This window comes from Gilliamella sp. B3172 (assembly GCF_026536465.1).
Lineage (GTDB): Bacteria > Pseudomonadota > Gammaproteobacteria > Enterobacterales > Orbaceae > Gilliamella.
Map to the genome: position 1 here is coordinate 1 of NZ_JAFNOA010000010.1, position 41,108 is coordinate 41,108.

At 36.1% G+C, this 41,108-nt stretch carries 42 protein-coding genes, 1 tRNA gene and 2 pseudogenes; 33 read left to right on the top strand and 12 right to left on the bottom strand.

Features of this window, described 5'->3' with window-relative positions:
• The 4 genes and pseudogenes from J3U37_RS10510 to J3U37_RS10525 all read left to right on the top strand — a co-directional run.
• Positions 1–856, top strand: a pseudogene (locus J3U37_RS10510) (hypothetical protein); the annotation flags it as partial.
• Entirely contained in the window at positions 853–1,317 is a 465-nt protein-coding gene (locus J3U37_RS10515; protein WP_267374795.1) for a DUF4279 domain-containing protein, read from the top strand. The pseudogene J3U37_RS10510 and the gene J3U37_RS10515, both read left to right, overlap by 4 nt.
• 286 nt (positions 1,318–1,603) lie before the next feature.
• Positions 1,604–1,828: pseudogene (locus J3U37_RS10520) on the top strand (DUF2247 family protein); the annotation flags it as partial.
• Positions 1,829–1,851: 23 nt separating this feature from the next.
• Positions 1,852–2,301 (top strand): hypothetical protein, encoded by a 450-nt coding sequence (locus tag J3U37_RS10525; RefSeq protein WP_267374798.1) that lies wholly within the window; start codon positions 1,852–1,854, stop codon positions 2,299–2,301.
• A 44-nt stretch (positions 2,302–2,345) separates the two neighbouring features.
• Here the strand turns inward: J3U37_RS10525 and J3U37_RS12200 are convergent, their stop codons facing one another.
• Positions 2,346–2,501 (bottom strand): SymE family type I addiction module toxin, encoded by a 156-nt coding sequence (locus tag J3U37_RS12200; RefSeq protein WP_366939865.1) that lies wholly within the window; start codon positions 2,499–2,501, stop codon positions 2,346–2,348.
• 43 nt (positions 2,502–2,544) lie between these two features.
• On the opposite strand from J3U37_RS12200, the gene J3U37_RS12205 reads away from it, so the two are divergent.
• From J3U37_RS12205 to J3U37_RS12210, 4 genes are all read left to right on the top strand, one after another.
• The gene (locus J3U37_RS12205; RefSeq protein WP_366939869.1) at positions 2,545–2,727 is read left to right on the top strand and encodes an HNH/ENDO VII family nuclease; all 183 of its coding nucleotides are present in this window, start codon (positions 2,545–2,547) and stop codon (positions 2,725–2,727) included.
• Between the two features lie 11 nt (positions 2,728–2,738).
• On the top strand, positions 2,739–3,218 hold the full coding sequence (locus tag J3U37_RS10530; RefSeq protein ID WP_267374801.1) for an SMI1/KNR4 family protein: 480 nt from the start codon (positions 2,739–2,741) through the stop codon (positions 3,216–3,218).
• A gap of 298 nt (positions 3,219–3,516) precedes the next feature.
• A complete protein-coding gene (locus tag J3U37_RS10535; RefSeq protein ID WP_267374804.1) occupies positions 3,517–3,948 on the top strand; it encodes a hypothetical protein in 432 nt (143 codons plus the stop codon).
• Between the two features lie 176 nt (positions 3,949–4,124).
• Positions 4,125–4,289 carry a DUF6572 domain-containing protein gene (locus J3U37_RS12210; RefSeq protein ID WP_416380009.1) on the top strand — a complete coding sequence of 55 codons (165 nt, stop codon included), beginning with the start codon at positions 4,125–4,127 and terminating at the stop codon, positions 4,287–4,289.
• Between the two features lie 355 nt (positions 4,290–4,644).
• On the opposite strand, the gene J3U37_RS10540 is transcribed toward J3U37_RS12210, so the two are convergent.
• Positions 4,645–5,190, bottom strand: a complete 546-nt coding sequence (locus J3U37_RS10540) for an RNA 2'-phosphotransferase (protein ID WP_267374807.1) — start codon at positions 5,188–5,190, stop codon at positions 4,645–4,647.
• A 594-nt stretch (positions 5,191–5,784) separates the two neighbouring features.
• Here J3U37_RS10540 and J3U37_RS10545 point away from each other — a divergent pair.
• The 5 genes from J3U37_RS10545 (at position 5,785) to csdE (ending at position 10,492) form a co-directional block, all read left to right on the top strand.
• Positions 5,785–6,480, top strand: a complete 696-nt coding sequence (locus J3U37_RS10545; RefSeq protein WP_267338026.1) for a hypothetical protein — start codon at positions 5,785–5,787, stop codon at positions 6,478–6,480.
• Between the two features lie 350 nt (positions 6,481–6,830).
• Positions 6,831–7,826 carry a ubiquinone anaerobic biosynthesis protein UbiU gene (gene ubiU / locus J3U37_RS10550; RefSeq protein WP_220218594.1) on the top strand — a complete coding sequence of 332 codons (996 nt, stop codon included), beginning with the start codon at positions 6,831–6,833 and terminating at the stop codon, positions 7,824–7,826.
• A 140-nt stretch (positions 7,827–7,966) separates the two neighbouring features.
• Complete coding sequence (locus tag J3U37_RS10555; protein WP_220218593.1) at positions 7,967–8,845, top strand: U32 family peptidase; 879 nt, start codon at positions 7,967–7,969, stop codon at positions 8,843–8,845.
• Positions 8,802–10,025 carry a cysteine desulfurase CsdA gene (gene csdA / locus J3U37_RS10560; protein ID WP_267374810.1) on the top strand — a complete coding sequence of 408 codons (1,224 nt, stop codon included), beginning with the start codon at positions 8,802–8,804 and terminating at the stop codon, positions 10,023–10,025. The genes J3U37_RS10555 and csdA overlap by 44 nt, the downstream gene beginning before the upstream one ends.
• A 71-nt stretch (positions 10,026–10,096) precedes the next feature.
• Positions 10,097–10,492: a cysteine desulfurase sulfur acceptor subunit CsdE gene (gene csdE, locus J3U37_RS10565; protein WP_267338024.1), complete on the top strand. Its 396-nt coding sequence runs from the start codon at positions 10,097–10,099 to the stop codon at positions 10,490–10,492.
• 46 nt (positions 10,493–10,538) lie between these two features.
• On the opposite strand, the gene dolP is transcribed toward csdE, so the two are convergent.
• Positions 10,539–11,117 (bottom strand): division/outer membrane stress-associated lipid-binding lipoprotein, encoded by a 579-nt coding sequence (dolP, locus tag J3U37_RS10570; protein WP_220218591.1) that lies wholly within the window; start codon positions 11,115–11,117, stop codon positions 10,539–10,541.
• A gap of 232 nt (positions 11,118–11,349) precedes the next feature.
• On the opposite strand from dolP, the gene J3U37_RS10575 reads away from it, so the two are divergent.
• Together J3U37_RS10575 and J3U37_RS10580 are read left to right on the top strand one after the other, a co-directional pair.
• Complete coding sequence (locus J3U37_RS10575) at positions 11,350–12,048, top strand: DUF1266 domain-containing protein (protein ID WP_220218590.1); 699 nt, start codon at positions 11,350–11,352, stop codon at positions 12,046–12,048.
• Positions 12,045–14,711, top strand: a complete 2,667-nt coding sequence (locus tag J3U37_RS10580; RefSeq protein ID WP_267374814.1) for a J domain-containing protein — start codon at positions 12,045–12,047, stop codon at positions 14,709–14,711. The genes J3U37_RS10575 and J3U37_RS10580 overlap by 4 nt, the downstream gene beginning before the upstream one ends.
• A 67-nt stretch (positions 14,712–14,778) precedes the next feature.
• On the opposite strand, the gene J3U37_RS10585 is transcribed toward J3U37_RS10580, so the two are convergent.
• The 3 genes from J3U37_RS10585 to xthA all read right to left on the bottom strand — a co-directional run bounded on the left by J3U37_RS10585 (position 14,779) and on the right by xthA (position 18,767).
• Positions 14,779–16,449, bottom strand: a complete 1,671-nt coding sequence (locus J3U37_RS10585; protein WP_220218588.1) for a molecular chaperone HscC — start codon at positions 16,447–16,449, stop codon at positions 14,779–14,781.
• Positions 16,450–16,598: 149 nt separating this feature from the next.
• The gene (xseA, locus tag J3U37_RS10590) at positions 16,599–17,930 is read right to left on the bottom strand and encodes an exodeoxyribonuclease VII large subunit (protein WP_220218587.1); all 1,332 of its coding nucleotides are present in this window, start codon (positions 17,928–17,930) and stop codon (positions 16,599–16,601) included.
• A 30-nt stretch (positions 17,931–17,960) separates the two neighbouring features.
• Complete coding sequence (xthA, locus tag J3U37_RS10595) at positions 17,961–18,767, bottom strand: exodeoxyribonuclease III (protein ID WP_267374818.1); 807 nt, start codon at positions 18,765–18,767, stop codon at positions 17,961–17,963.
• Between the two features lie 115 nt (positions 18,768–18,882).
• Between xthA and tyrA the strand changes: the two genes are divergently transcribed.
• From tyrA to J3U37_RS10645, 10 genes are all read left to right on the top strand, one after another.
• Positions 18,883–20,004 carry a bifunctional chorismate mutase/prephenate dehydrogenase gene (gene tyrA / locus J3U37_RS10600; protein ID WP_220218585.1) on the top strand — a complete coding sequence of 374 codons (1,122 nt, stop codon included), beginning with the start codon at positions 18,883–18,885 and terminating at the stop codon, positions 20,002–20,004.
• Between the two features lie 165 nt (positions 20,005–20,169).
• Positions 20,170–21,507, top strand: a complete 1,338-nt coding sequence (gene glmM / locus J3U37_RS10605; protein ID WP_220218584.1) for a phosphoglucosamine mutase — start codon at positions 20,170–20,172, stop codon at positions 21,505–21,507.
• Positions 21,508–21,759: 252 nt separating this feature from the next.
• The gene (gene atpB / locus J3U37_RS10610) at positions 21,760–22,542 is read left to right on the top strand and encodes a F0F1 ATP synthase subunit A (RefSeq protein WP_220218583.1); all 783 of its coding nucleotides are present in this window, start codon (positions 21,760–21,762) and stop codon (positions 22,540–22,542) included.
• A gap of 41 nt (positions 22,543–22,583) precedes the next feature.
• Positions 22,584–22,817, top strand: coding sequence for a F0F1 ATP synthase subunit C (gene atpE, locus J3U37_RS10615; protein WP_220218582.1), 234 nt, complete (start codon positions 22,584–22,586; stop codon positions 22,815–22,817).
• A 24-nt stretch (positions 22,818–22,841) separates the two neighbouring features.
• A complete protein-coding gene (gene atpF / locus J3U37_RS10620) occupies positions 22,842–23,312 on the top strand; it encodes a F0F1 ATP synthase subunit B (RefSeq protein WP_220218581.1) in 471 nt (156 codons plus the stop codon).
• Between the two features lie 13 nt (positions 23,313–23,325).
• Positions 23,326–23,859 (top strand): F0F1 ATP synthase subunit delta, encoded by a 534-nt coding sequence (atpH, locus tag J3U37_RS10625; RefSeq protein ID WP_220218580.1) that lies wholly within the window; start codon positions 23,326–23,328, stop codon positions 23,857–23,859.
• A gap of 11 nt (positions 23,860–23,870) precedes the next feature.
• Entirely contained in the window at positions 23,871–25,412 is a 1,542-nt protein-coding gene (gene atpA / locus J3U37_RS10630; RefSeq protein ID WP_220218579.1) for a F0F1 ATP synthase subunit alpha, read from the top strand.
• A gap of 14 nt (positions 25,413–25,426) precedes the next feature.
• Complete coding sequence (gene atpG / locus J3U37_RS10635; RefSeq protein ID WP_267338021.1) at positions 25,427–26,296, top strand: F0F1 ATP synthase subunit gamma; 870 nt, start codon at positions 25,427–25,429, stop codon at positions 26,294–26,296.
• Positions 26,297–26,343: 47 nt separating this feature from the next.
• Positions 26,344–27,726, top strand: coding sequence for a F0F1 ATP synthase subunit beta (gene atpD, locus J3U37_RS10640; protein WP_220218577.1), 1,383 nt, complete (start codon positions 26,344–26,346; stop codon positions 27,724–27,726).
• A 26-nt stretch (positions 27,727–27,752) separates the two neighbouring features.
• Complete coding sequence (locus tag J3U37_RS10645) at positions 27,753–28,178, top strand: F0F1 ATP synthase subunit epsilon (protein WP_220218576.1); 426 nt, start codon at positions 27,753–27,755, stop codon at positions 28,176–28,178.
• Between the two features lie 215 nt (positions 28,179–28,393).
• On the opposite strand, the gene J3U37_RS10650 is transcribed toward J3U37_RS10645, so the two are convergent.
• Together J3U37_RS10650 and J3U37_RS10655 are read right to left on the bottom strand one after the other, a co-directional pair.
• Entirely contained in the window at positions 28,394–28,705 is a 312-nt protein-coding gene (locus J3U37_RS10650; RefSeq protein WP_324169870.1) for a GNAT family N-acetyltransferase, read from the bottom strand.
• A gap of 30 nt (positions 28,706–28,735) precedes the next feature.
• Positions 28,736–28,876, bottom strand: coding sequence for a hypothetical protein (locus tag J3U37_RS10655; RefSeq protein WP_267336508.1), 141 nt, complete (start codon positions 28,874–28,876; stop codon positions 28,736–28,738).
• 286 nt (positions 28,877–29,162) lie between these two features.
• Here J3U37_RS10655 and recC point away from each other — a divergent pair, with 286 nt between their 5' ends.
• From recC to J3U37_RS10695, 8 genes are all read left to right on the top strand, one after another.
• Positions 29,163–32,372: an exodeoxyribonuclease V subunit gamma gene (recC, locus tag J3U37_RS10660; protein WP_267374820.1), complete on the top strand. Its 3,210-nt coding sequence runs from the start codon at positions 29,163–29,165 to the stop codon at positions 32,370–32,372.
• Positions 32,373–32,383: 11 nt separating this feature from the next.
• Positions 32,384–33,175, top strand: coding sequence for a TatD family hydrolase (locus tag J3U37_RS10665; RefSeq protein WP_267374822.1), 792 nt, complete (start codon positions 32,384–32,386; stop codon positions 33,173–33,175).
• Between the two features lie 54 nt (positions 33,176–33,229).
• Entirely contained in the window at positions 33,230–34,195 is a 966-nt protein-coding gene (panS, locus tag J3U37_RS10670; RefSeq protein ID WP_267374824.1) for a ketopantoate/pantoate/pantothenate transporter PanS, read from the top strand.
• Between the two features lie 130 nt (positions 34,196–34,325).
• Positions 34,326–35,729: a DHA2 family efflux MFS transporter permease subunit gene (locus J3U37_RS10675; RefSeq protein ID WP_267374826.1), complete on the top strand. Its 1,404-nt coding sequence runs from the start codon at positions 34,326–34,328 to the stop codon at positions 35,727–35,729.
• A 4-nt stretch (positions 35,730–35,733) separates the two neighbouring features.
• Positions 35,734–36,366 (top strand): MBL fold metallo-hydrolase, encoded by a 633-nt coding sequence (locus tag J3U37_RS10680; protein WP_267374828.1) that lies wholly within the window; start codon positions 35,734–35,736, stop codon positions 36,364–36,366.
• 151 nt (positions 36,367–36,517) lie between these two features.
• Positions 36,518–37,105 carry a biotin transporter BioY gene (locus J3U37_RS10685; protein WP_220218570.1) on the top strand — a complete coding sequence of 196 codons (588 nt, stop codon included), beginning with the start codon at positions 36,518–36,520 and terminating at the stop codon, positions 37,103–37,105.
• Complete coding sequence (locus J3U37_RS10690) at positions 37,089–37,667, top strand: YiiX/YebB-like N1pC/P60 family cysteine hydrolase (RefSeq protein WP_220218569.1); 579 nt, start codon at positions 37,089–37,091, stop codon at positions 37,665–37,667. Before J3U37_RS10685 ends, J3U37_RS10690 begins: the two co-directional genes overlap by 17 nt.
• 95 nt (positions 37,668–37,762) lie before the next feature.
• Positions 37,763–37,838: transfer RNA gene (locus J3U37_RS10695), tRNA-Asn, on the top strand.
• 320 nt (positions 37,839–38,158) lie between these two features.
• On the opposite strand, the gene J3U37_RS10700 is transcribed toward J3U37_RS10695, so the two are convergent.
• From J3U37_RS10700 to J3U37_RS10715, 4 genes are all read right to left on the bottom strand, one after another.
• Positions 38,159–39,082, bottom strand: a complete 924-nt coding sequence (locus J3U37_RS10700) for a hypothetical protein (protein ID WP_267336512.1) — start codon at positions 39,080–39,082, stop codon at positions 38,159–38,161.
• Between the two features lie 88 nt (positions 39,083–39,170).
• A complete protein-coding gene (locus J3U37_RS10705) occupies positions 39,171–39,971 on the bottom strand; it encodes a M23 family metallopeptidase (protein ID WP_267374830.1) in 801 nt (266 codons plus the stop codon).
• Complete coding sequence (locus J3U37_RS10710; RefSeq protein ID WP_267374832.1) at positions 39,971–40,321, bottom strand: hypothetical protein; 351 nt, start codon at positions 40,319–40,321, stop codon at positions 39,971–39,973. The genes J3U37_RS10705 and J3U37_RS10710 overlap by 1 nt, the downstream gene beginning before the upstream one ends.
• 107 nt (positions 40,322–40,428) lie before the next feature.
• On the bottom strand, positions 40,429–41,108 hold a 680-nt coding region (locus tag J3U37_RS10715), incomplete at its 5' end, for a hypothetical protein (RefSeq protein ID WP_267374834.1).

Consider the following 41,108-nt stretch of genomic DNA (forward strand, 5'->3'; position numbering starts at 1 on the left):
TGCCGGGAAGAATGCGGTTGAGAATAATCATATTGGTCAAGCCATTGTAAAGGCCGCAGAGGCTTCATGTAACGGCGATAAAGCTTGTGAAGATAAGGTTATCTGGGAAGGAATAAACAGTTATAACGAAACGATAATAGAGTACGGCGAACCGCAAGTGATTGTGATAGGCGGACTGATAGCCGCACCTATCGCAATTGATATAGCCGGTCCTGCTATTGCTTCTTGTACTGCCAATCCTGTATTGTGTGCCAATAATGTAGGAACTTGGTTAATCGAAACTGTTGGATTTGAAGGTTACCCGGCGGCAGGGTTAGGAATGACTGCTGGCTCATTAGTTAATTCATTAAGTAAGTCTGAACTGAATGAACTTGCTGCTATAATGGAATTATATAAAAATAATCGTATTGAAAATCCATCTGTCGTATTAAATGAAATAAAAACGACTCTTAGTGAAAACGCGAATTATAAAATTGTTTATGATAGAGCTAATAACACTATCGTTAAACAAACTAAAGCTGGAAAGGGGACGACTAATGGAGCAACCCAACTGCCAAACGGAAAGTGGGTTGATGCAGAAGGATTACCATTACCCGTTCCTCCTAGTATTGGTGCAAGTGGTAGAGTTCCTAAAGTTTTACAAAATGGTGGTAATACATTAAATCAAAGTACAGCAAATGCTCTGAATAAATATTTTGATGAAAATATTAATAAACGTGAGTGGGGTAGAGCCCTTGAATCGCTCAAAAAAGATAATAATATACGAAATGATCATCATGGAAGAATTTTAGATAATGGTGATTATATTAATTCGAGTGGAAATGTTATAGGTAATATTGGAGACTATTTAAAATGATTTCAATAAATTCTAGGCGAACCCCCATATCTCCAGAATACCCAAGTTGTGATGAATGTTATGCAGCATTGTTAATATATCCCAATGATATTCATCCCGATAAGATAACTGAACTTTTGAAAATTGAACCAACACAAAAAAATATTATTGGAACTAAGAGTATTAATCGTATCGGAAGAATTAGAGAGATTAAAACTTCTGGATGGTTTTTATCATCAAAAGATTATGTTATATCTAAAGACTTAAGAGAACATTTAGATTGGTTACTAAATAAAATAGCACCATGTAAAGAGGCGTTAGAAAAATTACAGACATATGAAAACGTAACTATGGGTATTGATTGTGTATGGCGCTCATTGGCAGGTCATGGTGGACCTGTATTATGGCCAGAACAAATGAAAAAAATGAGTAGACTTAATTTGGAATGTAGTTTTGACATATATTTTGTTAATAATGAATAAATTGATATTTTTTGGGGGAATGGTTTTATTATTAGTGTGATTACAATATTGAATTTTATATGAGTAATGATATAACAAAAAACAATGTTAGCCTTAATTGGCAGGGTATATTATGGAGCTATGAGCATCATTTTTTATAGGTGACTAGAAGTAGTTAATTATGCAAATGATAAAGTAATTAAAGAATCAAATTATGATGAATCAATAATTGAACTATACATGATAAATAAATCAACCATTTTTAATATTGATAGATTATTAAAAAAGATAGTTAAAAAAAGAGCATAATTATAGCACTGAGAAATGGTTGTATATTGTTCTATTGGATTTATTTAATAAACAAAAAGAATTAGATGATCCTTTAGGGAATGTTGAAGAAATTTATGAAAACTTTGATTATCCAGAGAAAATAGAATCTTTTGTAAGATATATGCTTGCTAATGATAGTTATGATCCAAGCAAACATACTAAAGAGGAAAATATTAATCAAAAGGAAAAAATATTTTATTAAAGTTAGAAAATTCAAAAGTTCCTATGAAATTAGTTTATCTTTTATCTGAAGAATTAAAAGATAATCCTGAGCAAATTGTAATGACACAGTCACTCACGCTCGATAAGTCGAGACCAAATATGGGGTTAAAAGGTACAAATGGCCTTTTTGGTTCTAAAGAATGGTGGAATAGTATTAAACAAGGAAAAATGCCTTTACTGCATGTGTCGGGAGTAATAACTAGAACTTATGTGGCAGGTCAAGATCCTTCTCCTGTAGATAATGCTTTTAGTTTATTATTAGATGATGATTCCGAAGTTGAAGAAAGCATTTATAACTATATTAATGACAAGGATAAAAAGCTTTTTCAAAAAGGGGCTAAAGTTGAAATTATTTACGCATATGATGAACTGAAACGGCGAAATCATAATGGCGAAAAAGCTTATTTAGATATAGTGTTAGAAATGGCGGTTTCATTAGAGCCAGTTGGATAAGTATCAATCCCCACCTAATTTAGGTGAGGATCTTTTATTATTTTTTAAAACTTGCTTGTTAGTTCAATAATAAGTTTATTTTGCTCAACTTTAATGATGACTGGACAACCAACATAAAAGCCTATTTGCTCCAGCCATCTTCCCTTAATAGTCAGTTGTGGTCTGGGGTTGGGTTTTGTGCCTTGTGACATGTAACCCACGGTATAAAATCACTTATTGTGTTGTGGCGCTGATGCTTTGTCTGTGATTGATTATAGTTACCACCTCGGAAACGGTCCTATTGCGGAAGTTACACAATCATCCCATCAACAATATAAGGATAGAATTCATATTAATCCAAATACTATTCCTTTGGTAATAAATCGTAATCAATTTAACAAATGGCGCGCTAATTATTGGAAAAATAGAGCAAATGATTTTAAATAATAGGTGTTTTTATGAGTGTAAATGATGTGAAAGATACAATAGCTTTGATTGAACAAGATACAGAAAACGTAGATTTTGATGGGCATAAGGATCTTAGTTTAATTATAGCTGCTGAAACTGCTTTAAATATTAAATTCCCAGATAGTTATTGTTATTTTTTAGAAAATCTTGGATGTGGGGATATATATGGTCAAGAATTTTTCGGGATAACAAAAGCTGATTTCATAAATTCTGGTATACCTAATGCTATATGGCTGACCTTAAAAGAAAGAAAAGAATCAGATTTACCTGAATATTTGGTGATTGTCTATTTTGGTGGAGATGGTGATTATTATGCTATTGATTGCCGTGATCCCCATAATGCACCTATTGTTTATTGGGAACCAGGGGTATCTAAGAAAAGTGATAAATTGCACAAAATAGCTGATGATTTTGGTATTTTTTTTAAAGAAACAATTTTAAATGCTAAAAAAATTGGTGATTATTTATAAATTTTTTATAGTTCTGTGATCTACTTCATAGAACTAACTAAATTTAAATTAACTATAAGATTTACTTTTTAATTTCCAACACTAACTTACCCTGTTCAATCTTAATGATAACAGGGCATACCACATAAAACCCTAAATGCTAAAGCCCCCCTACCCTTATCGATGCCGGGCATGATATTCATGCCAAAACGGTCGATATTTCTGCCGGTAAGCAATTAGGGCTTTATAATGTTTGATAGAAGAGGGAATAGAATTGGAACTTATGATAAAGATTTAAATAGAATTAAGGATTAACTATATGTTTAACATTGAAATAAATAATTCTCCAAAAAAGGGGGTTGGTGAGCAGGTTTATCCATCAAAAATTGTTATTAATGATTTCTATGAGTGGATAAATATTCCAGTTGGTTATTGGGACATAGAACAATATAAGGATAGTTGGAAAAAATCAATTAAATATGGGTTAGAAACAAAAGAGCATGCAGCGTTAATTGTTTCGATGTATGATCCTGATAATTTGAATTTTATATCTACCTGGACTCTTTATTTTGTTAATGAATTAGTTTATATCCAAAATAAATTGATATTTATTAATGAATATAATAATTTTGATGTAAATAACATAAATGATTTTATCAGTAATAGAGAAATTTATAACGAAGATGGAGTGAGAATATCCGAATGGCAATGTACTGTAGAGGATATTATTGAGTTTTATCATTCTTTGTAGCCTAAATAATTATTATATTAGTTCTGCGATTTTGTTGCAGAACTGGATTAATTATTTACCAACTATGCGATTTGCTTCGCAAGCTCAACAATCAACTTACCTATTAAAGCTGAAGTAGTTAGACCAAAAACGAATAGAGATAAATACATTTTATGACTATTTAAGATAAAAATAAGATTGATATGATAACGATGACAAAGGAAGGTATACATCCTCAAAAAGTGATATTGATTATAACAGATCATTTCAATTGGGAAGCTGATATAAATGAACATCTATTCAAATTACAAGAAAAACTAAATCTTTATATCAGTGTTATTGAAAGTAAAAATATATTTTAAGTACCAAATACCTGACGAATGTATATGTTTTTTGGAGAAAGTTAACGAAGTTATAATATCAATTAATACTTCAATAGAGTATGAAATAGGTTGATTCTAAAAGTTACCCAGAATTTAGGTTGTTTATTATAACAAGCTATACACTATACCAATTATTTATGCTCCTTTTTGATCTAATATTTTATAGTCAATTTTTGAATTACACTTCCAATTTACACGTTCAAAATTTATTGATAAACAATATCGACTAGGATTTTATTTAAAAAATATAGAAATTTAATTTTAGAGAATCAAATAATAAATAACTTATTTGATCCTTCTAAACTAAAACACAACGGGCTAAATTAAATAAGATTTAGTCAAATATTAAAAAAGTATTAGGAACAGCATTAGTCAACCAAACACCGTTATCTGCCAAATAAAATTTAAAACCTTGTTGAGACATCTGTAAGGCTTTTACTTTTAATACTACTGGTTTTCCATGCCTTTCGCCTACTTTCTTAGCAGTCTTCTCATCGTTAGATAAATGGACATAATGGCGACTGCCAGCAATTAATCCTTGGTTTTTAATGGAATCAATAAATCGAGTGGCTGTGCCGTGATATAAAAATTCTGGGGGAATTTGTTCTACATGGCTTATTTTTACTTGCTCAGTTGAATGCCCTTGCGCTGCACGTATTTTTAGACCGTCATCCGAAATCGTAAAACGTTTTTTATCACTTGTTTTAACAACTTGCTCTATCAACTCTCTAGTAAGAGATTCATTATGTTGATTAGCTTGCATGATGAGTCTGTCAATATTAACCCAACCATCAGAATCTAATGTAATTCCAATAGCTTCTGGTTGATGTCTCAAAATATAACTTAAGAATTTACTTATTTTATCTAGTTGTTTACTCATCTTTATTTCCTTACTAATCCACGCTCTAACTCTGAGTTAGGATAATTTTTTTATCTATTTTTAGATCCATATAACAAGTTCAATAATAAATTAGTTTTGCTTAACTTTAATGATGATAGGCCGTTTGGCATAAAAACGTATCTGTTTCAACCGCTAGCCCTTAATAGTGAGTTCTGAGCTGGGACTATTATGCCCGACATCATACATGTAACCCACGATATAAAAGTGCTTGTCAGGTTTAGTGCCCGTGCTTCAACTGGTGGTTAATTTTAGCACAACGTATACCTTAGTCATAATAATTACCTTGTTTAGTTGTTACGAGTAGTAGGTTAGCAATGGCGTCACTGCCTGCCCCAGAACGTCAACGTGTTTTGAAGATAGCGACAAACGGTTTTGCATCACAATAAAGCCGATCACCAAAAGCGCTATATTAGCTATCATTTAAGAAATTCGTTAAATAGATAAATAATTAACAAATCTAGACAATTACTTTATTCAATACAATAATAAAGATGCATCAAACAATAACTTATTGTTTATACCAATAAAAAATTATTTGATGAAATATAAATAAGTAAAAGGAAATATAAAATTATGGAAAAGATTAAATATGTTATTTTAAGTTGTTGCTTGCTTTTATTATTTGGATGTTCTGGCAACAGAGAACCATTGCCTAGAACACAGATTGTGGAAACAGAAGTAATAACTTTAAATAATGGTGCGAATATTAAGGTGTTAACGGAAAATGCCATTAATGGAGAAGTAGTTAAAGATACGAATAGTTATTTAAATATTGTTACCCGAAGTAATACAGCACAAGTTGTTGGATTGAAAGTAGTTCAATTTGCCGCAGGCTTTTTTACTAGTCTTGGTGGCAACGTGAATACTTTTTCAAAGGAAGAATTAAAAGGTAGCTACGTAAATTCAGTACCAAATAATACCATGGAGCTTTTAAAACCTCAGTTATATACAATTTTAAAAAAAATAAAAGCCAACAAACAAAAAGAACACACTATCACCATTCAACCTTATAAATTTAAACTGATTTATGATGGTTTGACGGATAATAAATACAATTTTATTTATCAAACATCGATTAAAGCGGAAGGATTTTACTTTGCTTGTTCTCACAACAGTTTATCGGTAGAGGATAAAACCAAAACTTTTGACGAATGGGAAAGTAATAACTATCAGTTAGTTCAAGATATCACTTCACAATTAATCAATAATTGTATGACTCAATTAAATTCGACTGAAAATTTAACACAACTTGAAAATGCGCTGAAATAAGTATTAATTATCAGCAACATAGTACGCTAAACATAAAATAGATTGAATTTAGTTGATTATTGATAAAATTCTTTTTAAATATAAAAACCAGAAATTAAATAATAAATGTCTGGTTTTTTACTTTGCAAAATCGTAAATTATCCTATGTTAACTATCACCGTTTTGATTCAATTTAATTATCAATAGTAATCACTTACTTTATTAAAAATTATATTTATTACATACAGTTATATAAAAAACAGGGTTGTATGTTTTTTTTAGCCTAGAAATTTGCTTTCTATTCGCATTAAATCAGGAATTATTGCATAATACATGGCGTATTAAATACCGAACTTAAGTTAGGAATAATTATGGAACTTCTTTGTCCTGCTGGATCTTTACCATCGTTAAAAGTGGCGATTGATAATGGCGCTGATGCTGTCTATATTGGTTTGAAAGATGATACCAATGCCCGTCACTTTGCTGGTTTAAATTTTAATGAGAAGCGATTAATTGAAGCTGCGGATTATGTACATAAACGTGGTAAAAAATTGCATATTGCGATTAATACTTTTGCGCATCCTGAAAATTTTCAGCGGTGGCAACATGCGGTTGATACCGCCGCAAACATTGGCGCTGATGCTTTAATCATTGCCGATCTTGCAATGCTTGATTATGCAGCTGAAAAATATCCCAATTTAGAGCGCCATGTTTCGGTGCAAGCCTCTTCGACCAATGAAGAGTCAATTAAGTTTTATTATAATAATTTTCACGTACATCGAATTGTGTTGCCTCGTGTGTTGTCAATGCATCAGGTAAAACAGCTTTCTCAAGTGTCGCCTGTTCCGTTAGAAGTTTTTGCTTTTGGCAGTTTATGTATTATGGCAGAAGGCCGTTGTTACTTGTCTTCTTATTTAACTGGCGAATCACCTAACACTGTTGGTGCGTGCTCACCAGCAAAATTTGTGCGCTGGGAAGAGACCGAAAAGGGGCTTGAGTCAAGACTCAACAATGTTTTGATCGACTGTCATAAAAAAGGTGAAAATGCTGGCTATCCAACCTTATGTAAAGGTCGCTACTTTGTTGGTCAAGAGCTTTATCATCCGATTGAAGAGCCAACCAGTTTAAATACGATTGAACTTTTACCGGAATTATTTGCTGCTAATATTGCCTCGGTGAAAATCGAAGGTCGTCAACGTAGCCCGGCTTATGTTGAACAAGTGACCAAAGTATGGCGACAAGCTATTGACCGCTATAAAGCTAATCCACAATCCTATCAGGCAGAAAAAAATTGGATGGATACACTTGGTTCTGTTTCAGAAGGAACGCAAACCACATTAGGTGCTTATCACCGTAAATGGCAATAATGTAGAATTAACTTGCCAATTAGTCATTCACAATAAAGATGATTGAAATAGATTCATATTTTAATTAATGACAATGTAAATAAAATCGCTGTAGCGATTTTTAGTTAAATCAATCTAATATAAATATAGTGAGCAAAACGATGAAATACGCATTAGGACCAGTGCTGTACTATTGGCCTAAAATCGAAACTGAAGCTTTTTACCATGCTGCCACAAATAGTGAAGCAGACATTATTTATATGGGTGAAACGGTATGTACCAAACGCCGTGAAATGAAGGTGCCCAATTGGTTAGACTTAGCAAAAGAGATTGCCAAATCTGGCAAGCAAGTCGTCCTTTCCACTTTAGCATTACTTGAAGCGCCATCAGAACTTAATGATTTAAGGCAGCTGGTAAACAATGGTGATTTTTTAGTTGAAGCTAATGATTTAGCAGCAATTAACATTGCCCATGATAATCATTTACCTTTTGTGGCAGGTCCGGCTATTAACTGTTATAACGCTTTAACCTTAAAGTTATTACAAAAACAGGGTATGGTACGTTGGTGTATGCCTGTTGAACTTTCTCGCGATTGGTTAAACAATGTACTTAATCAATTTGATAGCTTGAATATAGCTCGAAATTTTGAAGTTGAAGTTTTCAGTTATGGGTACTTACCGTTAGCTTATTCTGCTCGCTGTTTTACCGCTCGTTCCGAAGATAGACCAAAAGATAAATGTGAAACCTGCTGTATTAAATACCCAACCGGCCGTGAAGTATTTTCACAAGAACAGCAAAAAGTATTTGTGTTAAACGGCATTCAAACGCAAAGTGGTTATTGTTATAATTTAGGCAATAATCTTAAAGAGATGAAAGGATTGGTTGATATTGTCCGCATCTCGCCATTAGGTGTTGAAACCTTAGATGTGGTCAAACAGTTTAAAGCCAATGAAGACGGATTAAATCCTTTGCACATTGAACATAAACGAGACTGTAATGGTTACTGGAATGGAATTGCAGGACTTGAACTTGCGCAATAAATATTTTGATGCCGAGCAATTTCGGGCCGATTTCCCCGCGCTCAATAATCAAAGTGTCTACCTTGATTCGGCAGCCACTGCGCTTAAGCCACAAGCGATGATTGATGCGACAGTACAATATTATGCGCACAACACCGCAACGGCTGAACGCAGTTTGCATCATAATGCGCTGCAGGTAACACAAACCATTCACACAACAAGAGAAAATGTTGCTAATCTGATTCATGCCAAACATAGCCATGAAATTATTTGGACGCGTGGCACAACTGAATCAATTAACTTAATTGCTCAAAGTTATGCTCGCCCCCTATTACAACCTGGCGATGAAATTATCGTTAGCGAATTAGAGCATCATAGCAATTTATTACCTTGGTTAATCGTTGCTAAGCAGACTGGAGCAAAAGTCATTCAATGGTCAGCGGATATTGATGAGCTTTCTTCACTCATCTCATCACGCACAAAAATCGTTGCGGTGACGCAAATGTCTAACGTAACGGGATTTTGTCCAGATTTAGCGCAAATTAGTCAACTTGTTCACCAAAATAATGCGATATTAGTGGTTGACGGGGCGCAAGGTATTGTTCATCAGCCAATCAATGTTGACAAGCTCAATATCGATTTTTATGCCTTTTCAGCACACAAGCTATATGCCCCAACTGGGCTAGGGGTGTTATATGGCAAAGCGGCGTTACTGGAACAAATGAGCGTTTGGCAAGGTGGCGGGAAGATGTTGAAGACAACCACATTTTCTGAATTTCAAGTTGCACAACTGCCCTACAAATTTGAAGCCGGAACGCAAAATATCGCCGGGATTGTTGGCCTAAATGCCTCGCTTAGCTGGTTAAATAAATGGGATGAAGTTCAGGCAGAAAACTATTTAATTCAATTATCCAATTATGCAAGATCGCAATTAAAACAGTTTGATGATATTCAATTTTATAGCGTCGAAGGTAGCCCTATTATCAGCTTTAATTTTAAGCATATTCATCATAATGATATTGCAATCTTATTAGGCGATCAAAATATTGCCATACGTACTGGAGAGCTTTGCGCTCAACCGTTGATGAATAAACTTGGTTGTCACGGTGTGATTCGTATATCGCTTATGCCTTATAATAATCAACAAGATATTGATAAATTGATAACTGCCCTTAATAATGCCATTGAGATATTTGCATAAATTTATGCTAAAACATCTATCTAAACTGAACTAGCATGGCAAATTTTTATCACCCTAAATAGGTCTATAATATGGTTTCACAACAATCTTTAACTGAACTATTTTCTCAGCAACATAACTGGCAAGATCGCTATCGACAACTGATACTTTTAGCTAAGCAATTGCCTGATTTTCCTCCAGATCAAAAAACCGAGGGAAATCAAGTGAACGGTTGTGAAAACCGAGTATGGTTAACTTATCAAAAACAAGCTGACGGCACATTTATCTTTCAAGGTGATAGTGAAGGAAGGATTGTTAAAGGATTACTTGCTATTTTGATCTTGATAGCCAATAACAAAAATGCCACGCAAATTCATGCTATCGACTTTCCGGCATTATTTAAAGAACTGAAAATTGCTCAAGAACTTAGCCAATCACGACAGCAAGGTCTGGCAAAACTTATCGAACGGATCGAATCAATAAAATAAGATAAAAAAAGGGGGAAATCCCCCTTTCTTTTATAATTTTAACTGATTAGTTATCTGGGTAAGTGTAAAGCGTAATCACCTTTTTAACACCGGCTACTTTACTGGCAACTTCAGCAGCAAGTCTGCCTTGTTCTGGTGTTAAGATACCAATTAAGAAAACTTCACCATTTTCCGTCACCACTTTTATCTTACGTGATTTAACTTGTGAATTTAGCATTAACTGAGATTTTACTTTAGTGGTGATCCATGTGTCATTAGTTACTGTGCCAGCACCCACTGGCGTTCCGATACGAATTTGATTGTAAACTGTTTTTACACCTTCAACTTCATTTGCTAAGCTTTCAGCTTTCTCAATTTGTTCTTGATTTGCTTGCCCGGTTAACAAAATATTACCGTCATAAGTGCTAGTTGAAATACGTGAGCCAATAAACATAGGTCCGTTATCTCTTAATTTACTGGTAATTCGTGAATTAAGCGTTGTATCATCAACTTGGGTTCCAGCAGTACGAGGATCGGTTGCAATTGTCGCTGTAGCGCCGGCACCAACGCCAATCAATGCCGCAACACAGCCTTGTAGCATCAATACGCCTGACATTAATAGTACCATTAAGGCGAATTTTTTCATTATAACTCCTTTCTTTTGTGGCTAAATAATGTATAGATGATTACAAAAAAATCGTATTTCATTATGCCTTGCACAAACTAATTTGCAAAACAATTTTGTTGCTTCTTGTAATAATTCCGCTATGCATTTTAATCACATTAAATTTCAAGACAATATGCCCTTTCAATTTATACATGATTCTGTTATCTTTCTACAACGCTATAAACAATATCTGTTATCAACTGAGTAGAAAATGGTTTCTCAAGATTTTATTGATTGGTTATACGCTTTATCGGCACCTATGGTTATGTTAAATAAAAAAAATGGTGCTATCTTTACGTCCCCTTATGTTTTCCCTGATGATACATTTATCGATTTAAGTGAGAATTGGGAGATCAATTCTCGGGAAACTTTTCTAAAACAAATATTTGACCTGGTTGATGACGGGCCAGCACAATTCATTTCACAACTCTATTTTAAATATTCACGATTTTCTGAAATTGAATGGCTTAACTATTGTGAAGAACAAACAGACATTCAGAAAATAATACTAAAATATGTGGAACAAACATTTCCAGCTTGTGGTGTTGCCGGTATTCGTAGTTGGGATTATGTAAGAGCCGCATATCTTATACGAATCGGCACAACCAATAAATATGTAACCGAACAAGAAGCTTTATGGATTTTAAATAGGATCAGTCTTCGAGCTCGATGTTTTTATGAATCATGGCAGCATTATCATATTGGCTGGTTTATTGGTCATCGATACAGGCAAACGTGGGGAATTGAGGACTTAGAGCAGTTGCATTGTCAATTAACCAGAACATCACAACGCCATGTAATGGCAGAACTATACACAGACAAAACATTGCCTTACAACTTATTACCTTGGTTTATTAATATTGAAGAATTAGAGAAACCAACATCATTAATGGAGTATGATTGGTCATGAATGATAACATATGGCAACTACTGGGCATTGAGAAAACGACTGATATTGCAACTATTCGTCAAGCATATCGTGCAAAATTACCCAATCATCATCCCGAAACCGATCCTGATGGATTTAAAGCGTTACGAGCCGCTTATGAAAATGCAATAGAATATGCCAAATCGCCTGAAAAATTTGCTGCTGAGTTAGAATCGGACAGCTCAGCACAAGACATTTCCCAGCCACTGACAGAAGAGCAGCTTAAAGAGAATGAAATTTGTACTGCTTATCAAATGCTTTTAAATGATCCAAAACGTCGCTTTAATGTCGATGAATGGCAATTATTTATCAGTTCATTTTATGACTATCCTATGGCAATTATTGATTCGGTAAAATGGCGTTTGTTAGAAATAAGCACTCAAGCAAAGAATATATCGCAATCATGCGCCAAATTACTCGCCGAAAGTTTACGTTGGCGACAACAGCTGATGATCGAAAAACCCGAACAATATGAAAAGTATGAGAATTTTCTTGAATATATTGATAGTGGCGATACTTTCAATTACGCATCCTTACCAACCACAAATATCGTACTACAAGATGCCACCATTGATTATATTGCTCACTGCCATTGGTTATATTGGTGGCGTTCACAAGATGAACTTGAGTCTTTTTTAATGCAAGATACAGTCATCTGTTTACCTGATGATAAAGACTTAATGATGCAATTTGCCAATTTTTACCGTGTGGCAAATATACCAAATCAATCTATTTTAGACTATGCTTTACAACGTATCGCCCAAAACGATGATGATGAGCGTAATATTATCGAATGGCGGTTTTTAGCGGCAATTCAATATACATTACTTACCGATAAACAAAATGCGCTACAAGCTTGGATTGATCTTTATAATACAGGTCATTATCAACAAAAAGCAGCCAGTTGGATAGCGGGTTGGTGTTCATATTTTGCGCAAGAGTATTTCCCACTATTATGTATCGCACTTAATGACTGTTATTGCCTAGCACCGACATCAACAGACAATAACTTTTATAATATAGTTCCTCAATGGTCTACGATAACAGTATCACGATTAGCCCAAATCGATCCTAGCGATTATTCACCAGAAATTGCTAGCTTTATAAATTGGGCGCTAGAAATAAATTGGAATTATCGCCAAATCCTGCCTTTGTTGTTACTGGACAATGGTACCAATCGTTTATATCGCTTATACCGACATGCCATTATGTTATGCCACGGTAATCAAACCTTATTACAGCAAATTCTTGAAGAACAAAGCGATGATATATTTGAACAATTTATTTTACAAAATCTACAACGTCAGGCTAAGCAACATTTAGTATGGCTAACCGAACTTGAACCGATAAAAGCATTTAAAGATTGGTTGTATAATAGTGATGAAGATCTTCCAATGCCAACCAGATTTGATATTGAAAGCGATAATGATGACGCGATATATGTGCGTTTATGGTTAGATAGGTTTGATTTAATTCCTAAGCATGCCAAAGTACATCTTTACAGATATATGAAATATTTTAATATGGAAATGTTTGACTGGCAGGTCTATTTTGACAATGAACAATATTACCAATTTCCATTTCCACCTAACGACTTGATCGATAAAGAGGCCTATTGGCAATGGTATCGTAGCTGTATGCTCGTTCTCGCTATTACTAATAACCCTTTAGAAACAGCCAAGTTAATTAAAAAAGAGAACAGTGATTTTATTTTAACCGATGATGATCCATTTCTTCCATTGGTCAATATCTTTAAGTATGGTAATTGGCAAAATGAATCAGAACTGTATAACTTGATAATTAATAACAATGAGATCACTAATTGTGTTTTGAGTAATTATCCTAACTCAATTGAAAACATCATTACCAATCCATACGACACTGATTTTACCCAAATTCCACAACATTTAACCGGATTTTGGCAAACAAAATTAGCGAATGAAAATCCTATCTATTTGATGCTGCTATACAAAATTGTTTTAAATAAAACAGCACAACAGTCTCAATTAGAGCACACATTACAAACGATTGCCGGCGACAACCTAAATCTTCAAAAAATTGCACACACTTTAATAAATGAAAAGCGCTTAACACTTTTGGCCGTAGGCAGTAAAAGTAAAGCTGCAAAGCAAGCTATCTTCATTGCTAAGCTGGCAAAACATTTATCCAATCCTTATGGCATCTGTATTCAAAAGCAAATTAATGCTTTGGATCAATTACGAACAGACGCGAGTAATAATTTAGTACTACGACTTTGCGCTGCATTGCTGTTAGCTGAAAATCAAGAAAATCAAGAAAAACTCAATGCACAATCACTACCTAAAAATGGGTATTTTCAGTTTTGGCGTTGGAATGGTCGCACAAATAATAAAGGCTTTTTTATACAGACCGTATGGATGACAATTTTTTTATTTCTCATTGAAACAAGGATACCTGCCTTCCTGAAAAATCTTGATCTACAAAATTTTGATTATCTCTTTCGAGGAATGTTATTTTGCCTAATATTCATTAATCTTATTTTTGCCATAAAAAGGCGTGTCAATGATACCGATACGGGGAAAAGGTTCAATATTTTTCGACTTTGGCAGCCAAGTATTGAACAAACAAATCGATACGGACCACCAATAAATGAGAAAGAAAACTAACAAAAACCCCTTTTATAAAAAAATAAAAGGGGATGTATTATAATCAATAGATTAATAATTCATTAAGTTATCTATCGAGGCTAGTTAAAGATGATTCAATTTCACAACGAATTGTTTCAATTTCCTCAGTATTTTGCCGATCTAATACGGTTAAAAAAGTTTCGATATACGAGCCAATCAAGCTGCGTTCATCACCTAATGATTGTGCCCATGCACGATCTAATCTAGCCAATAATGTACGATTTGGCATTTGATCTCGTGGATGAACTTTAAGCGATTTCAATCGTTCATGGCTTTCTTGTTTTTGTTTTTCTGTTAATCCTATCGGGCTATGATCGATGACTTTACCATGCTGTTGGCCGGTGGCATGTATTATCACATCGACTTCTAATAAACCATTTAAATCATAGCTAAATCGAACATCGATTCCTTGCAGCTCTTCGGTCGGCGTTAAAGGCACCTCAAACTGATCAATTAATACGTTGTTTTTAACAAGTGGGTGTTCGCCTTGATATACTGCAACAGAGATATATTTTTGCTGCGGATGTGTAGTATAAAAGGTTTTAACTTTTGAGGTCGGTACAATCGTATTACGTTCAATAATTGGGGAAAATAAACCACGAACATTATCGGAAGAACTTTCAATACCTAATGTGTAAGGGCAAACGTCGGTCAAGATAACTTCTTCCACATCTGCATTACGTAAACGACAAGCCGCTTGAACAGCCGCACCTTGTGCCACAATAGTGGTCGGATTAATATGACGATAAGGGAGTTTGCCAAATAACTTTGTCACTAACTCACGAACCACACCTAATTGCGATGAACCGCCAACTAACACAATATGTTCAAGCTGATTGGGCTTTAAACGGGCATCACTTAATGCTTGTTCAATCGGTGCTCGCAAACGGTTTAGCAAGGGTAACCAAATCATTCTAGCTCGACTTTCGTTAAGTGAAAATTGCCATTGTTTATCCTGCCAAAACCAAGTTAAATTATGCATTTTTTCGCCATTTAACTTACATTTTAACTGTTCAGCTAAATCTAATAATCGGGCATAGTCATCTGTTGCGATATCTTGTGGTTTAATATTCCACTCACTTAAGCAAGCTTTTACCAGTTCATGAGTAAAATCTTCCCCCCCAAGGTAATTATCACCTGCTGAAGCATGGACTTCGATAATTGGCAGGGAATACTCAAGTACTGTGACATCAAATGTACCACCACCCAAATCAAATACTAACGTATTTCCCGATTGCTCCTCGTGCAAGCCATATGCCATAGCTGCTGCGGTGGGTTCATTAATTAAACGTACAGCATTTAACCCGGCAAGCTCTGCGGCAAAACGGGTTTGCTTACGTTGCTCATCATTAAAATAAGCTGGTACAGAAATGACAACATCACAAATCTCCTGCCCTAAAAACGCTTGTGCATCAGCTTTTAACGATTTTAGTACCATTGCCGATAGTTCTGTTGGGGTAAATTTTTTATTGCCTAATTCAAAAACTTTACTCGACCCTAAATACCGTTTAAATGCAGCTGCTGTGCAATTGGGATGAGTGGTTAAGCGAGACAATGCTGCACGCCCAACTAAAATAGAATCATCATTATCAACACTGACAACTGAGGGGGTAACCAACTCGCCTATTGAGTTGGGAATTAAAGTTGGCTGACCGTCCTGCCAAACACAAATTAAACTATTTGTTGTACCTAAATCTATACCAATTGGAGGATGCATAACTTAACTATTCTCTTATGATTAATTCAATTAATAATGCGTTGATATTATATACATATAGCGGTTTTAGATACAATTTTTATCTAGAGACCACTTTGCAACATTTCTCAGCGTCTAAGTGATATATTCACGGGTAATCAGTCGGACGGTTATTCGACTTTAACAATTTGACTAACTAATTTCCCCGTTTTTAATTGCGTGGTGATATGCTCACCAATCACAACTTGGTCACAACTACGTATCACAATATTAGCTTGATTAGTTGTCACGCTATAACCACGCTCTAAAGTTGCCAGTGGGCTGACATTATTGAGTTGCGATGTTTGTAAAACAAACTGATGTTTAGCATGTGTAAGTTTCTGCTCCATTAAAGTCATGATTTGTTGCTGGCGTTTTTCAACTGTTTGGCGTAGAAGACGAATATCATTTTGCGGTGAGAGGCGTAATAATCTTCTATCTAAATAGTTATGAAGATTTGATTGCCGAAATAGGTATTGTTGAATGTTTTCAAATAGCGCATGACGGCAAGTTAACAGACGATTTGACTGTTTGGACAGCTTCGCTTGTGGGTGCTCAGCTTGCAATCGATGACGCCATTTATTAAGCATTTCCCGACGACGCATTAGATAATTGTCTATCGCCATAAAAAGATACTGTTCTTGTACTTGTAGACGCTTTATTTGATCTAAATTGTTAGTACTCACTAACTCAGCTGCGGCTGACGGCGTTGCCGCTCGAATATCAGCAACAAAATCAGCGATAGTAAAATCAATTTCGTGCCCGACTGCACTAACAATCGGTATTTGACTGGCAAAAATCGCTCTTGCGACCACTTCTTCATTAAATGACCAGAGATCTTCCAGCGAGCCCCCACCCCGACCAACAATTAATACATCACACTCTTGACGGTTATTAGCAATCTCAATCATTTTGGCTATTTGCCCTGCCGCTTCTGTGCCTTGCACTTGAGTTGGATAGATAATCAGATGTAAAGAGGGATCACGGCGTTTTAATATCTGGCAGATATCATAAAGCGCAGCGCCGGTTGATGAAGTGATAATACCGATTGTGCGAATATTTTCAGGCAAGGTTTTTTTATAAATTGGATCGAATAATCCTTCGTCAGATAATCGCTGTTTTAACTGCTCAAATTTTTGTTGTAACAAGCCAGCGCCAGCGGGTTGCATTTTATCAATAACAAGTTGATATTCACCTCGAGCTTCATAAAGTGTTACGGAAGCATTAACTAAAACTTGTTGGCCATTTTGCGGTGTAAATCCGGTTCGAAAATTGCTATTACGAAACATGGCACAACGCACTTGGGCGGTTTCATCTTTAAGTGTGAAGTACCAGTGACCGGAGGCTGGGCGTGAAAAGTTAGAAATCTCGCCAACTAACCAAATTTGACCAATAGCATCGGAAAGGAGATCTTTCACCATTTGGTTAAGATCTTTAACCGATAAAATCGAACGATTTTGCATGCTATTATCCTTATTATTCATAATATACGTTTAGGCTAAATCAAAATCTGCCCAAATCGGCGCATGATCTGACGGTTTTTCCATACCCCGAATATCGTAATCAATACCGGTTTGCTGGCAGTGAGCAAGTAATTTTTGGCTGGCTAAAATCAAATCAATTCGAAGCCCGGTATAGCTATCAAAGCCTTTTGAACGATAATCAAACCACGAATAAGCTTGCTCAGTTGGATGAGCATGACGATAAGTATCAACAAACCCCAAAGACATAAGATTAGTCATCCATTGGCGCTCTTCCGGTAGAAACGAACATTTACCAGTACGCAACCAGCGTTTGCGGCTATCTTCAGAAATCCCAATATCCACATCAGCAGGACAGATGTTCATATCGCCCATTATTAAAGATAACTGATTGCTCAATTGATGCTCGGTAAGATAGTCAATCAGATCTTGATAAAACTTACGTTTTGCCGGGTATTTAATTTCGTGATGTAAACTCTCCCCTTGTGGAAAGTAACCATTAATCACGGTTAAATTACCTTCGCTCGTGGGTAATTGTGCCATAATCAAACGACACTGCGCATCGTCACTATCCGTTGGGAAGCCACAGCTAACCGTTATCGGTTTTTGTTTTGTTAACAACGCCACACCATAATGCCCTTTTTGACCATGATAATGTAAGTGATAACCAAATTGCGCCATCTCTTCAACTGGGAATTGATCATTATGAACTTTTGTTTCTTGCAAGCCGATAATATCTGGCTGATGTTTATCAATAATTGCGGCTAATTGATGAATGCGAGCACGCAGACTATTAATATTAAATGAGATAACTTTCATAATTAACTTATTGTATTTGATTTAACGTTGTCATTGATCCATGCTATCAAAAATACGGTATACTGTTAAGCAATTACAGTAAAAGTCACCACTTGTGATAAAGGAATCACGGAATATGTCTACGGAATTACTCAAACTGCGTGATGAAATTGATGAGATTGATAAATCAATTTTATCTTTAATTAATCAGCGATTAGCGTTAGTTGCCGAAGTCGGCGAAGTTAAAAGCCAACACGGTATTCCTATATATGATCCTAAGCGTGAAGCTGATATGCTAGCGAAAAGACGGCAAGAAGCAGAAAAGCTAGGTATATCACCGGCCTTAATTGAAGATATATTACGACGCTTAATGCGAGAGTCATACATTAGTGAAAATGACAAAGGTTTTAAAAAAGTCTATACCGGTAAAGGATCTGTTGTCATTATCGGTGGTAATGGTCAAATGGGGCGATTATTTGCCCGATTATTTACCTTATCAGGCTACCAAGTAAAAACATTAGGTTCAAAAACCATGCATCAAGCCGCTGAAGTTGTTGCTGATGCCGCAGTCGTAATTGTCACGGTGCCAATCAATAAAACTTGTGAAATTATTCAACAATTACCGCCGCTGCCTAAAGATTGTATTTTGACTGATTTCACCTCGATAAAAGTAAAACCACTTCAAGCCATGTTAAATAAACATCCCGGCCCGGTTGTTGGTTTACATCCAATGTTTGGCCCAGATGTGCCTAATTTAGCCAAACAAATAATCGTCTATTGTGAAGGGCGTGAGCCAGCAAAATACCAATGGCTTATCGATCAAATGCGAATTTGGGGCGCAAATTTATGTGCGATCGATGCTAAAGAGCATGACAAATGTATGTCATTTATCCAAGCATTACGGCACTTTACCTCGTTTTCTTATGGGGTGAATTTGCAACGTGAACAAGCTGATTTAGAACAATTAATTGCGTTATCTTCTCCTATATACCGTCTGGAACTGATGATGGTGGGTCGTTTATTTGCTCAAGACCCTGAACTTTATGCCGATATCATTATGGCTTCAGATGATAATATCGAGCTAATCAAACACTATTATCAATGTTTTGGGCAAATGGTTGAGTTAATTGAAAAACGCAATAAAAAAGAGTTTATTGAGAATTTTAATCAAGTGACTAAATGGTTTGGTCCTTATGCAGAGCGATTTATTAAAGAGAGCCAAGTTTTACTAAAATTTGCTAATGATAATCGTGAATAATTTTATACTCAAACGTATACATTTTCTGAAAGTTCTTGACAAGATCCGGATTAAGATTACGTTTTAAATAATTTAATTGATGACTTTTAATGATACGTTAGGCAATGATAACCCATTAATATAATGAAAGTTATCAAATACAAGGCGTCAAAATGAGGGAATAACATGTCTAATCGAAAATATTTTGGGACTGACGGAATTCGAGGCAAAGTTGGGCAGTACCCTATCACCCCAGATTTTGCCCTTAAATTGGGTTGGGCTGCCGGAAGAGTGCTGGCCAAAGAGGGGGTAAAAAAAGTGCTGATTGGTAAAGATACCCGTATTTCCGGTTATATGCTTGAATCGGCACTTGAAGCAGGCTTCGCCTCAGCCGGTGTTGCCTCAGCCTTTACTGGTCCAATGCCGACACCGGCTATCGCCTATTTGACCCGAACATTTCGCGCCGATGCCGGCGTGGTGATTTCCGCCTCACACAACCCTTTTTATGATAATGGCATTAAATTCTTTTCAACCGAAGGAAAAAAGCTCGATGATGCGATCGAACTTGCAATCGAAGCGCAACTGGAAAAACAGATCGACTGCGTCGAATCAGAACAACTAGGACGAGCAAGCCGAATCACCGATGCCGCTGGTCGTTATATTGAGTTTTGTAAAAGCACATTTGATCACGATTTGAGTTTATCTGGTTTAAAAATTGTGGTGGATTGTGCTAATGGCGCAACCTACCATATCGCCCCGAAAGTATTGCGTGAATTAGGCGCAAAAGTTACAAAAATTGGCTGCGAGCCAGACGGTGTAAATATCAATCAAAATTGTGGCGCAACTGATATTAAAGCGTTATCTGAACGTGTTTTAAAAGAGAAAGCCGATGTCGGTTTTGCCTTAGACGGTGACGGGGATCGCATTATTATGGTTGACCATAAAGGCCGCAAAGTTGATGGTGACCAAATTATCTATATCATTGCCAGAGAAGCGCTAAGACAAGGGCAACTTAAAGGCGGTGTGGTAGGAACATTAATGAGTAATATGGGGCTTGAATTTGCCCTCAAAAACCTCGGCATCCCTTTTGCTCGGGCTAAAGTTGGCGATCGTTATGTTCTTGAAAAACTGATTGAAAATAATTGGCGGCTCGGTGCTGAAAATTCCGGGCATGTGTTACTTCTCGATAAAACCACAACCGGTGATGGTATTGTGGCCGGTTTACAAGTGCTGGCGGCAATGGTTCGCAACAATATGTCTTTAGCTGATTTATGTAGCGGAATGAAAATGTTACCGCAAGTATTAATCAATGTCCGTTTTGCCGGTGAAAATGACCCTTTACAAAATGCAGCTGTCAAATCTGCAATTGCTCAAGCTGAAGCACAACTGGCTAAAAATGGTCGTGTTTTAATTCGCAAGTCCGGAACAGAACCGCTTATTCGGGTCATGGTCGAAGGACGTGAAGAAGCCGAAGTACAAAAATTAGCAGAACAAATTGCCCAAACAGTGAAAACCTCTAATTAGCTCAATTTAACCCCATTAATTAAATAATCAATGGGGTTAAACTTCCTATAATATAATCGTTAATCGAACTGTTATTATTTACACAAAATTAGTAAAAAGTGTCTAAATCCTTTGATTTGTTAATCAAATCTTGACTTTATATAGGCAATTGGGTTTAAAATAGTGACTTCGGTTATTATAGCGATTGCTTATACCTATATGGTTTAACATAAGCAGTGTTTTTTTATTTTTAGGAATAGGTAAGAGGGTTTTATGTCAGTTTCCTCTCCAGCTTCACCACAAGCTTATATCAAGCATCACCTTGAGAACTTGCAGGTAGGTTCAGGTTTTTGGACCTTTAATCTTGATTCATTGTTCTTTTCAATTCTACTCGGCGCGCTCTTTTTATGGATTTTTTATTGTGTAGCCCGAAAAGCAACAAGCGGCGTACCAGGAAAATTACAATGCGCAGTAGAAATGATTTTTGAATTTGTCAACAACACCGTAAAAGACATGTTCACCGGTCAAAATAAACTCATTGCCCCGCTAGCATTAACGGTTTTTATTTGGGTCTTCTTAATGAATTTTATGGACCTTATCCCAGTTGATTTCCTACCTTATGCCGGTCAATATTTAGGTCTATCGCATTTAAGAGTGGTACCTACAGCGGATGTTAGTATTACCATGTCAATGTCTTTAGGCGTATTTGTGCTTATCATCATTTATTCAATCAAGTACAAAGGAATTTCCGGGTTTATTAAAGAATATACCCTTCACCCGTTCAATCACTGGGCATTTGCGCCTATCAACTTAGTACTTGAATTGGTCAGTCTATTAGCGAAACCTGTCTCTTTAGGGCTTCGATTATTTGGTAACATGTATGCAGGTGAACTTATCTTCATTCTAATTGCTGCATTATTACCATGGTGGTCACAATGGGTACTATCTTTACCATGGGCTATTTTTCATATTTTAATTATTACGTTACAAGCATTTATTTTTATGGTGTTGACGATCGTCTATTTAGCTATGGCATCGGCAACGGAAGAACATTAATTTTAATTTAAATTTTTTTTGTCAATAAACTGGAGTATATAATGGATACTAGTATGTTATTTGTAGCCGCAGGCATAATGATGGGATTAGCTGCAATTGGTGGTGCAGTTGGTATTGGTTTATTAGGTGGTAAATTTTTAGAAGGTGCTGCTCGTCAACCAGAATTAATGCCGATGCTACGTACTCAATTCTTTATCGTTATGGGTCTGGTTGATGCGATCCCAATGATTTGTGTGGGTATTGCACTATATGTCATTTTTGCTGTCGCAGGCTAAAAATAATTTAAGAGGAATTGTCTCATGAATATGAACGCAACTCTCCTCGGCCAAGCAATTACATTTGTATTGTTTGTTTGGTTCTGTATGAAGTTTGTTTGGCCTCCAGTTATCCGTGCGATTGAAAAACGCCAAAAAGAGATAGCCGATGGACTTGCTTCTGCAGAAACAGCAAAAAAAGATTTGGAATTAGCCAAAGCAAATACATCTGACATAATGCAACAAGCTAAGGTCGAGGCTAATGCAATTATTGAGCAAGCAAATAAACGTAAAGCCGCTATTCTTGAAGAAGCTAATCAAGAAGCATCTCGAGAAAAAGAACGCATCGTTGCTCAAGGACTTGCCGAAGTAGAGGCTGAACGTAAAAGAGCTAGAGAAGAGCTTAAGCAACAAGTCGCTACACTCGCTATTGCTGGTGCAGAAAAAATTATTGAACGTTCTGTTAATGAAGCCGCTAATAGCGACATCATTGATAAACTTGTAGCGGAATTATAGGGAGATTAGAGCAATGGCTGACTTAATTACGGTTGCTCGCCCTTATGCTAAAGCTGCTTTTGATTTTGCGGTAGAAAAAAACAGCATCGAATCATGGCATAAAATGTTGGTGTTAACATCCCAAGTAAGCAAAGATGCACAAGTAAGAAGCATCTTAACATCTGACATGAAAACCGATTCGGTAGCAAATTTACTCATCAATATCTGTAAAGATGTCTTAGATGAGTTTAGTACTAATTTTATTAAGATAATGGCCGAGAACAAGCGTTTATCCCTTCTTCCTGAAGTGTTAGCTCTGTTTGAACAATATTGCTTAGATAAAGATGCCCAAGCAGATGTGGATGTGATTTCTGCCAGTGAGCTAACAAGCGAACAACTTAATAAGATTTCTATCGCTGTCGAAAAACGTTTATCACGAAAAGTAAAACTAAAATGTCAAATCGATAAATCGCTCATTTCTGGTTTTATTATTCGTACGGGCGATATGGTTATTGATAGTAGTATCAGAGGGCGTTTAAATCGTTTAAATGACGCTCTACAGTCTTAAGGGGACTGATAATGCAGCTAAATTCAACTGAAATAAGTGAACTAATTAAAGAGCGGATAGCTCAGTTCAATATTGTGAGTGATGCTCACAATGAAGGAACCATTATCTCTGTTAGTGATGGTATTCTTCGAATCCACGGATTAACTGATGTCATGCAAGGCGAAATGATTGCATTACCAGGCAACCGTTACGCAATGGCATTAAACCTTGAACGAGATTCAGTCGGTGCGGTCGTTATGGGCCCATACGAAGACTTGTCAGAAGGGATGAAAGTCCAATGTACTGGTCGTATTTTACAGGTACCAGTCGGTGACGGTTTATTAGGTCGAGTGATTAATACTCTTGGTGAACCAATTGACGGAAAAGGCTCAATTCAACATGACGGATTTTCACCGGTTGAAGTGGTTGCGCCGGGTGTTATCGACCGTCAATCTGTTGACCAAGCGCTACAAACAGGTTATAAAGCCGTTGACTCAATGATTCCAATTGGTCGTGGTCAGCGTGAACTTATCATCGGTGACCGTCAAACCGGTAAAACCGCATTAGCAATCGACGCCATTATCAATCAACGTGATTCTGGTGTTAAATGTATCTATGTCGCAATCGGTCAAAAACAATCTACTATTGCTAACGTAGTGCGTAAACTTGAAGAGCATGGCGCACTTAAAAATACCATTGTGGTTGTGGCCTCAGCTTCTGAGTCAGCAGCATTACAATACTTAGCGCCTTACGCGGGTTGTGCGATGGGCGAATACTTCCGTGACCGTGGTCAAGATGCGCTAATTGTTTATGATGATTTATCTAAACAAGCGGTTGCTTATCGTCAAATTTCATTACTACTCCGTCGTCCACCTGGGCGTGAAGCTTATCCTGGTGACGTATTCTATCTTCACTCACGTCTACTTGAACGTGCAGCTCGTGTTAACGAAGCTTATGTTGAAGAATTCACTAAAGGTGAAGTAAAAGGTAAAACCGGTTCATTAACTGCGTTACCAATTATCGAAACTCAAGCCGGTGACGTATCAGCGTTCGTACCAACCAACGTAATTTCGATTACTGATGGTCAGATCTTCCTTGAAACCAGCCTATTTAACTCAGGTATCCGTCCTGCGGTTAACCCAGGTATTTCGGTTTCACGTGTTGGTGGCGCAGCGCAAACGAAGATAATGAAAAAATTATCAGGCGGTATTCGTACAGCACTTGCACAATATCGTGAATTAGCGGCATTCTCGCAATTTGCATCAGACTTAGATGAAGCAACAAGAAACCAATTAAGTCATGGTGAAAAAGTAACTGAACTATTGAAACAAAAGCAATACGCTCCAATGACTGTTGCAGAACAATCAATTGTACTTTACGCCGCTGAACGTGGTTATCTTGAAGATGTTGAACTTGCAAAAGTATTATCATTTGAAACAGCACTTCTAGCTTATGCCCACAGTCAATATGCTGATTTTGTCAAACTAATTGATGAAACGGGTAATTACAATGATGAGATTGAAAGTAAGTTAAAAGCAATGCTTGAAAGCTTTAAATCAACTCAAACTTGGTAAGGGCGAGGTAACAAATGGCTAATGCAAAAGAGATTAGAACCAAAATTGCCAGTATCCAAAGTACGCAAAAGATCACTAAAGCAATGGAAATGGTTGCCAATTCAAAAATGCGTAAAACGCAAGATAGAATGGCAGCTAGTCGTCCATACGCTGAAATGATCCGTGAAGTAATTGGACATTTAGCGTTAGCTCAGATAGGCGCCAAACATCCTTATTTAGAAGAAAGAGATGTAAAACGGGTTGGCTATCTTATCATTTCAACCGATCGTGGTTTGTGTGGTGGTTTAAATATCAATCTATTTAAAACTGTCATTGCTGACATGTCAGCATGGCAGAAAAAAGGCGTTGAAGCAGATCTTGCTTTGATTGGTTCACGAGGGGTTTCGTTCTTTTCATCCGTGAAAGCAAACATCTTAACCCAAGTAACCAATCTAGGTGATGAACCAACTTTATCTGATTTAATCGGTCCGGTAAAAACAATGCTTGAGGCATATGATAACGGCAATATTGATAAATTATATATTGTTACTAACAAATTTATTAATACCATGTCGCAAAAGCCAACAATACAGCAGTTGTTACCATTACCTGCATCAGAAGATAAAGAACTTAAAACTTCATCATGGGATTATATTTATGAGCCAGATGCAAAATCATTATTAGATGTGATTTTACGTCGTTATATTGAATCACAAGTATATCAAGCAGTGGTTGACAATTTAGCGAGTGAACAAGCAGCAAGAATGGTGGCCATGAAAGCAGCAACAGATAACGGTGCAAACTTAATTAATGAACTACAAATAGTGTATAACAAAGCACGTCAAGGTGCGATCACTAATGAATTAATTGATATTGTATCCGGTGCAGCCGCTGTTTCAGGTTAGTGCTAAATATTGGCTTACAGTTAAGAAAAAGACGTAGAGGATTAAAAATGGCTACTGGAAAGATTGTCCAGATCATCGGTGCGGTGGTTGATGTCGAATTCCCAGAAGATGCAGTACCAAAGGTATATGATGCATTAGAAGTGGAAACTGGCACCGAAAAATTAGTTCTGGAAGTTCAGCAACAATTAGGTGGTGGCGTTGTTTGTTGTATCGCAATGGGCTCATCTGATGGTTTAAGACGTGGACTTAACGTCGTAAACACTGGCCACGGCATTGAAGTACCGGTAGGTACTAAAACGCTAGGTCGTATTATGAATGTACTTGGTGATCCTGTTGATAAAGCAGGCCCAATTGGTGAAGAAGAGCGTTGGGCAATCCACCGTGCTGCACCAACTTATGAAGAACTTGCCAACTCAACTGAATTACTTGAAACCGGTATTAAAGTTATCGACTTAATTTGTCCATTTGCTAAAGGTGGTAAAGTCGGTCTATTCGGTGGTGCAGGTGTTGGTAAAACCGTTAACATGATGGAGTTAATCCGTAACATCGCTATCGAGCACTCTGGTTATTCAGTATTTACCGGTGTAGGTGAGCGTACTCGTGAAGGTAATGACTTCTATCACGAAATGAAAGAATCAAACGTACTTGACAAAGTATCATTAGTTTACGGTCAGATGAATGAGCCACCAGGAAACCGTTTACGTGTTGCGTTAACTGGTTTAACCATGGCTGAAAAATTCCGTGATGAAGGTAAAGACGTATTATTATTCATCGATAATATTTATCGTTATACCCTAGCCGGTACTGAAGTGTCTGCGCTATTAGGTCGTATGCCATCTGCGGTAGGTTACCAACCAACCTTAGCTGAAGAAATGGGCTTACTACAAGAACGTATCACTTCAACCAAAACCGGTTCAATCACTTCAATTCAAGCGGTATATGTACCTGCCGATGACTTAACTGACCCATCGCCAGCAACAACCTTTGCTCACTTGGATGCAACAATCGTATTAAGTCGTCAAATCGCATCATTAGGTATTTACCCAGCGGTTGACCCACTTGACTCGACAAGTCGTCAATTAGATCCACTTGTTGTTGGTCAAGAACATTATGATTGTGCTCGTGGCGTTCAGTCAATTCTTCAACGTTATCAAGAATTAAAAGATATTATCGCTATTCTTGGTATGGATGAACTATCAGAAGATGACAAATTGACCGTTGCCCGTGCTCGTAAGATTCAACGCTTCTTATCACAACCATTCTTCGTGGCAGAAGTCTTTACCGGTTCGCCAGGTAAATATGTGCCATTAAAAGACACAATTAGTGCATTTACTGGCATCATGAACGGTGATTATGACCATATACCTGAACAGGCATTTTATATGGTTGGTTCAATTGATGAAGCGATTGAGAAGGCGAAATCTCTGTAAGAGATTCATTGAACGGAGAGAGTATTATGGCACTAACTTCCTATCAATTAGAAGTTGTTAGTGCTGAATCTCACCTATTTTCAGGTGATGTTCAGCGAATCAGAGTCACAGGGCGAGAAGGTGAACTAGGAATCTATCCGGGTCATACTCCCCTACTTACCACCATTAAACCGGGTATGGTAGGCATTGTGAAAGCAGATGGTGAAGAAGAATTTATCTATTTATCTGGTGGCATCCTAGAAGTTCAACCGAATATAGTGACAATTCTCGCTGATACTGCTATTCGAGGCGAAGACTTAGACGAAGCCAGAGCACAAGAAGCAGTTAGACAAGCCCAAGAGCACATTAATCACCCAAGTGATGACATGTCATTTGCCCAAGCATCTGCCGAACTATCAAAAGCATTGGCGAAAATGCGAGTTATTGAATTAACCCGCCGTATTGGTCAATAACTTAGTTACCAAAATAAAAAAGGTTACCAAAGCAAATTTAGTAACCTTTTTATTTTGTTATAGCGTTACGTTAATCAATCTGTAAATTATAAATCGCTACATCTAAAACTCACATAGCAAAAAATGATAATACAGGCTATTTTAATAACATTGCCTGACTCATTTTGAATTTGTGATTCATAGGTATTTCATCTCTTAATGGAAGCTTACTCTATTTATAGTTGACATCCCATTTGAATATCGCAACGTTGATAAGGTGATGCGATACCTTTAATTTCAGTAAATCCCAATTTACGATAAAGCCTTATTGCTGGCGCTAATATAGTATTACTTTCTAAGTAAATTTTTTTTGCACCTAATTTTTTAGCATGAATTAATGCTGTTTGTCCTAAATGATAACCTATTTTATTACCTTGTGCTTGAGGTGAAACAGCCATTTTTGCCAATTCAAAATCATAATCACTATCATGCATTTTAATTAATGCACAACTGCCTACAGGTTGATCATCTATTAAAGCAATAAAAATATATCTGCCTTAATCTAAAATATATCTGCCTTAATCTAAAATATATTCATGGGGATTGTCTAATGCTTTATAATCAGACTCTTCCATCACAAAATACGTTTGAATCCATTGTTTATTAATCGATTTAAATGCCGATTGATAACAGGCTTGATAAGGAACGATACAAAACATTATTTGCTCAAAATTTAATTTGTTAGTGAATTGATATTATCCCATTAACTCTTTATATAATAGAAATAATAACTAATTAATTTTAAAAGCAAAATTGACATCTCTTGCCAAAATTGATTTTTAATTCCGATAAATAATCGAAGTTAACGACATAAACATTTTCATAGTAAAAATCGCATTCAAACGCACTGCAGATACATAATCGAATATTTATAATAATAGGATACTGGATTTATTATTCGCTATCAGCGATAATTTTAGTAACTTTCTCGACATAAAAGCAACTATGTTCACCATTTACCATTCAAATCAAGTCGATCTACTCAAATCACTCGTAAGTGAATTGATGCAAAGGCAACCACTACAAGACGTATTTACGCCGGATGTTGTTATGGTACAAAGTCAAGGAATGGCGCAATGGTTACAAATTGAACTTGCCGATGCACTTGGCATCGTTGCCAATGTGGCGTTTCCTTTCCCAACAGATTTCATTTGGCAAGTTTATCAAACATTGTTACCCGATGCGCCATTGGAAAATAGCTTCAATCCGGAAGCGATGACTTGGCGTTTATATTATTTAATACCAAAGCTAATTGAGAGATCAGAATTTAGTGCACTAAAAAATTATCTCAATATTGATCAATCCGAAAAAAAGCTTTATCAGCTTGCAACTCGAGTTGCTCGTTTATTTGACCAGTACTTAGTATATCGCCCCGACTGGCTGGCAAAATGGGAATTGAACCAAACAGTAAATGAATTAAATCATCATCCCGATGAAATATGGCAAGCGCAATTGTGGCGAGAGTTGATTGCAATTAGTCAGCCTTATCATCGGGCAAATATTTACCAACAGATGCTTGAAATCTTATTAGATGATAGCTTTGACAGTTCAAGATTAGCTCCGCTACCTAAACGCATTTTTATCTTTGGTATCACCTCATTACCGCCCATATATCTCTCTTTACTTTCGGCACTTGGACAACATATTGATGTACATTTAATGTTCAACAACCCTTGCAAATGGTATTGGGGCGATATTGTCGAAAAACAGTTATCAGAGACCTTAACCACCCCAGATAAAATCCCCAATGCATTACTCACCTCATGGGGAAAATTGGGGCGTGATAACCTTTATTTATTACAGGAATTTGAGAATAAACAAGATATCGATGTCTATGTTGATCATGACCGCAACAGCCTGTTACATGCTATTCAACAAGATATTTTAGAACTTTATCAAAGTGAGCAAATTAATCGGGAAATTAATAAGGCCGATAAATCGATAACGTTTCATGCTTGTCACAGCCAACAACGTGAAGTTGAAGTACTTTATGACTATCTACTTTCAGCATTCGACGCCGATCCAACACTTGAGTTACGTGACTGTATTGTTATGGTTTCAGATATTGATAAATATGTCCCTTATATTCAAGCTGTTTTTGCTAATGCCGATAAGCAACGTTATTTACCTTTTACGATTTCAGATCAAAAAGCCCGGAATATTGATCCCATTGTTCAAGGTTTCTTTGCTATTTTAAATTTCCCACAAAGCCGATTTACCGCTGAAGAGCTATTTAATTTACTGGAAATACCCGCCATTGCTGAAAAATTTGCTATAAATGAATCACAACTGACACTGTTGCGCACTTGGATCATCGAATCAGGAATTCGCTTCGGGCTTGCAAATGCACATAGCTGGTTATTCGGTCTGGAACGATTGTTACTTGGTTATACTATGAGTAGTGAACAAGGCGGCTGGCAACAAATTTTACCCTATGACGGCGCAACCGGTTTAGATGCAGAATTGATTGGTCAATTAGCTGAATTTATTAGCGTAGTACAAAAATGGTTAGTCATCCTCAATGAAAACAAACCATTAATTGAGTGGCAAAGCTGCTGCGTTGAGCTTATTAATGACTTTTTTATTAGTAATGGTCAACGTGAAACAATTTTATTAATGATTCAAGATGAGTGGCAAAAACTAATAACCAGCGGTTTACAGGCTAATTTTACCGATAATATCTCCATTACGATTTTGCACGACGCCATGCAATCTCGCTTAGAACAAAATCACTTAGCTCATCGCTTTTTAGTGGGTAAAATTAATTTTTGCACCATGATGCCAATGCGATCTATTCCATTTAAAGTAGTTTGTTTATTAGGCATGAATGATGGTGATTATCCAAGAACCTCGCTTCCACTCGATTTTGATTTAATTGCACAGCACCCAAGACGAGGCGATCGAAGTCGACGAACTGATGATCGTTATCTATTTTTAGAAGCAATATTATCGGCACAAAATCAGTTATATATCAGCTATATCGGGCGAGATATGAAAGATGACACAGAGCGTTATCCTTCGGTATTAGTCGATGAACTTTGGGACTATATAAACCAGTATTATGCTGATAATTCTGAGGATAAATTAGATTCAATATCCAAAACAGCTAATATTTTACGTGTTATGCACACACGCACCCCATTTAATCCGCAAAATTTTCTGAGCGATTTTAAAAGCTATGCAGATGAATGGTTACCGGCTGCATCAAATAAAGGTCAAAGTCAGTCATTTATTAGCGATATACCGAAAATCACTGTCGATAATATTCATGTTGATGAACTTAAACGTTTTTATCAACATTCAATCCGCTTTTTTCTACAAAAGCGATTTAATTTTTATGTTAACTATTTAGATGATACGCTACCGGATGCTGAAAATTTCAATCTCGACAATTTTCAACGTTATCAATTAAATGTCCAAATTTTAAATCAATTAATTGATCCAGAGCGTAGCGCTACTGATAACGTTTATCCACGCTTAGCCTTAACCGGTGAACTACCCGACGGTGCATTTGGTGAAATAATCTATGATGAACAGTATGAAGCTTTGCAACCGTTAGCAAATAAAATTATGCAAGAGCGACTTAGCACATCAACCTTAGAAGTCAATTTAGCCATTGCGATTAACCAACAACACTATCCATTACAAGGCTGGTTAACCCATATCCAATCTGACGGTATTTTTACTTGGCGCCCGTCTAAACTTTCCATTCGTGAAGGGATTGCCTTATGGATAGATCATTTACTGTATTGTATTTTAAATCCCGATAACGTCGATAGCCAAAGCCGTACTTATGGACGTGAAGATACCGAGTGGCGGTTTTTGCATATAAATGCCAATAAAGCTTTAGCATTTTTAACCGATCTTGTCGAAGGCTATTTACAGGGAATCAATCAGCCTTTATTACTCCCATTGAAAAGTGCATGGAGCTGGTTGGTTACAGCTTATAACTCCAAAACTGGCGAAATAGAACCGAGCGAAAAAGCTTACAATCAATTACTTAGCACCTGGCAAGGTGGTTTATACCATTTTGCAGAGTGTGACCAGTACTACGCTCGTATCTATCCGGAATTAACCGATGATTTAATTGAACAAATTACCCTTTTAGCTCAGCGATTTTTATTGCCAATATTACAACATCAAGTAATTGAATAATAGGAGGCTAAATGTTTATTGACACACATTGCCATTTCGATTTTCCTCTTTTTACTGATGATATAACTGATTCAATCCGACAATTGCGTCAAGCCCAAATTGCCGGTTTAATCATACCCGGGGTATCGGCTAATCACTTTAATACCATATTGCAACTGGCGAACGATTATGATGAAGTTTATGCTGCTTTGGGCTTACACCCTATCTACCAACATACACAAGCCGACCTTGAGCAGCTTGGCCATATTGTTAAGCAAAAACCTAAAAAGCTGGTCGCAATTGGCGAAATTGGTTTAGATAAATATGATCAAACTATTGATTGGCAACAGCAATTATCTTTTTTTAGATCACAGCTAGCGCTTGCCAAACAGTGTGATCTACCGGTATTAGTGCACTCTCGTAAAACCCATGACATTATCTATCATGAACTTCATCAAGCTGATTTACCGTGTCGGGGCGTGATTCATGGTTTTTCCGGTAGTTATCAACAAGCCATGCAATTGATCAAAATTGGTTATTATATTGGCGTGGGTGGGGTAATAAGTTATGCCCGAGCGAATAAAACCCGCAACACTATTGCCCAATTACCTCTTGAGAGTTTAGTATTGGAAACTGACGCTCCCGATATGCCATTGTGTGGCCGACAAGGGCAAGCAAACCGTCCCGAGTATATTGTTGAAACGTTTAATATTCTTTGCCAACTTCGAAATGAGCCGGCTGAGCAAATACGCAATACGATATTAACAAATACCTTGACGCTATTTAGTAGAATCAATAAAATGGAAAGACCACATAGCGATTAAAATAACTCTATAATTTTTATAAAGTTATATCAATGAATCACAAGGCGGATTCTTATGGCTAAACGTTATAATCAACTGTTTGTTCAATCCCTAATTTCACTTACACGCCTATTCCCTTTATGGGCAATAGTTTGTGCATTTATCGCCTATTTTTTCCCTAATACTTTTATGCCTGTGAGGCCCCATACTTCACAACTTTTAATGTTTGTGATGTTCACAATGGGCGTTACGTTAAGTATTGATGATTTTAAACGGGTGGTAACCAAACCCAAAGCGGTGGTGATATGTACGCTCTTGCACTATATCGTCATGCCATTAACTGCCTTGATTTTATCTAAACTCTTTACCATGCGACCTGAGTTATTAGTCGGTATGGTGCTGGTTGGTAGTGTGGCAAGCGGAACGGCATCAAATGTAATGATCTATCTGGCTAAAGGCGATGTGGCGTTATCTATTACCATTTCTTCTGTTTCAACACTCGTCGGCGTTGTAGTTACCCCTATTTTGACACTTTTACTCGTCGGGACAACCGTTGAAGTGCCGGTTTGGGGTATGTTGGTGCATATTGTCCAAATCGTTCTTATTCCTATAATGCTAGGCTTACTTGTTCACCATTTCCTTAATCCTGTCGTAAAAAAATGTGAGCGATTTTTACCTTTAATGTCGATGATCTGCATATTACTCATTATTTGTATTGTAGTTGCAGGTAGTCATGCGCAAATTGGTCAAGTTGGCTGTACCGTTATGTTTGCCGTTATTATTCATAATGGTTTAGGACTCATTGGCGGATACTGGGGCGGACGTTTATTTGGCTTTGATGAATCAACCTGCCGAACGATGTCGCTGGAAGTCGGCATGCAAAATTCAGCCTTGGCAGCAACACTTGGCACAACCTATTTTTCAGCACTATCCGCACTACCTGCTGCAATATTTTCAGTTTGGCACAATATTTCCGGATCCCTACTTGCTGGCTATTGGCAAGGCAAACCTGTTAAAAATAAGAAAAAAGCCAACAATTAATTTATATTGTTGTAAAATGATTTTTAACTGCTCTCCAAAGTTTACCTAAACAAAACTGGAGAGCTCATTTTCGGGGATTGCTTCCAATCCCTACACCCGGCATATCAAATCAAATTTAGGCTAAACAAAAATGAATAGCGAATTACAGTTACCACCGTTTGTGTATCGAATTTTACCTTGGATTGCAGCTTTTGCTTTTTTTATGCAGTCGCTCGATACCTCCATTTTAAACACAGCATTGCCGACTATGGCAACAGATTTAAATCAATCGCCATTGAATATGCAATCCGCTGTGATTTGTTATGCATTAACCCTTGCCTTATTTATTCCGGTCAGTGGTTTTTTATCTGATAAATTTGGTACAAGAAATATTTTTGTCATGGCAGTAACACTGTTTACCTTTGGCTCATTGCTATGCGCATTATCCAACTCATTAATTTTTCTGGATATATCTCGAGTTATTCAGGGTATTGGCGGTTCGATGATGGTGCCGGTATCTCGTTTAGTATTAATCAAAGCATTCAAGCGTAGCGAATTTTTAGCGGCGTTAAATACCGCAACGATTCCCGGTCTAGTCGGGCCGGTTGTTGGTCCTGTTTTAGGTGGGTATTTAGTCGATATGGTTAGTTGGCATTGGGTGTTTTTTATTAATATTCCCATTGGTGTGTTAGGTGTGATAATAAGCTGGAAATACATGCCGAATATAAAAGGTGAGCGCATGCCTTTTGACTTGCTTGGCTTTATCTTTATTGTTATCACTTTTATTAGCGCAACGTTAGGGGTCGAGTTATTAAATGAAGGTCAACCTGCTTACATTTCGTTAATTCTTGCCGTTGTCAGTATAATATTTTTAATCATTTATCGTTATTATGCGAAAAACAAACAAGCGCCATTATTTCCATTAACACTTTTTAACATCCGCACCTTCAAAATAGGCATTATAGGCAATCTAATTTGTCGATTAGGTATTTCAGGCGTGCCATTCCTTATCCCACTGCTATTACAAGTCGGCTTTGGTTATTCCGCTATATTTGCCGGTATCATGTTGGTGCCTATGGCGGTTGCCTCAATCTGTACCAGAATATTTATCCCACATGTTTTAGGTCGGTTAGGCTATCGTTTTGTACTAATTACAAATACTATTTTAGCTGGTCTGTTAATAATTTTAATGTCTGAACTCAACGCTTCAACGCCATTAATATTTATTGGCATACTGCTTTTTTGTATTGGTGGTGTTAATTCCATGCAATATACCGCAATGAACAGCATCACATTAGCGGATTTACAAGGAGAATCAACCAGTAGCGGTAATAGCCTTATGGCCGTTAATCAACAATTAGCAATCAGTTTTGGCACCGGTTTAGGTGCTGTCTTGGTAAGATTGATAAGCCGTTCAACCAGCACAATTCACGCTTTTCAATTAACATTTGTTATACTAGGTGTCGTGACTGTATTATCCAGTATAATATTTGCTCAACTCACAAAACAAGACGGAAAAAACTTAACCGCTCATCATCAAGAAACAAGGAGATAAATGTATGTTTCAGTACCAAATTATTCCGGTGACGGCTTTTCAAGAAAATTGCAGCATTATTTGGTGTGATCAAACAATGGAAGCGGCCTTTGTTGATCCTGGTGGTGAACCGGAATTACTCAAAAAAGCGGTTGAAAAGTTAGGCGTAAATATTAAACAAATTTTATTAACGCATGGCCACTTAGATCATGTCGGAGCGGCTGTTGAATTAGCTAATCATTATGATGTCAACATTATTGGCTCTCAACAAGAAGATGAATTTTTGTTTACGTCTTTACCTGAGCAATGCATACAATTTGGTTTCCCCTTCATTAACCCTTTTTTACCCGATCGTTGGCTAAAAGAAGGTGACAAAATTCAAGTTGGCAACATCTCGCTTGATGTACTTTTCTGCCCCGGTCATACGCCCGGTCATATCGTGTTTATCAATCATCAGGATAAAATAGCCTTTGTAGGCGATGTGTTATTTAATGGCAGTATAGGGCGAACAGATTTTCCTAGGGGCAATCACGCAGATTTAATTTCATCAATTACTCACAAATTATTGCCACTTGGCGATGATTTTATTTTCGTACCCGGACATGGCCCGATGTCTAGCTTTGGACATGAACGACTCAATAATCCATTCTTAGTTTAATCTCAAAAGGCGCTATGCTATCACTGCTTATTAGGGTGATAGCTAACATTATTTCCAGTTCAGTTGTAAACTATTTTTATAAAAAATAGTTTACAATAATCAATAATGCTTTATTATGACCAGATTAATCATGTATCAAAGGTAAAAAATAATGAAGCAACAAATGACAACTTATTACCCTACTTTTATCACAACTCTGGTTAACTTATCTACCTGGCAACGTAAGCTACTTACCACCACCAGTGCGGCACTACTGTTAGGGCTGGCAGCCAATATTAGCATTCCTACTTACCCGGTTCCGTTTACTTTACAATCGTTAGCAGTACTGCTTATTGGCGCTTTTTTAGGCCGTAAATTAGGTGCATTAGCCATACTGCAATATCTACTTTTAGGTGCGATAGGATTACCATTATTTGCCAATGGTAGCGGTGGTATTATGGCTCTGGCATCACCTTCGGCAGGTTATTTATATGGCTATGTGTTTAGCGCTTATCTAGCCGGATATGCAGCAGAAAAAGGCTATGACCGCCACTTTATTCTGGGCTTAATTGCCTTTGCCTGCGCACATCAATTGCTTTTCGTATTTGGTGTGGTGTATTTAATGGGCTATTTACATATTAGCTTTGTAGAAGCATTTAAAGTGGGATATCTGCCATTTGTAGGGGTTGATGCATTAAAATTTATTATTGCGACCTTTACAATGTTTTCACTTTGGCGTTATCGTGCTAAAAAACAATAATATTAAGTGTGGTGATATTCTCTTCCAGTATTTAAGGGAAGAGAATACATTTAATGGTGCGGTTAGCTATAGTGGTTCAGCGCCCAATGACAATGAATTGATGAATAAAATAAATCATGTAGGATTATATATTGGTCAAAATATTGTCATTGAAGCCATACCTAAAAAAGGCGTAATTAAAAATACACTTAACCGATTTTTGACTGCTGGTAGATACAATATAATTGGTACCATTAATAACCAATTAGTGATAAAAAACGCATTAATGCGTATCAAAGCTTGTATAGGCTTCCCTTATAACGATAGTTTTGATGCTAATGCCAAAGGTTTTTACTGTAGTGAACTAATAACTTATGCCTTTAGGCATCAAACGGGCGAAGATTATTTTCAATTATATCCAATGAATTTTAAAGATTTAACCACAGATCAGTTTATCCCTTATTGGATCGATTATTACCGAAATCTTAAGCAAACCATTCCGCAAGGTGAGCTTGGTTCTCATCCACAACAGTTATTAAGACAAAAGGAATTATTCAAGACAATCCTAACACTTGAATGCTAATAAATGGAGGTAATAAAAAACTGATTAACAATTTAAAATAATTTAACTATTGACATAGCGCCATAAAATCTATAATATGCGCGCTACATTTCGGTTCCTCCATAGTTCAGTCGGTAGAACGGCGGACTGTTAATCCGTATGTCACTGGTTCAAGTCCAGTTGGAGGAGCCAACTTTCCACTTTATCTCATATCGATATATTTCTGTTTAATTATAAGTCAATATATTATATTTTTTCGGGTTCAAATGCGGGTAAGCAAAAATGCTCATTTTGTTCATCACTAATCTATCTTGTTACCTCTAAAGCGTCAGAGCCTTGGGATGTATGAAAATGGAATAAATAACTTTCACTAGTTCTTTTGGAGAAGTTACGAAACCTAATTAAAAGTATTAAAAATTTATTCATTATTTCCAATCTACATTGTTATTTTTTATCATGCTCTTATATTAAGATTAATCTATTGATTGGACTAATATCCAAGCATTGAATTATTATTTAGGTATAGTTGAAAGTTCTTTTAACTCGACTTCGTACAAATCATCAAAGTTGTATATTTTTTTAGATATTATTTTATTTCTTTCATATTGCGTAATGATTTTGTAGTCTTTACCGAACTCGTCGGGGTGGTAATATGTAGTTTCTATCAATTCGCCTTTTTCATTATATTTTTTCCATAACCCAACTTGGATTCCTGTACCATTATAACTTCCTTGACATCCTGATAATTTTAATTTTCCATTTGGAAAATACTCTATTATAGGTTTTTGACATGGAGTACTATCAATGGATATAGTTGGTGATAATTGTATCAAGCTAATATTTTTATCTATATAAATGTAATTTTTATCTTGCTGATAATCTTGAGGTATATATGAATAACTTACTATTAATTTTTTCTTTAACTTAAAGGTAAATGTATCTTTTTGAAATGAAATAGACATAAATTCTTTTAATAAATATCTTTCTGAGTCACTTCTTGGTTCATTAATTAAAAAATCTGATATGATTTTCTCATTTTTAATTATGATAACCTTATACCATTCAGTACCTATATCTGCTGTTGCTTCAATGACAAAAACTATATAAGGAGATTGTTGTGAAGATGAATATTGATAGATCTTGAAACCAGGACCGTCATATTTTAGGGGAGCATAATCGATCACCCCTATCTTTTTGTTATTTGTAAACAGGTTAAAGGTTTCGCTTGTATTACTGTAGGTAAACCTATATTTTTTACTTTTAAATAAATTTCCGGACTCATCATAATCTAACACTTTGAATTGATTAAAATCAATTCTAGTTGTCTTACTATATTTTTGCTTGTCATTATTTATTTTAGATATTTGGTTGGATGTAGAATTTTCTTTACACCCAAATAATAATAAAATATAAAGAAATATAATTAATTTATTCATTTTCTTTGTCTTTCCTTTTTTACTTTAGTTTGTTCTTCTTCATTTATAGTTTTTAATCTTACGAAAAAAGCAGGATTATATCTATTTATTAAACCCTTACCATTACCCAAAGGTTTTTTGCGATTTCAAAATGTAAATGAGGATTTATTACACCTTCTGCATTTCCTGTATCTCCAGAATAAGCTATGATACTTCCACTTTTTACTTCACCAGATGTTAATACAGCAGAGTTTAAATGAGCATATCTTAAATAAATATAATCAGCATTAATATCAAATTCTGGTCCAGATTCTATTTCTTTAGTAAATTCTAGTTGATAGTCTCTTCTAGACGCTCTTAAATCTTTTCCTTTAACTTTTAAAACAAGAACATTACCATAACCTTTTTGACCTTCATTTGAATAACTCACTATTTCACCATCTAAACATGCTTTACATGGTGTATTTATATTAGCAAAAATATCTAATTCTTGATGAGCTTTATCTGAACCATCAGCGTATTTTCGTACCATACCAAATGCTCCATTTTGTTCCTTATGAACACCTGAGGAATTATAATATGTTCTTTGAGGGTTATCGATTGGATCATGCCATATAATGGGGATAATTTGAAAACTTTCATTTTCACCGATTAAAAAATCATAATATCTTGAACCCTTAACCGTATCGAATTCACCTGTAAGAATACCTTTAAAATTTACCTTAGTTGCGTTGGTATCTTTTATTTCTGTTCTTATGGTTAAACGGGTACTTTTATTTTCAAGACCATTTAATTTGTTTTGTAATCCCTGATACACTTTATCATCTTTAGGACGAATTTCAATCTCTTGGATATACTCAATTTTCTCATCAATAGTAAATTGTAGTTCGGTTTTTTCAACTACATTCACTAAAAAAGGAATAGATTTTTGTGGATATAAGTTTTGCTCATTACCTTTTTTTCAAGTTCACGAATACTGATAACCAAAGATCCTTTAGGGGGCTTACCGTAACATTTAACAACAAGATAAATTTTGTTACCCAAACAGGCTTGATTTAATTTTAAATAGGTATATTCATTAGGTTTATTCGGGGCATTTACTTTTTTTGCAAAATAGGCATCCGCTACATTAATATCAAAATCAGATTGATGTAACAAATCATAAACAATTTGGTTAGGATTGGCTGAAGAAGAATCCACTATTTCGGATTGATCGTTAGAGGATTTTATATTTTCTGTCGGAAGGCTTTCGTTTTCCATTATGGGATGTTTAAGTTGTGATGTTTATTTTTATTTATTGTTTACTTACCACCATTCATATTTATAAGGGTGATAAGCATAATAATCATTTGTTTACTACACAATCTTTAATTCAATTCATCAATTTCTTTATCCACAAATTTACGTTCGACAAGCTCACCGTCTTTATAGGTTTCTGTGTACAAAAGTTTGCCTTTTTTAGCAGAAGATAGATCCTTAGAACCATCTAATTTCTTTTGATAGTCTAATTGATAACATTTCCGGACACCATCAAGTAAACCATTTTTATATTCCGATTCGAGATAAATATAACCGATATCTAGAGGCGCATATTTACTGCCTGTTATCTCTATCCATACCCCCTCGCGAGTATGGTTTTGAACTAAACCTTCCTCTGTAACATTAAGATCTGTATTTTGAAAAGAACCATTAGTATCATAATAACGGATGAATTTGCCTTGGGGGGTGAGTTGATATGTTCTTTTTTCTTTAGCAGCACTGTCTGTCTCATCACTACCAAATCTCCTAATAATTATTTTCCCATTATCATAATAGAAAAATCGATAGCCTCTACTCAGATCATTTCCATATTCGTAAGTGGCTACTAATCTATCCACAATTTGATGAGAGCTGATAGATATAATGGATTGAAAAACAAGATGATTTCCATACTCGCAATGGTTGCATTCTAACTCAAGATTCTCGGTGGTGAGTAGAAACAGATCAAACTGAGGAAAGCCGGCTATTTTTTCCACATGAACTGTAATTTTCTGGTTTAAAATATCGT

What these genes read in the sequence shown, in the direction of transcription:
- J3U37_RS10515 (WP_267374795.1), top strand. Translation starts at nt 853, where the DNA reads ATGATTTCAATAAATTCTAGGCGAACCCCCATATCTCCAGAATACCCA.
- J3U37_RS10525 (WP_267374798.1), top strand. Translation starts at nt 1,852, where the DNA reads ATGAAATTAGTTTATCTTTTATCTGAAGAATTAAAAGATAATCCTGAG.
- J3U37_RS10530 (WP_267374801.1), top strand. Translation starts at nt 2,739, where the DNA reads ATGAGTGTAAATGATGTGAAAGATACAATAGCTTTGATTGAACAAGAT.
- J3U37_RS10535 (WP_267374804.1), top strand. Translation starts at nt 3,517, where the DNA reads ATGTTTAACATTGAAATAAATAATTCTCCAAAAAAGGGGGTTGGTGAG.
- J3U37_RS10540 (WP_267374807.1), bottom strand. Translation starts at nt 5,190, where the DNA reads ATGAGTAAACAACTAGATAAAATAAGTAAATTCTTAAGTTATATTTTG.
- J3U37_RS10545 (WP_267338026.1), top strand. Translation starts at nt 5,785, where the DNA reads ATGGAAAAGATTAAATATGTTATTTTAAGTTGTTGCTTGCTTTTATTA.
- ubiU (WP_220218594.1), top strand. Translation starts at nt 6,831, where the DNA reads ATGGAACTTCTTTGTCCTGCTGGATCTTTACCATCGTTAAAAGTGGCG.
- J3U37_RS10555 (WP_220218593.1), top strand. Translation starts at nt 7,967, where the DNA reads ATGAAATACGCATTAGGACCAGTGCTGTACTATTGGCCTAAAATCGAA.
- csdA (WP_267374810.1), top strand. Translation starts at nt 8,802, where the DNA reads ATGGTTACTGGAATGGAATTGCAGGACTTGAACTTGCGCAATAAATAT.
- csdE (WP_267338024.1), top strand. Translation starts at nt 10,097, where the DNA reads ATGGTTTCACAACAATCTTTAACTGAACTATTTTCTCAGCAACATAAC.
- dolP (WP_220218591.1), bottom strand. Translation starts at nt 11,117, where the DNA reads ATGAAAAAATTCGCCTTAATGGTACTATTAATGTCAGGCGTATTGATG.
- J3U37_RS10575 (WP_220218590.1), top strand. Translation starts at nt 11,350, where the DNA reads ATGGTTTCTCAAGATTTTATTGATTGGTTATACGCTTTATCGGCACCT.
- J3U37_RS10580 (WP_267374814.1), top strand. Translation starts at nt 12,045, where the DNA reads ATGAATGATAACATATGGCAACTACTGGGCATTGAGAAAACGACTGAT.
- J3U37_RS10585 (WP_220218588.1), bottom strand. Translation starts at nt 16,449, where the DNA reads ATGCATCCTCCAATTGGTATAGATTTAGGTACAACAAATAGTTTAATT.
- xseA (WP_220218587.1), bottom strand. Translation starts at nt 17,930, where the DNA reads ATGCAAAATCGTTCGATTTTATCGGTTAAAGATCTTAACCAAATGGTG.
- xthA (WP_267374818.1), bottom strand. Translation starts at nt 18,767, where the DNA reads ATGAAAGTTATCTCATTTAATATTAATAGTCTGCGTGCTCGCATTCAT.
- tyrA (WP_220218585.1), top strand. Translation starts at nt 18,883, where the DNA reads ATGTCTACGGAATTACTCAAACTGCGTGATGAAATTGATGAGATTGAT.
- glmM (WP_220218584.1), top strand. Translation starts at nt 20,170, where the DNA reads ATGTCTAATCGAAAATATTTTGGGACTGACGGAATTCGAGGCAAAGTT.
- atpB (WP_220218583.1), top strand. Translation starts at nt 21,760, where the DNA reads ATGTCAGTTTCCTCTCCAGCTTCACCACAAGCTTATATCAAGCATCAC.
- atpE (WP_220218582.1), top strand. Translation starts at nt 22,584, where the DNA reads ATGGATACTAGTATGTTATTTGTAGCCGCAGGCATAATGATGGGATTA.
- atpF (WP_220218581.1), top strand. Translation starts at nt 22,842, where the DNA reads ATGAATATGAACGCAACTCTCCTCGGCCAAGCAATTACATTTGTATTG.
- atpH (WP_220218580.1), top strand. Translation starts at nt 23,326, where the DNA reads ATGGCTGACTTAATTACGGTTGCTCGCCCTTATGCTAAAGCTGCTTTT.
- atpA (WP_220218579.1), top strand. Translation starts at nt 23,871, where the DNA reads ATGCAGCTAAATTCAACTGAAATAAGTGAACTAATTAAAGAGCGGATA.
- atpG (WP_267338021.1), top strand. Translation starts at nt 25,427, where the DNA reads ATGGCTAATGCAAAAGAGATTAGAACCAAAATTGCCAGTATCCAAAGT.
- atpD (WP_220218577.1), top strand. Translation starts at nt 26,344, where the DNA reads ATGGCTACTGGAAAGATTGTCCAGATCATCGGTGCGGTGGTTGATGTC.
- J3U37_RS10645 (WP_220218576.1), top strand. Translation starts at nt 27,753, where the DNA reads ATGGCACTAACTTCCTATCAATTAGAAGTTGTTAGTGCTGAATCTCAC.
- J3U37_RS10655 (WP_267336508.1), bottom strand. Translation starts at nt 28,876, where the DNA reads ATGTTTTGTATCGTTCCTTATCAAGCCTGTTATCAATCGGCATTTAAA.
- recC (WP_267374820.1), top strand. Translation starts at nt 29,163, where the DNA reads ATGTTCACCATTTACCATTCAAATCAAGTCGATCTACTCAAATCACTC.
- J3U37_RS10665 (WP_267374822.1), top strand. Translation starts at nt 32,384, where the DNA reads ATGTTTATTGACACACATTGCCATTTCGATTTTCCTCTTTTTACTGAT.
- panS (WP_267374824.1), top strand. Translation starts at nt 33,230, where the DNA reads ATGGCTAAACGTTATAATCAACTGTTTGTTCAATCCCTAATTTCACTT.
- J3U37_RS10675 (WP_267374826.1), top strand. Translation starts at nt 34,326, where the DNA reads ATGAATAGCGAATTACAGTTACCACCGTTTGTGTATCGAATTTTACCT.
- J3U37_RS10680 (WP_267374828.1), top strand. Translation starts at nt 35,734, where the DNA reads ATGTTTCAGTACCAAATTATTCCGGTGACGGCTTTTCAAGAAAATTGC.
- J3U37_RS10685 (WP_220218570.1), top strand. Translation starts at nt 36,518, where the DNA reads ATGAAGCAACAAATGACAACTTATTACCCTACTTTTATCACAACTCTG.
- J3U37_RS10700 (WP_267336512.1), bottom strand. Translation starts at nt 39,082, where the DNA reads ATGAATAAATTAATTATATTTCTTTATATTTTATTATTATTTGGGTGT.
- J3U37_RS10710 (WP_267374832.1), bottom strand. Translation starts at nt 40,321, where the DNA reads ATGGAAAACGAAAGCCTTCCGACAGAAAATATAAAATCCTCTAACGAT.